The following is a 56663-nucleotide window of genomic DNA, read 5'->3' as shown; positions in this document are numbered from 1 at the left end:
ACCGCCGTCGGAGACCGCATGCACGCCCAGCTCGCCGCGGGGCGACTCGATGCCGACGTACACCTGGCCCGGCGGGACCCGGAAGCCCTCGGTGACGAGCTTGAAGTGGTGGATCAGCGACTCCATCGACTGGCCCATGATCTTGGCGACATGCTCCAGCGAGTTGCCCATGCCGTCGACGCCGATGGCGAGCTGCGCCGGCCAGGCGATCTTCTTGTCGGAGACCATCACCGGGCCGCGCTTGGCGAGCCGGTCCACCGCCTGCTCGACCAGCTTCAGCGACTCGCGGATCTCGGCCAGCCGGACCAGGTAGCGGCCCCAGACATCGCCGTCGGTGTGGGTCGGGACGTCGAACTCGTACGTCTCGTAGCCGCAGTACGGCATGGTCTTGCGCAGGTCCCAGGCGAGACCGGCGGAGCGCAGCACCGGGCCGGTGACGCCGAGCGCCAGGCAGCCGGTCACGTCGAGTACCGCCACGTTCTTGGTGCGCTCGGTCCAGATCGGCTGGCCGGAGAGGAGGTCCTCGTACTCCTTGAGCTTCTTCGGCATCATCTTGAGGAAGTTCCGGATCTTGACGATCGCGTCGTCCGGGACGTCCTGCGCGACCCCGCCCGGCCGCACGTACGCGTGGTTCATGCGCAGGCCGGTGATGGTCTCGAAGATGTCGAGGATGTACTCCCGCTCGCGGAAGCCGTACAGCATGATCGAGATCGCGCCCAGCTCCATGCCGGTGGTGGCCAGCCAGACCAGGTGCGAGGAGATCCGGTTGAGCTCCATCATCAGCACCCGGATGGTGTTGGCCCGCTCGGTCACGTCGTCGGTGATGCCGAGCAGCTTCTCCACCGCCAGCGCGTACGCCGTCTCGTTGAACAGCGGGGAGAGGTAGTCCATCCGGGTCACGAAGGTCGAGCCCTGGACCCAGGTGCGGTATTCGAGGTTCTTCTCGATGCCGGTGTGCAGGTAGCCGACGACCGAGCGGCACTCGCGGACCGTCTCGCCCTCCAGCTCCAGGACCAGCCGGAGCACGCCGTGGGTGGACGGGTGCTGCGGACCCATGTTGACGACGATCCGCTCGTCGTTGATCGGGTCGGTGCCGGAGACGACCGTGTCCCAGTCCCCACCGGTGACGGTGAAGACCTTGCCCTCGGTGGTCTCGCGCTCGGTCGCGTAGTTCGACGTCGTCACTGGTACGACCTCCGCTTGTCCGGCGGCGGGATCTCCGCGCCCTTGTACTCGACGGGCACACCGCCGAGGGGGTAGTCCTTGCGCTGCGGGTGCCCCTCCCAGTCGTCCGGCATGAGGATCCGGGTCAGGTTGGGGTGGCCGTCGAAGACGATGCCGAACATGTCGTACGTCTCCCGCTCCTGCCAGTCGGCGGTCGGGTAGACGCTGGTGACGCTCGGCAGGTGCGGCTCCTCGGCGGGGACCGCGGCCTCCAGCCGGATCCGACGCCGGTAGGTCATCGAGGTGAGCTGGTAGACCACGTGCAGCCGGCGCTCGGCCGCGCCCAGGTAGTCCACGCCGGACACCGACGAGCAGAGCTCGAAGCGCAGCGCCAGGTCGTCGCGCATCACCTGGCAGACCTCGACGATCCGCTCCGGGCGGACGTGCAGGGTCAGCTCGCCCCGGTCGACCACGACCTTCTCGATCGCGTCGTCGAAGTCGGGGTACGCCTCCTCCAGCGCGTCCCGGACCTCGTCGAAGTAGCCGCCGTACGGCCGGGGGCTCTCCTCCATCGGCTTGCGCGGGCGGACCAGGCCGCCGTAGCCGGAGACGTCACCGCTGCCGTGCACGCCGAACATGCCACGGCCGGCGGGGCTGGCCGGCGGGTGCTCGGCCGGGGCACCGCTGGTGGCCCCCGCCGGGGTCACCGGCACCGGCACGCCCCCGTTGTTGGTCCTGTCGTCAGTTGCGCTCACTTCGGGCCCCCGTGCGGGTGGAGGTGGTTCTGGGCCTTCATCCAGTTCTCGATCCGCAACTGCTCCTCGCGCCCCTCGCGGACCGCCGTGGTCCACTCGGCACGCCGGGCCTTGTCATTGCGGTACGACGACGGCATCGAGCCGTACGGCACCACAGACACGTCACCGCGCTCCTTGCGGGCCTCCAGCATCTTGCGGCCGTTCGGGCCCAGCGGCTCGTACATGATCTTCTCGCGGAGCTTGAGCACCGCGTCGATGAGCATCTCGGGCCGGGGCGGGCAGCCCGGGAGGTACATGTCGACCGGGACGACGTGGTCGACGCCCTGCACGATGGCGTAGTTGTTGAACATGCCGCCGCTGCTGGCGCAGACGCCCATCGACAGCACCCAGCGGGGCTCGGCCATCTGGTCGTAGATCTGGCGCAGGACCGGGGCCATCTTCTGGCTCACCCGGCCGGCCACGATCATCAGGTCCGCCTGCCGGGGCGAGGCCCGGAAGACCTCCATGCCCCAACGGCCCATGTCGTAGTGCGGGCCGCCCGCCGCCATCATCTCGATGGCACAGCAGGCCAGGCCGAAGGTGGCGCCCCAGACGGACGACTTCCGCGACCAGTTGACCAGCTTCTCGACGGTGGTGAGCAGGACGCCGGAGGGAAGCTTCTCCTCGATGCCCATCTGCGTACCTCCCTCAGTCCCAGTCCAGGCCGCCGCGCCGCCAGACGTAGGCGTAGGCGACGAAGACCGCGACGATGAACATGACCATCTCCACGAAGCCGAAGATCGGCAGGGCGTCGAAGGAAACCGCCCAGGGGTAGAGGAAGATGATCTCGATGTCGAAGACGATGAAGAGCATCGCCGTCAGGTAGAACTTGATCGGGAACCGGCCGCCGCCGACCGGCTGCGGGCTCGGCTCGATGCCGCACTCGTACGCCTCGAGCTTGGCCTTGTTCAGACGCCGGGGACCGGCGAATCGGGCAGCGGCCACGGAGAACAGCGCGAACCCCGCGGCGAGGGCGAACAGCCCGATGATCGGTGCGTAAGGCGAGAGCGTCATCGTTGTCTCCTGCTCGTCCTTCCCTGACCTCGGTCGTTGGCGAAAATCACACTATTCACGTCCCTCGTGACCTCGGCCGGCGGGGTCGATCTCTGTCCGTTTCCGGGGCTGCGCCGCCCCGGAAACGGGTGGTCTACACGGCTGGTGCCACCTTCGTCATCGCGTTGATGACCCGGTCCATCGCGTCCCCGCCCCGCGGGTCGGTCAGGTTGGCCAGCAGCTTGAGCACGAAGCGCATCAGCATCGGGTGCGGCATGCCGTGCTTGGTGGCCATCCGCATGACCTCCGGCCGGCCGATCAGCTTCACGAAGATCCCGCCGAGCCGGTAGTAGCCGCCGAAGCGGGCCTTCAGCTCCTGCGGGTACGCCTGCAGCGCCCGCTCCCGCTCGGCGCCGGCGGACCGGGCGAGCGCCTGCACCGCCACCTCGGCGGCCAGCTCGCCGGACTCCATCGCGTACGCGATGCCCTCGCCGTTGAACGGGTTGACCATGCCGCCGGAGTCGCCGACCAGCAGCACCCCGCGGGTGTAGTGCGGCACCCGGTTGAAGCCCATCGGCAGCGCGGCGCCCGAGATCGGCCCCTCCGCGTTGGTCTCGTCGGTCATCCCCCACTCCTCGGGGGTGTTGGCCAGCCATTCGGTGAGCAGCCGCCGGTAGTTGGTCTTACCGAACGCCGAGGAGGAGTTGAGGATGCCCAGGCCGGCGTTGACCCGCCCGTCACCCAGGCCGAAGATCCAGCCGTAGCCGGGGAGCAGGTCGTCGCTGTTCTTGCCGCGCAGTTCCAGCCACGACTCGAGGTAGTCGTCCTGGTGCTTGGCGGGCGAGCGGTAGTAGCGGCGGACCGCCACGCCGATCGGCCGGTCCTCCCGCTTGGCCAGGCCGAGGGCGAGCGGGAAGCGGCCGGAGACGCCGTCCGCGGCGACCACCAGCGGGGCGTGGAAGGCGGCCGGCTCCTTCTCCGGGCCCACCTCGGCCTGCACACCGATCACCCGGTCGTCGGCGTCGAGCACCGGACCGATTACGTTCACGCTGGTCAGCAGCTTCGCCCCGGCGGCGACGGCCTGCCGGGCGAGCAGGTCGTCGAAGTCGAGCCGGGTCCGGACCAAGCCGTAGTTGGGGAAGCTGGCCAGTTCGGGCCAGTCCAGTTCCAGGCGGACCCCGCCGCCGATCACCCGGAGGCCCTTGTTGTGCAGCCAGCCGGCCTCGGGCGAGGTGTCCACACCCATCCGGACGAGCTGTCGGACGGCGCGCGGGGTGAGCCCGTCGCCGCAGACCTTCTCCCGGGGAAACTCGGTCTTCTCGAGCAGCAGCACGCGTACGCCGTGCCGCGCCAGGTGGTACGCGGTTGCCGATCCTCCGGGACCGGCGCCCACGACGATCACGTCGGCGTCGTTCTCCACCGCGGTCATCTGCGCCTCCTCCCGCAAGCTCGTGAAATGCTTCACAAGCCGATCGGGTTGGAGTCTATGACCGGTGTTACACCGGTAACTGGTGAGGGGTACCTAACTTCGCGAAAACGCGCCGGTAGGAGTCCACTTTCAGGGTCACGGGCGGGCCGGCGCGGCCGGCCCGAGGCCGGCGTCGAGGCGGATGGTCTCGGGCAGGTGCTCGCGTAGCGCGCCGCCGGCCGCACGGTCGAGCGCGGCCAGCACCTCGGCGACCACCTGACGGACGTCTGCGGGATCCGCGCCGGCCAGCTCCTTCAGCTGCGCGATGAGTTCCGCGGCGTCGTCGTCCGTGGCCTCCTGCTCTGGTCCCGTCATGCGGGCGAGCCTACGGGACCAAATAGGGCAAAAACGGATATTCGCGAAACAGGCGGGCCTCGTCGCCACTCCATGCGCCGCAAACGGCGGTCTCCTGCAGCACCGAAACCACCACATGCCGCACACGGAGTCGATCAAGGTGTGCTGGCACGGCCGACCCGAGGGTCAGTCCCGGACCGCCCGGTGCAGCGCCGCCAGCCCGCCGGTCAGGTTCCGCCAGCCGACCTGCCCCCAGCCGGCCTCCTGGATCCGCGCCGCCAGGGCGGCCTGGTCCGGCCAGGCCCGAATCGACTCGATCAGGTAGACGTACGCGTCGGGGTTGCTCGACACCACTCGCGCGGCGGCCGGCAGCCACCGCATCAGGTACGACAGGTAAGCGGTGCGGAAGACGGCGTTGGTCGGGTGGCTCAACTCACAGATCACCAGCCGGCCGCCCGGCCGGGTCACCCGGGCGAACTCGCACAGCGCTGCCTGGGTGTCCACCACGTTGCGCAACGCGAAGGAGATGGTCACCGCGTCGAAGGTGGCGTCCGGGAAGGGCAGCCGCAGCGCGTCCCCGGCCAGCAGTGGCACGTGGGGCCGGACCCGGCGACCGGCCTGGAGCATGCCGAGAGAGAGGTCGGCACCGACCGCGTACGCCCCGGAGCGGCTCAGCTCCTCGGTGGAGACACCCGTTCCCGCGCCCACGTCCAGCACCCGCTCCCCCGGGCGCAGGTCGAGCGCTTCCCGGGTGGCCCGGCGCCAAGCCCGGTCCCGGCCGGCGGTCATCACCGTGTTCGTCACGTCGTAGCGAGCCGCCACGCCGTCGAACATCGCGGCGACCTCGTGCGGCTGCTTGTCCAGACTGGCGCGCTGGCCCTGTGGGGTACGGCTCACCCCCTCACTCTGCCAGCCGGCCGCCCACCGTCGGCCCGCGGGTACGCGCGGAGCACGGTGGTCACCCGTCGGCCCCTCGTCCGTCCTCAGCCGAACGGAGACAGCGAGGGCGGGATGGTGTCCCATCCCGCCCTCGACTGCCGTGCGTTATGTGAACGGCCCCCACGGGCCGATGGAGGATGACCGGCGGACGGCCGGTCCCAGAAGATCAGGTGCGCCACCCCTGGAGGCACAAACGGGTGGACGAGCAGGCACGTTAGCGGCCCGCGATCATCCCCGCCACCCTCGGCGTCGGCACCTCACCCAGCCGCGCGGCTGCGCACCACCCGAGCGTTGCCCGAATTGACAGCACTTGTTGCGGCGAGCGCCGGGAAAGATCCCGTGAACGGACAGCGGAAAGCAGCCCCGCGACGGCCGCAGAGTGGCCGTTCGGCCGACCGGAGCACCCAGCCGATCGATCACCGGACGTGGGCCGCACATCGCGGGGAGCGACGCGACCGAATCAGTTGACCTCGACGAGCGGCAACGACTTCCCCGCCCCGCCACCCGGCAGGGCGATCGACGAGAAGTGCGAGACCACCCGGTCGTCGGTCGGGTCGTCGGCCGGCGTCCGGTGCACCGCGAGCCGGTTGTAGAGGGTGTCCCGCTGCGCCGGGATCCGGTCGGCGGTGCGGATCATGCTGATCAGCTCGTGCAGGTTGGACCGGTGCCGGGCGCCCGCCGAGGAGATGACGTTCTCCTCCAGCATGATCGAGCCGAGGTCGTCCACGCCCATGTGCAGCGCGAGCTGGCCGACATCCTTACCGGTGGTCAGCCAGGACGCCTGGAGGTGCGGCACCGTCTCGAAGAACAGCCGGGCCACCGCGACCAGCCGCAGGTATTCCATGGTGGTCGCCTGGGTACGGCCCTTGAGGTGGTTGTTCTCCGGCTGGTACGTCCACGGGATGAAGGCCCGGAAGCCACCGGTGCGGTCCTGCACCTCACGGATCATCCGCAGGTGCTCGATCCGCTCGGCGTTGGTCTCGCCGGTGCCCATCATCATGGTCGCCGTCGACTCGAGGCCCTGCCGGTGCGCCAGCTCCATGACCTCCAGCCAGCGCGCGCCCGACTCCTTCAGCGGGGCGATCGCCTTACGCGGCCGGTCCGGCAGCATCTCGGCGCCGGCACCGGCGATCGAGTCCAGCCCGGCGGTCTTGATCCGGGCGATGGCCTCGTCCAGGCTCACCCCGGAGACCTTGGCCATGTGCAGGATCTCGCTCGGGCCGATCGAGTGGATGGCGAGCTGGGGATACGCCGTTTTGACCGCCGAGAAGAGCTCCTCGTAGTACTCCACCCCGTAGTCCGGGTGGTGGCCACCCTGGAGCATCACCTGGGTCGCGCCCAGCTCGACCGCCTCGCCGCAGCGGCGCAGGATCTCCTCGGTGGGGTGGGTCCACCCCTCCTTGTGCTTGGGCGCGCGGTAGAAGGCGCAGAACTTGCACGCCGTCACGCAGACGTTCGTGTAGTTGATGTTGCGGTCGATCAGGTACGTGACGATGTTGTCCGGGTAGCGACGCCGGCGCACCGCGTCCGCCGCCTCGCCCAGCCCGTGGAAGGGCGCCTCGGTGTAGAGCAGCAGGGCCTCCTCGGGCGTGATCCGCCCACCGTCCGCGCCGCGCTGCAGGATGTCGTCGATCTCCCGGCTCACCGTCACGTCCCGAGCCTACGCCGACCGGATGCCGGTGCTGTAAGGGGCGTTCGGGCCTGTGACGCACTCCAACGGGACGCCGACCAGCGCGGAGTGTCACAAACCCCATGATCGGCGCGAGAGGTCAGGCGTCGTAGTCGACGGTGAGCTTGTCGGTCAGCGGGCTCGACTGGCAGGTGAGCACGTAGCCGGCGGCCAGCTCGTCCGGCTCCAGCGCGTAGTTGCGAGCCATGGTCACCTCGCCGGAGACCACCTTGGCCTTGCAGGTCGAGCAGACCCCGCCCTTGCAGGCGTACGGCAGCTCGCCGCGGACCTTCAGCGCCGCGTCCAGCACCCGCTCGTCGCGCCCCATGGTGAAGCTCGACGAACGCCCGTCCAGCACGATCGTCACCTCGGCGCCGGCACCGGGCTCGGCGGTGGGGCGGCGGACCGGCTCCGGCGGGGCGTCGACGTGGAACAGCTCGGTGCGCACCGAGGATTCCGGCAGGCCCCGGGAGGTGAGCACCGCCTTGGCGTCCACCACCATCCCGTACGGGCCACAGAGGAACCACTCCCCGATGGCGTCGCCGGGGACGACGGTGTCCAGCAGCCGGGCCAGCCGGTCGGCGTCGATCCGGCCGGAGAGCAGCGGAGACTCGCCCTGTTCCCGGGAGAGCACGTGCACCAGGTGCAGCCGGGTCGGGTACCGGTCCTTCAGGTCGGCCAACTCCTCGGCGAACATCACCGAGTTCGCGGTGCGGTTGCCGTACACCAGGGTGAAGGTGCTGGCCGGCTCGACGGCCAGCGCGGTCGCGACCAGCGAGAGCACCGGGGTGATCCCGGAGCCGGCGACCACCGCGCCGTAGTGCCGGGCCCGGTCCGCCGCGAACGCCGTGGTGAAGTGCCCGAGCGGGGGCAGCACCTCGACGGTGTCGCCGCCGCGCAGCGCGCCGCAGGCGTACGCGGAGAACGCGCCGCCGGGAATCTCCCGCACCCCGATCCGCAGCCGTCCGTCCCGCGCCAGCTCCTGCGGCGTCGAGCAGATCGAGTACGACCGCCGCACGTCCGCACCGCCGCCTCCGGCGGGGAGACGGACCGTGAGGTGCTGGCCGGCGGAGAACGCGAAGGTCTCCCGCAGCTCCGCCGGTACGGCGAAGGTGATCGCCACGGCGTCGTCGGTGAGCCGGTCGACGGTGGCGACGGGCAGCGGGTGGAAGACCGGCCGGCGACGGACCGGCCGGGTGATGGTGACAGTCACAGCGCCTTCACATGGTCGAAGGGTTCGGAGCAGGAACGGCAGCGCCACAGCGCCTTGCACGCCGTGGAACCGAAGCGGCTGACCTGTTCGGTGTCCGGGGAACCGCAGCGCGGGCAGCGGACGGCGAGGGTCAGCGACACGACGTTTCCCGCCCGGGTCGGCACGGGCGGGGCGATCCCGGCGGCGGCGAGCTTGGCCCGGCCGCGCTCGGAGATCCAGTCCGTGCTCCACGCCGGTGCGTGCACCGTGCGGATCTCGGCGTCCGGGTGGCCCGCGGCGGCCAGCGCCCGGCGGATGTCGGCGCGGATCACGTCCATCGCCGGGCAGCCGGTGTAGGTGGGGGTGATGGTGACGACCACCCGGCCGGTCGCCGGGTCCTCGTCGACCGCGCGGAGGATGCCCAGCTCGTCGATGGTGATGACCCGGATCTCCGGGTCCACCACCGCCGCCACGGCCTCCCGCGCGTCACTCACCACTGTGCTCCAGGGTGGGCGCGGTGCAGCACCTGCAGCTCGGCCAGCAGGTAGGAGAGGTGTTCGGTGTGCAGGCCGTCCCGGCCGCCGCCGGGCGCCCAGCCGTCCGCGGGCCTGGTCAGCGTCGCCTCGGCCAGCACGGCGTCGACGGTGGCGTCGAAGTCGGCCCGCAGGGTGGCCGGGTCGACCGGCGCCGCCGGGTCCGCCGCGAACAGCTCGTGGGTGTACGGCCACACCTGCTCCACCGCGGCCTGCATCCGGCGGTGCGACTCCTCGGTGCCGTCGCCGAGCCGCCGCACCCAGAGCGCGGCGTGGTCGAGGTGGTACGCGGACTCCTTGCGTGCCTTCGCGCCGATCGCGGCGAGCCGCTCGTCGGCGCACCCGGCCAGCGCGGTGTAGAGCGGAACCTGGTACGCGGCCAGGAAGAACAGCTTCGCCATGGTGACCGCGAAGTCGCCGTTGGGCAGCTCGACCAGGAGGCAGTTGCGGAACTCCCGGTCGTCGCGGACGTACGCCAGTGTGTCCTCGTCGCGGCCGGCGCCCTCCAGCTCGCCCGCGTACGTGAGCAGGAGGCGGGCCGCGCCGAGCTGGTCGAGGGCGATGTTCGCCAGCGCGATGTCCTCCTCCATCTCCGGTGCGCGGGAGGTCCACTCGCCGAGCCGCTGCGCCGCGACCAGCGCGTCGTCGCCGAGGCCGAGGGTGTAGTCGAAAAGGCCGGTCACAGGTGTGCCACCCCGTCCGGCACCGGGTAGAAGGTGGGATGGCGGTAGACCTTGTCGGCCGCCGGGTCGAAGAAGGCGTCCTTCTCGTCCGGGCTGGACGCGGTGATCGCGGCCGCCGGCACCACCCAGATGGAGACGCCCTCCTGGCGGCGGGTGTAGAGGTCCCGGGCGTTACGCAGGGCCAGCTCGGCGTCGGGCGCGTGCAGGCTGCCCACGTGGGTGTGCGACAGCCCGCGCCGGGCCCGCACGAAGACCTCCCACAGCGGCGAGGGATCGGTCACACTGGCCTCCACGGTTCGCTCGCTACGCTCGCTCACGCAGCCACCTTCTCCTTCTGCTTCTCCGACCGCTTCGCGGCGTACACCGTGGCGGCCTCGCGTACCCAGGCGCCCTCGTCGTGGGCGCGGCGCCGGTGTGCCATCCGCTGCCGGTTGCACGGCCCGTTGCCCTTGATCACCTGCATCAGCTCGTCGTAGTCGGGCTGGGTGTAGTCGTACGCCTGCCGCGCCTCGTTCCAGCGCAGGTCGGGGTCGGGCAGGGTGAGCCCGAGGATCTCGGCCTGCTGCACGCACATGTCGACGAAGCGCTGGCGCAGTTCGTCGTTGGAGAACCGCTTGATCTTCCAGGCCATCGACTGGGCGGAGTGGGTCGAGTCGCCGTCCGGCGGGCCGAACATCGCCAGCGACGGGTACCACCAGCGGTCGATCGACTCCTGGGCCATCGCCTTCTGCGCCGGGGTGCCGTGGGCCAGCGTGTGCAGGATCTCGTAGCCCTGGCGCTGGTGGAACGACTCCTCCTTGCAGACCCGGATCATCGCCCGTGCGTACGGGCCGTAGGAGCAGCGGCACAGCGGCACCTGGTTGACGATCGCCGCGCCGTCGACCAGCCAGCCGATCGCGCCCACGTCCGCCCAGGTCAGCGTCGGGTAGTTGAAGATCGAGCTGTACTTCTGCCGGCCGTTCAGCAGCAGCTCCACCAGCTCGTCCCGGCTGACGCCCAGCGTTTCGGCGGCGGCGTAGAGGTAGAGGCCGTGGCCGGCCTCGTCCTGCACCTTGGCCAGCAGGATCGCCTTGCGCTTCAGGGAGGGCGCCCGGCTGATCCAGTTCCCCTCCGGCTGCATGCCGATGATCTCGGAGTGCGCGTGCTGGGCGATCTGCCGGATCAGCGTCTTCCGGTACGCCTCCGGCATCCAGTCGCGCGGTTCGATCTTCTGATCGGCGGCGATCACGTCCGTGAAGTAAGCGTCGAGGTCGTCGTCCGGGGCGGGCCCGCCGCGCCGGGCGCGGGTCGCCGCCTCGCGCAGGGCCGCCTCCGCCGCCTCCACCTCGCCGAGCAGGCCACCGCCGGGACCGTCCTCCGGCGGGGCGAAGTCGTTGCCATACATGAGGCCAGTGTTACAGCTCTCGACCAATGACACCAGAGGGTGTAACAGGTTTCCGATGCCACCGTCCGTCACCCGATGACCGCTTCCCGCAAGAAGGCGCGAGCAAGGCGCGGCTGTGACATCGGCCACTAACCGAACGGGAATCCTCTCAAGGGCGGCACAACAGCCGATTACCCCGCCATCACGGCGAGTTGCCAGGTGCCAAGTTCTGGCGTACGGCCTGCCCGGAAGTAGACTTCCCCCGGCACACCGATCGGCTACTGACGATCGCCACACACCCCAGGCCACCCCCGGCCTCGGCGATCAGGCCGAACCAACTCGGAAAAGCCGGTCCCCCCGGCCAGACATCTGGAGTTCACCCACTCATGCGACATCGCGTGATCATGGTGCTCGCCATCGTGACGGTCCTCCTCGGTGGCGTCATGCTGGTGCCCGCCGCGTACGCCCGCTTCTCCGGCGGCGAGGTCCTCGCCAGCATCGGCGGCATCGGTGGCGGCGAGAAGGTCCCCGCGCCCGCGCCCACCCCGCCACCCCCGCCCACCCTGGCCAACGCGCCCGTCTCGGTGAACTTCGACGGAAAGTTCTTCTCCTGGGCCTTGATGGACCGGAAAACCGGCAAGATCAGCGGCGCCAAGAACATGACGTCGACCAACTCGACCGAGTCGATGATCAAGGCATGGATCGTCTCCGACTACCTGCGCCAGCTCGGCGACAAGGAGCCGAGCGACGCCCGCAAGCAACAGGTCATCACCGCGATCCGGGACAGCAACGACAAGTCCGCCGAGGCGCTCTACAACGCCGGCGGACGAAAGCCGGTGCTGGACCGCCTCATCAAGATGTGCAAGCTGACCGACACGAAGATCGAACCCACCAATGCGAAGTGGGCGTACACCCAGATGTCTCCGCGCGACGCGGTGCGGATGGGCGACTGCATCGGTGACGGCACCGCCGCCGGCCCGAAGTGGACCAAGTTCGTGCTGAGCGAGATGACGAAGGTCCGCGGTGGCGTCGAGGACCAGAAGAGCACGACCGTCCAGGGCGGCCGCTGGGGCATCATCGACGGCCTGCCGGACGAGATCAAGGACAAGAACCCGGTCAGCATCAAGAACGGCTTCACCATGCTGTGGGCGGACGTGCAGTGGCACGTCAACTGCCTCGCCGTCACCGACGACTGGACCCTGGCGGTGATGATGCGCTACCCGCAGAAGGACGGCCTGGAGTATGGCGCGAAGGTCTGCGCCAGCGTGGCCACCCAGTTGGTCACCCCGCAGCCCGGCGCCGCCCTCAAGGTCCCGCAGCAGCCGGTCGGGAAGCTCTGATGGCCGGCAACCGGCGCCGGCCCGGCAGCAACCAGCGGCCGCTGATGTTCACCGCCGTCGCGATCACCCTGGTCGGCCTGGTGCTCGTCTCGCTCCGGCTGCTGCCCGGCTCCCCGCTGGATCCCAACCCCACCTCGCGCCAGGCCGCCGCGAGTGGCCGGTCCACGAATGCGCCCACCGACCGCAGCTCCCGCTCCCAGCCGTCGCCCTCCCCGTCGCCGTCGCTGGAGCCGCTGCCGTTCACCGCGCAGAACCTCGACAGCCTCAACATCAAGGGCTGGTACTCCTGGGCCGTGCTGGACAAGCGCACCGGGAAGATCATCGGCTCGAAGAACATGGCCGAGACCAGCACCACCGCCTCGCTGATCAAGGCCTGGGTGGTCGCCGACTACCTGCGCCTGAGCGCCGAGGCGGGGAAGACCCCGAGCGACGCGAAGCTGGCCGACGCCACGCAGATCATCCGGGACAGCGACAACACACGGGCACAGCAGTTCTACGAGAGTGTGGGCAGCTCGGCCTCGATCAAGCGGCTGATCTCGATCTGCAAGCTGACCGACAGCAAGGTCGCCAGCGACGGCGGCTGGAGCCGGACCAATCTGTCCCCACGGGACACCGCCCGGCTCGGCCTCTGCATCGACGACGGCCGCGCCGCCGGGCCGAAGTGGACCAAGTGGCTGCTCAACGAGATGCGGCTGGTCCGCGGCGTCGGCGACTTCGGGATCCGCAAGGCGTTCCCGGCCGCCGAACAGAAGCAGATCGCGATCAAGAACGGGTGGATCGACCGGCAGAAGGAGCAGGAGTATCACGTCAACTGCCTGGCGATCGGCGACACCTGGACGATGGGCGTGATGGTCCGCACCCCCTTCAGCGCCGGCGGCGGGTGGGAGTACGGCATGAAGGCCTGCCAGAAGATCACCGAGGCTCTGCTCCGCGACAAGACCTGAGCCCGCCCCGCCCACTGTCGAAAGCGGCGGTGTCCCGGTCCGCCGGGCACCGCCGCTTCGTCGTCACAGAGAGCCCGTCAGCCGAGGAAGAACTCCGGCCCGTCCGCGGGCAGTGCGGGCGCCTCGCCGATCGCGGCGGCCCGCCGGGCGAACTCGCGCAGCCCGGCCACCTGCCGCTCGCCGAGCGAGAAATCGAGGGTACGGAAGTAGGTCGCCAACGTCTCCGCGTCGAACGGCTCCCAGCGGGCCGCCGCCTCGGCCACCTGGTCCAGCTCGGCCAGGCAGAGGTCGCGCGAGCGCAGGAACGCCTCGTGCACCTCCTTGACCAGGCCGGGATGGGCGGCGGCGAAGTCCCGGCGTACCGCCCAGACGGCGAAGACCATCGGCAGCCCGGTCCAGTCGCGCCAGGCCTGCCCGAGGTCGGTCACCTGCAGGCCCTTGCGGGGCGCCTCATAGAGCGCCCGCAGCGCCACGTCGCCGATCAGCACCCCGGCGTCGGCCTCCAGCAGCATCTGGGTCAGGTCCGGCGGGCAGCGGAAGTACTCCGGCCGGACGCCGTACCGCTCGCCGAGCAGCAACCGGGCCAGGAGCACCCCGGTACGCGAGGTCGAGCCGAGCGCGACCCGGCCCCCGTCCAGCTCGGCGAGGGGCTTGGTGGAGACCACGTTGACCGAGAGCACCGGGCCGTCGCTGCCGACCGCCAGGTCCGGCAGGAGCAGCAGCTCGTCGGCGTGCCGCAGGTATTCCACGTGTGAGATCGGCCCGATGTCCAGGTCACCGGCGACCAGCGCGGCGCTCAGCCGGTCCGGCGAGTCCTTGTGCAGGTCGACGTCGATCAGCGCGCCGGACCGCATCAACCCCCAGTAGATCGGCAGGCAGTTGAGGAACTGGATGTGTCCCACCCGGGGGCGGGCGATGCGGTCGGCCATGGCCCGACGTTAACCCCGCGCCGCCGGGCCGGCTCACCGGGTGGGCAGTTCAGTGGCCAACTCCGCACCGCGCTCCCCGGCCAGCCGGTCCCGACCGGAGGTGCCCGGCTCGACCCCGCCGGGTGGTCCCATCGGCGCGGGGACGGCCGACCCGGCCGCCGCGCGTTCGGCGCGTACCGCCCGGCGGACCGGCAGCGCCACCGCGAGCACCACCAGCACCCCGACCACCCCGCAGCCGACGACGAGCGGCCGGGGTTCGGCCACCTCCAGCAGCAGGCCGCCGGCCAGGTAGCCGGCCATCCCCGCGCCCTGGACCGCGGCCCCGAAGACCGCGAAGGCCCGGCCCCGGGCCGCATCGGGGACCCTCCGGGCCAGCAGCAGGTTGTTGAAGACGTTCTCGCCGCCGTTGCCCACCCCGCCGACCAGCCAGATCGGCACGAGCAGCCAGGCGGCCGGCACCGCCGCCGAGGCCAGGACCGCCAGGCAGCAGCCGCCGAGCAGGGCCAGCCCGGCCCCGAGCAGCGCGCCGTCGTCGGCGAGGCGCCGGGCCACCCGGGCGAAGACCCAGCTACCGATCACGATGCCCAGCGTCCAGGAGCCGCTCACCAGGCCGTACACCGTGGTGGAGCTGTGCAGGGTCTCCCGGATGAAGAAGACCTCGATCACGTTGATCGCGCCGACCGCGGCGACCACCGCGGCGAGGCTGCCGACCATGACGACCAGCAGCGGGTCGCGCCGCAGCTGCCAGGCCGATGCCGGGGTGGCCGGTCCTGCCGCCGGCCCGGGCCGCCGGCCCCCTCGGCGGGTACGGATGAGCAGCCCGGCCGCGACCAGCGCGAGATAGCTGGCGGCGTCGACGAGCAGCGGCACCCGGGTGCCGAACCCGCCGACCAGCAGCCCGGCCAGTGCCGGCCCGGCGAGCGCGCCGAGGGTGCCGGCGGTCTGGACGAGGGCGCCGGCCCGGGGCAGGTCCTCGGCCCGGACCATGACCGGCACCAGCGCGGAGAGCACCGGCTGGGTCACCGCGAGCCCGGCCGCGAGCAGCGCCACCAGGCCGATGACCAGAGCCGGGCGCCCGGCGTACGCGAGGGCGAGGCAGACCCCGGCCTGGGCGAACCCGGCGACCACCAGCAGCAGCCGGCTGTCCACCCGGTCGGCGAGCCGCCCGGTCAGCGGGGCGAGCACCACCAGCGGCAGGGTGGCGGCGAGCAGCAGCCCGGAGACGGCGAGACCGCCCGCCCCGGCGGACTGGAGGGCGAGCGCCAGCGCGCTCGCGGCGAGGAAATCCCCGCAGCTGGAGATGCCCCGGGCGGTGGTGGCGAGCCAGACGTCCGGCCAGCGCGACGAGGCAGATGCGAAGGACATATTTCGAAAATAATCCTTCACACCTTGGGACACAACCCCGGATGTCAGTCGATGGGCAGCGCCCGGTACTGCACGGCGACGCTCCGGGCCCCTGCGGGGGGATCGGTCCGCAACCGTCGCCGGTACGGGTTGGTCAACTCCTGGATCGCCCTGTTGAGCTCGACCAGTTCCTCCGCGGTCAGCAGCAGCAGGGTGTCGCTGAACCGGGCGGCGTCGTACCACTCGCGGGGCTCGTCCGGGGCGCGCCGCATCCAGTCCCGGACCCGCTGGCTGTCCCGGGCCAGGTGCGCGTCGACCACTGCCAGCTCGGCGGCGCGGGCCTCGGAGTCGGCGTCCGGACCGGACTCGATGTAGTACGACGGGCTGAACGCCCGCCAGACCCGTTCCCGGGCGTCACCCCGGCTCGGGGCCTCCTCGACCAGCCCGAACTTCGCCAGCTCCCGCAGGTGATAGCTGGTCGCACTCGGCGAGAGGTCGGCGATCTCGGCGCACTCGGTGGCGGTCGCGCCCCCCTCCACCGTGCTGAGATGTTCCATGATCGCCATGCGCGCGGGGTGAGCCAGGGCCCGCATCACCTGCGGGTCGCTGATGGTCACCCGGCGCAGCTCGGGACGCTCCTCCGTCATGCCCCCATGATCCCGCCCTGCCACCGGGCTGGACCAGCGACGGCGACCACCCGACCTCGGGGAAAACCGGTTGCCCTCGATACGGGCCGGAGTAGGCTGTCCTGTCCCGCCTGACGGCCGTGGTGAGTAGCACCGCACAGGACGTCCCGCGCCGACCGACGTCGGAAACGCGAGCGGCAGCGTTTTTCCCGTGACCAAGGAGTACGTGGATGACCCTGCACGCACCCGAACAGACCCTGGACGCCGCGCTCGCCGCCGAACGTGCGCACCTGGACACCTCCCGTGCCGCGCTGCGCCGGATGCGCGAGCGCGCCGAAGCGCTCTTCGCCACCGGCGAGAAGGTCGCCGGGGACGCGTACACCGCGGAACAGCTGGGCCGGCACATGGCCCGGCGGGTCAAGGAACTGGCCGACGACCCGACCACCCCGCTCTTCTTCGGCCGGCTCGACTTCGGCGGAAGCGCCGACAGGCAGCACAGCGGCGGAAGCACCGACAGCCGGCACAGCGGCGGAAGCACCGACAGGCGGCACAGCGGCGGAAACGCCGACAAGCAGCACAGCGGCGGAAACGCCGACCGCCGGCACAGCGGCGAGGGCGACCCCGACGACCAAGTCGTCGGGGTGTACCACGTCGGGCGCCGGCACGTCACCGACGACCTCGGCGAGCCGCTGGTACTGGACTGGCGAGCGCCGGTCTCCCGCTCGTTCTACCGGGCCAGCGCCCGCGACCCGCAGGGCGTCGCCGTCCGGCGCCGGTTCGGGTTCAGCTCCGGCCTGCTGACCAGCTTCGAGGACGAGCGCCTGGACCGGGGCGAGGAGTTGGGCACGGCCAGCCGGATCCTCACCGCCGAGATCGAGCGCCCCCGCGTCGGCCCGATGCGGGACATCGTCGCCACCATCCAGCCCGAGCAGGACGAGCTGGTCCGGGCCGACCTGGCCGACTCGATCTGCGTACAGGGCGCCCCCGGCACCGGCAAGACCGCGGTCGGGCTGCACCGCGCCGCGTACCTGCTCTACCTGCACCGGGAACGGCTGCGCCGGTCGGGGGTGCTGATCGTCGGGCCGAACCGGGCGTTCCTGTCGTACATCGCCGCCGTGCTGCCGGCGCTCGGCGAGGTCGAGGTCGAGCAGGCCACGGTGGAGGACCTGGTCGCCCGGGTGCCGGTACGCGCGGTCGACGACCCGGCCCTCGCCACCCTGAAGCACGACGTCCGGATGGCAGAGGTGCTGCGCCGCGCCGTCGACGCCCACATCGGTACGCCCATCGAGCCGATCATGGTGTCGGACGGCTCGTTCCGTTGGCGGATCGGCCTCGACCCGCTGCACCGGTTGGTCGACGAGACCCGCCGCGAGGGGCTGCCGTACGCCACCGGCCGGGAGCGTGTCCGGGCCCGGGTGGTGGGGCTCCTGCAACGGCAGTCCGAGGCCCGTCGGGCGGAGTCACCCAGCGACGCCTGGCTACGCCGGATGGGCAAGGCCAAGCCGGTCACCGCCTTCCTCGACGCGGTCTGGCCGGCGCTCACCCCGGAAGGGCTGCTGCACCGGCTCTGGTCCGACCCCGACGCCCTCGCCACGGCCGCCGAGGGTCTGCTCAATGCCGAGGAACAGGCTCTTCTGCTCGGCGGCGCAGGCATCCCGCGCCGGCCGGCCGACAGCGCGCCGACCAACGCTGCCGCAGCAACGACCGACGTGCCGACGGCTGACGTGCCGACGGCTGACGCGGCGACGGCTGACGCGGCGACGGCTGACGTGGTGACGGCAGCCGGCGGTGCGCCGACCAACGCTGCCGCGGCAACGACCGACGTGGTGACGGCTGCTGCGGCAACGGCTGACGTGGTGACGACTGCCGCGGCAACGGCTGACGTGGTGACGGCTGACGTGGTGACGGCTGACGTGGTGATCGGGCGGCGCTCCGATCGGGGGGCGACCGGGACGAAGCTGGGCCGTACCCCGAAGGCGACGAAGTGGACCGCCGCGGACGCGGTGCTGATCGACGAGGCGGCCGGGTTGATCGAGCGGCCCGGCGGCTTCGGGCACGTGGTGGTCGACGAGGCACAGGACCTCTCCCCGATGCAGTGCCGAGCCATCGCCCGCCGCAGCGAGCACGGCTCGATCACCCTGCTCGGCGACCTCGCCCAGGGCACCGCGCCGTGGGCGGCCACCGACTGGCGGGAGTCCCTGGCCCACCTCGGTAAGCCGGGCGCGGCCGTGGTGCCGCTGAGCGTCGGCTTCCGGGTACCCGCTGCGGTGGTCGCGTTCGCGAACCGGCTGCTGCCCGCGCTCGCCGTCGACGTACCCCCGGCCGAGTCGCTGCGCCTCGACGGGACGCTGGACGTGCGTACCGCCGAAGACCTGACGGCGGCAACGGTGGCCGAGGTGCGCGCGGCGCTGGCGCACGACGGCTCGGTCGGCGTGATCGCCGCCGACGACGCGGTGGACCGGCTCCGCGCGGCGCTCGCCGACGCGGGCGTCGAGACCGCGACCGCCGACGACGTCGAGGCCGCGGCACGGGTCACCGTGGTCCCGGCAACCCTGGTCAAGGGCCTGGAGTACGACCACGTCGTGGTCGTCGAGCCGGCCGCGATCGTGGCCGCCGAGCCCCGCGGCCTGCACCGCCTCTACGTGGTGCTGACCCGGGCGGTGTCCCGGCTCTCGGTGCTGCACCGCGACCCGCTGCCCGACCCGCTGGCCGGCTGAATCCGCCGCCAGCGACCTTCGCTTGCCCACGGCCTCCGCCCGGCCGCGCCCTTCGCTTGATCAACTCCGTATGCGGCATACGGCGGTCACCACGGCCGAAAAGACCACGATTTGCCGCACACTGAGTTGACCAAGCGGGCGGGGTCCGGCGGGAACACCCTCGATGGACCCACTGGCCGGGCTGAGCCCGCCGCCAGCGACCTCCACCCACCAGCAACGACCTCCACCCGGCCGCGCCCTTCACTTGATCAACTCCATGTGCGGCATACAGCGGTCACCACGGCCAAAAAGACCACGCTTTGCCGCACACTGAGTTGACCAAGCGGGCGAGTCGGGCGAAGACGTTCTCGGGCGGCTCATCAGAGCGATCGCCCAGATAGGAAGCTCGGTGGGAGTGGTCTCGTGCGGTCCAGCGGGGCGGCCGCGAGGCGGCCGCGGCCCGAGGCGGTGGTCCGAGGCGGTGGCCCGAGGCGGTGGCCCGAGGCGGTGGCGCGAGGCGGCCGTGGCCCGAGGCGGTGGCCCGAGACGGAGGTGCCCGAGACGGAGGTGCCCGAGACGGGCGCGCCGAGGCGGGGGTCAGTCGGGGAGGGCGGCGGCGACCGCGCGCAGCGGGCCGCCCGACTCGGCGATCGGCACGGTGAAGGACAGCCAGGAGCCGTCGGTGAAATCGATGCGCAGGCGCTTCGGGTTGAGCCGGTGCCAGCCCACCCGGGCCGACGCCACCTCCGCCCGCGACGCCGACCAGGCGATCCCGGTCTCGTCCACCGACCGCTCGTCGTCCTCCCGGCTGGACAGCAGCTTCATCGGCCCGCTCACACAGACCAGCAGCCGCCGATCGGTGGCGACGATCAGGATGTCCCGCACCGCCAGTTCCGGCCGGGGCGGGTCCAGCGCGTGGTGCAGCCGGGAGGCGGCCGCCCCGGGGTCACCACGCCCGGCGATCCCCCAGAGGATCCGGTCCACCAGCCGGTCGCCCCACCCCCAGCTGATCAGCGGGGAGATCAGGTTGAGCAGCGCCGCCCCGATGCTCAACCGGCCGACGGGCGCCTCCGGTTTCGCCGCGTCGAGTGGCAGAGGTGGTGGTGCCCCCTTGGCGGTGTCGGCCTTCGCGTACGCCAGCACCCGCTCGCCCGGCTCGACGAGCTGGCCGATCCGGTCGCGGTATCTACTGCCGTCCATCGGATCAGTATCGATCGTTGCCGTAGCCGTCGTCGGCCGGGCGCTGGGCGGCGGGCGCGCCACCCATCACCTCGCCGACGATGTCGCGGACCCGGGCGGCGGCCGCCTCCTGGGCGCGGTTCGCGGCGGCGGTGAACTCCTCAGCGAGGGTGTACGAGTCGAACCGCATCGCCCGCGCGTTGATGTCGGTGGAGAGGATCTTGCCGTCGGCGGCGGCGGTCACGGTGACCAGACCGGAGTCGCTCACCCCCTCGGCGCTGCTCTCCTCCAGCTCGGCCATCCGCGCGCCGAGCTCACGCTGCCAGCCGTCCAGGTTGCGGGCCAGCGCCTCGATCCGGTCCAGGGCGGGGAAGGTCATGGCTGCCTCTCAGTTCACGATCGAGTCGAAGACGTTCTGCACACCCTTGGTGTAGGGGCCCAGGTCCTCCTTGTACGTGCCGTCCACCAGATAGTTGCGGTCCTTGTGCCCGTCGGAGACGTCGTGCAGGCCGACGCCGGTGTCCAGCAGGGCTCCACCGATGCCCGGGATGTTCACCGGCGAGGCCTGGTTGATCGCGAACCGGCCCGGGAAGAGGATCGCGGTCCGCTGCAGCTTGAACTTGAACGCTTCCTTGGTGTAGCCGGACTTGTTCCAGGCCTTGTACGCCTTCTTCGCCTTGCGCAGCTCCATCACGGTCTTGCGATACTTCGTGAGCAGCTCGGCGACCTTCTCCAGCTTCGTCACCAGCTTGGTGAGGATCTCCGCGAACCGGGCGACGATCTTGGACATCCGACCGACCGTGGTGGCGAGCCGGGCCAGTACCCGGACCACCGTGGCGGCCAACGTCACGCCCGCGCTGAGGAAGGCGGCCACCGCCGCGATGATGACCTCGGTCAGGAACCAGAGCAGGAACTCCAGGATCAGCTCGACCAGGAGGTTGAACGCGTCGACCGCCGCGTTCGCCGCGTCGACCAGCACGTCCTTGGTGCCGTCCAGCCCCTTGGCCAGTTCCTCGATCGCCTCCTCCACGGACTCCATCGAGGCGTGGAACTTCTCCGCCGCGTCGCCGTCCCAGGCGCCCCGCAGCCGGGCCCGGTCGGCGATCTGGTCACCGGCGATCTGCCGGACCGCCTCGCCGGTGGTCAGGGCCAGCTGGGCCGCCCGCATCAGGTCGTCCGGCTCACCCGCGACCAGCTCCAGCAGCTGCTCGAACGGCCAGAGCACCGCGTTCGAGAGCGGCTTGAACGGGTCGGGCGTGCCCGAGACGATCTGCTCGAAGTAGGTCTTGTTGCGCTGGAGCGCCTCTGTGCTCATCCAGTCCCCCTCAGGCCGACGCGCCGGGCGCGAACATGTCGTCGGTCTCCGCGTCGGTCCCGGTGTACGCGTCGGCCGTGTCGCTGATCCCCTCGGCGATGTCGGCCATCACCTCGGCACCCTCCGAAAGCCCGGTGAGGCACGCCTCGAACTGTTCGGCGTACGCGGCGGCGAGGCTGAAGGACGCCGGCATGATGCCGAAGGCGTGCCGCGGCACGTGCCCGTCGTGGAACACCCGCCGCAACTCGCCGAAGCGGGCTGCCCGTTCCCGGGAGGCGGCGGCGAAGGCGGTCAGTGCCTCCGGTTGGACTTCCAGGTTTCTACTCGGACTGGTCACGGACTCTCCCCGGTTTCCCGTCGGCGTCCCGCCCGGGTCGCCAGGGCACCTCGAACGGGGGATACCACACTAAAGGACACGCCGCGTCCGACGCCGCCCGGTGGGGGCGGCGGAACTCGCGCCGGCGCGCTACACCTGTAGTGGCGGATCCGCCCGGGACCGCGATCCGCGAAGGAGGCCCGATGATCCTGGCCCGCGCCGACCAGGTCAGCCGCCGCTACGGCGAGGTGCTGGCCCTGGACGGGGTCGACCTGACCGTCCGCGCCGGGGAGCTGGTCGGCCTGCTCGGCCCGAACGGCGCCGGCAAGAGCACGCTGATCAATTTGCTGGTCGGGACACGCCGGCCCACCGCCGGCCGGGTGGAGCTGTTCGGCGGCGACCCGCGCGACCCGGCCAGCCGGCGGCAGCTCGGGGTCACCCCGCAGGAGACCGGCCTGCCCGCCACGCTCCGGGTCGGCGAAGTGATCGACTTCGTCTCCCGGCACTTCCCCGATCCGATGCCCCGGGGCGAACTGCTCGACCGGTTCGGCCTCGGCGACCAGGTCAAGCGCCAGACCGGCGGCCTCTCCGGCGGGCAGCGCCGCCGGCTCGCGGTGGCCCTCGCCTTCGTCGGCCGGCCCCGACTGGTCATTCTCGACGAGCCGACCACCGGGCTGGACGTCGAGGCGCGGCACGCCCTCTGGGAGGCGATCCGCGGCTTCCACGCCGACGGCGGGACCGTGCTGCTGAGCAGCCACTACCTGGAGGAGGTGGAGGCTCTCGCCCAGCGGGTGGTGGTGATGGGGCACGGGCGGGTGCTCGCCGACGACACCGTCGAGGCGATCCGGGACATCGTCGGCGTACGCCGGGTCAGCCTGGTCGCCGACGACCTGCCGGCGCTGCCCGGGGTGATCGCCACCGAGCACGCCGAGGGGCGTACCCACCTGCTCACCACGGACGCCGACCAGCTCGTCCGCGACCTGGTCATCGCCGGGGTGACGTTCCGGGACCTGGAGGTCCGGCCCACCTCGCTGGAGGAGGCGTTCCTCGCCATCACCGCCCACGACCGGCCCACCACCGCCGCCGCCGTCTAGGAGCCCTCGTGCCGCTCGCCCTGGTCCACGCCCGCTTCCAGCTGCTGGAGACCGTCCGGATCCCGGTCGCGATCTTCGGCAGCGCGTTCTTCCCCGCCGCCGCGATGCTCTTCTTCGTGGTGCCCTTCACCGGGGAGGACGCGACCGCCGCCACCTACGCCACCGCCGCCATGGTCACCTTTGCCGTGATGAGCGCCAACATCTTCCAGTACGGGGTCGGCGTCGCCGAGGACCGCGACAAGCCCTGGGACCCGTACACCCGGACGCTGCCCGCGGGGCCGGCGGCCCGGCTCACCGGCCGGATCCTGGCCGGCCTGGCGCTCACCTACCTGTCCATGATCCCGGTGGTGGTGATCGCCGCGGTGGCCACCGCCGCCCGGGTGACCCCGGTCCAGTTCCTGCTCGGCGCCGGCGCGGTGGCGGTGATCTCGGTACCGTTCACCCTGCTCGGGCTCGCCATCGGCTACTCGCTGCCGAGCAAGGCGGCGATCGTGGTGGCCCAGCTCGTCTTCTTCCCGCTCGCCGTCGGCGGTGGCCTGCTCACCGGCGGCCCGGACAGCACGCCCGGCTTCATCAAGGCGATCGCCCCCTACCTGCCCACTCGGGGAGCGGTGGAGGTGGTGTGGGCGGCCACCACCGACTGGCGAACTGACCCGCTCTCCATGGTCATGCTCGGCGTCTGGCTCGTGGTGCTGGCGGCGGTCGCCGGGTGGGCGTACCGGCGGGACGAGGGACGCCGCTTCGCCTGACGTCTTGCCCGATTCCGGCCCGGTGGGGGACCCGGCGGTGCCACGATGCCGGCAGGGCGTGCCAACGGGGCCGCCCCCGGCGAGAGGGGTCACCGTGAGCGGCGTGGAGCCCGGCACGCCCTGCTGGACCGACCTGGCGACCCCGGAGCTGGATGACGCGAAACGCTTCTACTCGGAGCTGTTCGGCTGGACCGGGCAGGTCTCCCGGGAGCCCGCGGCCGGCGGCTACACCGTCTTCCGCAAGGACGGCCGGGCCGTCGCCGGAGTGGGCCCGCCGGCCACCCCGGACCAGGTGCCGATCTGGTCGACGTACGTGGCGACCGACGACGCCGACCTGGTGGCCACCCGGGTCGAGGCGGCCGGTGGTCAGGTGGTGGTGTCCCCGTTCAAGGTCTCCGACCAGGGCCGGATGGCGGTCCTCTCCGACCCGGCCGGTGCGGTGTTCAGCGTCTGGCAGCCGATGGCGATGCGCGGCGCGGAGCTGTTCAACGCGCCCGGGTCGATGTGCTGGAACGAGCTGGTCACCCCCGTTCCGGAACGGGCGAGGGACTTTTACGCGCTGGTCTTCGGCTGGCACGCGGAGGAGCAGCCGGGCGAGCCGGCGCCGTACACCGGTTGGCGGTGCGGCGCGCTGATCGTCGGCGGGCTGACGCCGCCGCTGGCGGAGCTGCCGGCCGACCTGCCGGCGTACTGGTCGGTGTGGTTCGCGGTGGCGGACGCCGACGCCACCGCCGCTCGCGCCGCCGAGCTGGGCGGCACCGTCCTGGTCCCGCCCCGGGACACCCCGAAGGGCCGGCTCACCGCCCTCCGCGACCCCCAGGGCGCCCTCTTCTCCACCCTCGCCCCCCGCCCCGTACGCCGCGCCACGGCGTAGCAGCGGTCAACAGGGGGACCCCTCCTCTACCGGAGGCGTCAACAAGGGGCCCTTCCTTTCACCGGGGGCGGACGGGGAGGACGAGGGGGCCGTGGTCGCCCTGGACGACCCGGACGTGGGCGCGGTAGTGGGTGGCGAGCAGGTCCTCGGTGAGCACCTCGTGCGGGGGGCCGTCGGCGGCCACCCGGCCGCCGGCGAGCAGCACCAGGCGGTCGGCGTACTCGCCGGCGATGGAGAGGTCGTGCATGGTGGCGAGCACGGTCAGGCCGTGCTCGCGCCGGAGCTGGTCGACCAGTTCCAGGACCTCCTGCTGGTGGCCGATGTCCAACGCGCTGGTCGGCTCGTCGAGCAGCAGCAGGGTGGCGCCCTGGGCCAGGGCACGGGCCAGGAACACCCGCTGCCGCTCCCCGCCGGAGAGGGTGGCCAGTTCCCGGTGCCCGAACGCGCCCAGGTCGAGCCGATCCAGCACCTCGTGCACGGCGGACAGGTCGGCGGCCGACTCCCGGCCCAGCGCCCGGATGTACGGGGTACGCCCGAGCAGCACGTAGTCGAACACCGACATGCCGGCCGGCATCACCGGGGACTGGGCGACGGTGGCGACGACCCGGGCCCGGTCGCGGCGGCGGAACGCGTGGATCGGCGTACCGAAGAGGGAGACCGCGCCCGGCGCGGGCAGCAGGCCGCCGACGGCGCGCAGCAGGGTCGACTTGCCGGCGCCGTTCGGGCCGATCACGGTGACCCACTCGCCGGCGGCGACGGTCAGGTCGACGCCGGCCAGGATCGGCGCGCCGCCCAGCTCGACGCGCAGGTCCCGGATCTCCACCGCGCTCGGCGGATCACCTGGTCGCGGCTGCGGGGCTCGCAAAGCCGGCTCACTCCTCGCGCTCATGTGAACACCCGGCGGGCGGTGCGCAGGACCAGGACGAAGAACGGGCCGCCGAGCAGGGCGGTGACCACGCCGATCGGGATCTCGGCGGGCGCGGCGGCGGTCCGGGCGACCACGTCGGTCAGCGCCAGGAACGCCCCGCCGAAGAGCATCGACAGCGGCAGGATCACCCGGTAGCTGGACCCGGCGAGCATCCGTACGGTGTGCGGCACGATGATGCCGACGAAGCCGATCAGCCCCGACGCGGAGACGGCGGCGGCGGTACCCAGCGAGGCGGCGGCGATCAGCAGGTAGCGGGAGCGCTGCGGGTGCAGCCCGAGGCTGCTGGCCTCGTCGTCGCCGACGCTGAGCACGTCCAGCTCCCGCCGGTGCAGCAGCACCACGATCGCGGTGATCAGGAAGTACGGCAGGACCAGCTGGACGTCGCGCCACCCGGCGGTGGCCAGCCGGCCGAGCAGCCAGGAGTAGACCTGCTGGATGCTCTCGGCGTGCTGTTGCATCAGGTACGTCTGCCCGGCGGCAAGGAACGCCGATACCGCCACCCCGGCCAGGATCAGCGTGGCGGGTGACCGGTCGCGCCCGCCGGCCGCGCCGAGCAGGTACGTCAGGGCGACCGCGCCGAGGGAGCCGACGAACGCGGCGAGCGGGATGGTCACCGGCATGCCGCTCACCGCGCCGCCGGCCCCAGCGCCGAGCGCGATCGCGGCGGTCACCGCAAGCCCCGCACCGGCCGCCACACCGAGCAGGTACGGGTCGGCCAGCGGGTTGCGGAAAACGCCCTGGTAGCAGCCGCCGGCCAGGGCGAGCAGCCCGCCGACGAGCAGGCCGAGCACGACCCGGGGCAGCCGCAGCTCGGTGATGATGGCGATCTCCCGCTCGCTGAGCCCGCTGTCCAGGTGCACCCCGGGCAGCAGATTCAGCAGTTCGGCGGCGACGCTGCCGGGTGGCAGGCTGACCGGGCCGAGGGACACCCCGGCGACCAGGGCGACCAGCACGGTGCCGATCCCGATGATCAGCCAGCGGGTCGGTAGCCCGGCCGGCCGGGCCGTCGTACCCCGTCCGGCCGTGGGCCGCCCGCCGACCGGATGGCCGGGCGCGGATCGGGACGCGGGCGGGCCGGCCGGCCGGGACGCCTCGGGCGTCCCGGCCGGGCCGGCGGATTCCGCTGGTCGCACGCTCACCGGCAGGTCACGCCGGGACCTTGGCGGTGGCGTCGACGATCACCCGGAGCAGGTCGACCACGCGCGGGCCCCAGCGCGAGGCGATGTCGTCGTCGAGGGCGACGATCTGGCTGTTCTTCACCGCGGTGATGCCGGCCCAGCCGCTGCGGGCCTTGACCGTGTCGGCCGACTGCTGGCAGCACTTGGTGTCGGAGAGGAAGACGAAGTCGGGGTTCGCCTTGACGATGACCTCCTGGGAGAGCTGCGGGTAGCCGCCGTTCTTGCCGTCGGCGTCCGACGGGTCGGCGATGTTCTCCAGGCCGGCGAGGGCGTAGATCGAGCCGATGAAGGTCTTGCTGGTCGCCGTGTAGAGCTCGGGGCCCAGCTCGTGGTAGTAGGTGAGCTTCTCCGCCCGCTTCGGCAGGCTGCCGGTGAGCGTGGCGATGTCGTCCTTCATCTTCTTGGTGACGTCGGCCGCCTCGCCCGGGTGCCCGGTCAGCGCGCCCAGGTCGGTGACCTGCTGGTACGTGTCGTCGATCGTGGCCGCGGCCGGGGCGAGCAGCACCGGGATCTTCAGCGCGGTGAGCTGGTCGACGATCTTGTTGAGGTCGTTGGCGACCACCACCAGGTCGGGGCTCTTGCCGGCGATCGCCTCGGCGTTCGGCTGGTAGCCGGAGAGGTCGCTCTTCGGCGCCTCCGGCGGATAGTTCGACTGGTCGTCGACGGCGGTGACCTGCCCGCCGGCGCCGATCGCGAAGAGAATCTCGGTCGCGGTCGGCGACAGCGAGACGATCTTCTCCGGACGCTTGTCGAGGGTCAGCTTGCCGACGGTGACCGGGAAGGACGCGGCGGAGCTGCCGCCGGCGGCGGGGGCGTCGTTCGAGGTCTTCTCGGCGCAGCCGCCGAGGAGGAGCGCGCCGACCGCGAGGGCGGCGGCGAAGAGCCTGGGGGTACGTCTGGACATCGGTCCTCCTGTCGGTCGAGGAGCGTGGTGCTTCGCCGACAGGGAGCGCCTCGGCGTACCCGTCCGCGAGGCGCCCTTCCTCGAGAGCGCGTGTCGCGACCCCGCCGCAGGCGACCTGGCTCGTCCCCTGTTCGGCAGCGGCGGCGGGCCGGTGCCGGTCAGGGGCATCACAGTTGCGGGACAGCGCCGGTTTCGCACCGGCTTCGCTGCGGGTTGGTCGGTAGCACGGTAGCGCACGACCAGCGGAGATCACCCGGACGGGAGGGGTGGGTGGGGGGCCTCACGGGGCTGCCCCGGCCGGCCGGCGGCATCCCGACCGGATCGTCCCGCCGGCAAAGATTTTCCATGCGTCGACCCCTGGCGAAAGTTCCCGCCAGGCGCGACAGTGAACGGCAACGATGCCGTATTCCATGGGAGCTGCCATGATCACGAAACCGTTACGCGCGGTCGTCCTCGCGGGCGTGACCGCGCTCGCCCTCCTCGGCACCACCGCACCCGCCCACGCGGGCAACAACCTCCCGACCGGTCCGCACGACGAGCAGATCACCTTCCAGGAGTGGTCGAAGTACCCCGACTGGCGTACCGGCACCCACCAGGGGACGCGGGCCATCCCGGGCCACCGCACCGGAATCACCATCGACCAGCCGGTCGGCACCACCGATTTCACCGACAAGCACGGCGGCACCACCCGCACCTGGGAGTACGCCACCTGGACCTCCCCGGAGCGGGCCGTCGGCTTCGACGCCACCGAACTGGTCGCCTCGTGGAACGCGGAGACCCCGGCCGGCACCTGGATCCAGGTCGAGCTGCACGGCACGTACAACACCGGCCAGCAGACCCCCTGGTACGTGATGGGCCGCTGGGCCTCCGGGGACCAGGACATCAAGCGGGCCACCCTCGACGGACAGGGCGACCCGTGGTCGACCATCTGGACCGACACCTTCTCCGTCGACGACGCCGCGAAGGGCGTGCTGCTGCGGTCGTACCAGCTCCGGCTGACCCTCTACCGGGCGCCGGGACAGTCCGCCGCGCCGCGGGTGTGGATGCTGGGCGCGATGAGCTCGAACGTGCCGGACCGGTTCACCGTCACGCCGAGCAAGGGCGGGATCGCCTGGGGGATCGAGCTGCCCGTCCCGCGCTACTCGCAGAACATCCACGTCGGGGAGTACCCCGAGTACGACAACGGTGGTGAGGCCTGGTGCTCGCCGACCTCCACCGAGATGGTGGTCGAGTACTGGGGCCGCAAGCCCTCGGCCGAGGACACCGCCTGGGTCGACCCGAGGTACGCCGACCCCACCGTCGACCACGCCGCCCGGATGACCTACGACTACGAGTACGAGGGCGCCGGCAACTGGCCGTTCAACACCGCGTACGCGGCCAGCTTCCCCGGCCTGGACGCGCGGGTCACCCGGATGCACTCGCTGGACGAGGTGGAACGCTTCATCAAGGCCGGCATCCCGGTCGTCACCTCGCAGTCCTTCCTCTCGGAGGAGCTGGACGGGGCGAACTACGGCACCTCCGGCCACCTCTTCGTGGTGGTCGGCTTCACCGCCGACGGTGACGTGATCATCAACGACCCCGCCTCGTCGTCCGACGACGCCGTGCGCAACGTCTACAAGCGGGAGCAGTTCGAGCAGATCTGGCTGCGGACCAAGCGGTACCGGGCGAACGGCACGGTGGCCGGCGGCTCGGGCGGCATCGCGTACCTGATCAAGCCGACGAACAAGGCCTGGCCGAACGTCCCCGGCTCGACCAACTGGTGACGGGACGGGCCCGGCACGGTCCCCCCTCGGGACGGTGCCGGGCCCGTTCGTTTCCGGTGCTCGGCCGCCGTGAGGCCGGTGCCGACGGCGGCGGTTGTGCCGACGGGGCGGTTACGCCGACGGGGCGGTTACGCCGACGGGGCGAACGAGGCGGGCTGGGTCGACGTTTCGGCCTTCTCACGGCGGCGCCGGATCGCCCGCACGATCATCGCCACCCAGATCACCAGTGCGGCGACGCCGGCCACGGTGAGCCCGGTGACCAGCAGGTACGTCGACCCACCCGTGGTGGAGTAGACGCCGCCGCGGGCACCCGAGTCGCGCGCCGGAGCGGTGGCGCCCTTGGCCAGCCCGTCCGGGGCGTCGTAGAGGATCACATCGGCACGCTGGGCGCCGCCCTCGGTGGCGACGAAGTTCCCGTGCCACTGGCAGCTGCGGCGGCTGCACTCCTCGTTCACCGCGGTGAACGTGCCCGCCGTCCCGCCACCGTTCTTCGCCTGCCAGGCGGGGGCGAGGTCGGTGGCGCCCATCATCAGTCCGATGGCGGCGATGGCCGGCAGGCCGATCCAGACGAACACCTTCGTCCGCCATCCATTGATCGTGTTAAAGATACCCACGGCGGCGAACCTTAGCGGCAACCCGGCCGCTCGCGCTGCCCCATTTTGCCGTGGCCGTCAGGATTTCTCGTGATCGTCGGCTTTTCGTGACCGCCGGCTCGCCGGCGCCACCCCGCCCCGCCTACTCCTCGCGGTGCTGGTCCGCCGGCTCGGGCTGGTCGTCCCCGGCGAGCGCGGAGCGCAGCCGTTCCTTCTCGGCGCGGCGCCGTTCCGACGCCTCGGCCATCTCCCCGGCCATCTCGTCCCGCCAGCCGCGGAGCAGGAAGAACGAGAGCGCGGCGGAGGAGATCAGGGCCAGCAGCAGCCGCAGGAAGATGCTCATGTCGACGAACCAGAGGGCCGCCAGCACGCCGACGAACAGCCCGATCCGGCCCAGCGTGTACTTGACCGCCGCGCTCACCTTCGTACTCCGTTCTCCGCCGTCGCTTCCGGGGCGGCAGGTTCAGCCCGTCCGCCGGGCCAGCCAGTGGACGCCATGAAACCAGATCACCGCGTAGACCACGGTGAACACCGCCGCCGCCAGCGCGCCGGAGAACAGCGCCGGCAGCCCGGCGGCCAGCCCCGCGGCGAGCAGCCCGGCGAAGACACCGACCGCGACGGCGACCAGGGCCGCCACCACCCGAGCGGCGCCGAACTCCCAGGCCCGGAAGTCGTCCCAGAACAACCAGACCGGCAGGATCACCGCCAGCCAGCCGTTCGTCCGGCCAAAGCCGCCCGCGCCGATCGAGGCAAACGCCCACTCGAAGGCCACCAGCGCCAGCACTCCGATCACCAGGCCGGCGAGACTCACCCCGAGCAGGTCGCCGAGGGTGAGGATGCGCCCCTCGGCATCCCGGCGGGGGAAGCTGCTCCGCTGCTCAGTCATGACGGTTACGAGGGTACGCGAGCCGACGTGGCGACCGCGAACGCCGTACCGCGAGCCCAGGCACGTACGGAACGCCGACCCGTGAAATGTCCCGCTCGGCCGGGCCGGGTCAGTTCAGAGCGACCGAAGGTCCCGCCGCCGCCGCGCCAACATCCGCAGCACCGCGCCGCCGCCGACCAGTGCCGCGCCGGCGATGACCAGGGCACCGATCGCGACCCCCGTACGCGGCAGGGTGCCCCCGGGCGACGGCCGGGAAGGCGACGGGGCACCCGTTGCCGTGGGCGAGGCGGTCGCGGTGGGCGAGGCGGTCGGGCCGGTGCTGCCCGAGGGGGTCGGCTTGGGGGCGATCGAGACGACGATCTGCATGCTCCCGCCCTGCTCGCCTCCCTGACCTTGCCGCGAAGAACCCGGCTGTGCCGTGGACGTCATCGTGACGACGGCCGCCGCGGCGACGTTAGGCCGCTCGACCGCGGCCTGGGCGCCCGTCGCCCAGAGGGCGACCATCGCACCGGCCAGCGAGGCGACCGCTACCGGGCGACGGCAGATCCGGGTCCTGTTCACCACAACTTCTCTCTCAATCCTGGATGTCGACTCCGGCGCGACCACGCCGGCGGAACTCCGGCGTGGCGGTCGGCCGCCCTCCGGCGGCAACGGGCTATCCGCTCGCGCCGGTCGTGCGCCGGCCACCGGCGGCTGCCGGCGTCGGATCTCCGTCCGCCGCGTCGTGGAAACCGCCGTCGCCGGCGGCGATCTCCGCCAGCAGCCGGCGACGGCGTCGCCGCAGGACGAACACCAGGACCACGACCGCGACCAGGACACCCAGGAAGATCAGCAGTCCCCAGGGAACCGCGGACGTCGAGACGGACCGCCTGGCGGTGGATACCGCCTCCTTCTTGTCCACGGTCTCCGGGTTCACCGCCAGGGAGGCGGTGATCGGACCGGCCGGGAACACGCCATGGATCGTGCTGGTCAGCCTGATCTCGGAGTCCGGGAGCAGCTCCGGAATGTCGATCATCTCGCTGTGGCCGAGCCGGACGCCGAGTGGACCCTTGACCTGGATCCGCGCCTTGCCGGTGACCCGGACGTTGCCGAGGTTCGCCACCCGATAGGTGGCGATCAGGTCCCCACCGGGGAACGGGACGAGCGGATTGTCGTACCGCAGCTCCATCCCGGTGATCTGCACGGAGGGCTCCACCGGCCCGCTGACCCGCAGGTAGACCCGGGCGCCGATGCGCCGCTCGATGGTCACCTGCTGCCCTTCCTGGCCGGTCGCCGTCACCGACATCGCGGCGACGACGGCACCGGGATGGTCCCCCGGCTCGGCGTTCGCCGGAACCTTCAGCGTGAACGGCACGTCCAGCCGCTTCCCCGGCGCGATCGTGTACGACCGCTGCGGCAGCCTGATCCAGGCGCCGACACCCCGGGGGTCCTGGCCGGTGGGGAGGAGGGCGAAGGCACCGTCCTCGGTGTTGAACGCGTCGGTGGGATAGGTGTCGAGCGTGATCGGTTCCTTGCCGAGGTTGCTGATGCCGACGTAGTCGATGATCTGCTCGCCGGGCGAGAGGTCGTACACGAAGTGGTTCTTGCCGGTCACCCCCTTCCTGCTCGACGGCTGCACGCTCCACCGAGGCTCTTCGCGGCGCGCCGTGGGCGCGGCCGACGGCTGGGATGCGACGGGCCGCGCCGCGGCGCCGGCGGCGCGCGCGGCACCCGGTCCGGCGACGGCCGGAGCGGCGACGCCGGGAAGGGTCAGGGCTACGACGGCCAGCAGTACGAGCCCGGTACGGAAGAGATCACGATGGCGCATGGGTACGGCTCCGAGAGGGGTTCCGAATAGGACACGCAGCGGATGTACCGCGGACCGGCTGTCCGCGGTACATCCGCTCGCGCTGTTGTCACCCGTTGGTTACCGACGCTCTGATCAGGCGAGGGTCAGGGTGAGGGTGGCGCTGTAGGCGCCCGGCGGCACGCTGTCCGGGATCGACAGGCTCAGACCGGCGTCGCAGGTGAACGTGCCGGCGCTGCTGCCCGTGGTCGAGGTGCACAGCGCACGGGTGTCGCCCAGGTTCGCGGCGGTGCCCGCGGTGACCGAGCCGGAGCCGCTGGCCTTGGCGGCCGACGGGGTCCAGGTGAGGTTCCCGGCCGGGATGTTGCCGGCACCGGTGAAGTCGGTCAGCTGACCGGTCACGTCCCAGCCGGCGTTGGTGCCGCGGAGGTCGGTGACGGTGGCCTGCTTCAGCGCACCGGCGGCGGTGCCGCCGACCTGGCCGCCGGCCAGCACGACCGACGGGGGCTCCGCGATGTCCAGGGTGAAGGCACCCGGGTCGACGTCGGCGGTGATGGTCTGGGCCTTGCTGACGCCACCGGCCGGGCCGTTGACGACCAGCGAGGCCGGGGAGGACGTCGACGCCCCGAAGGAGCTCGGGTCGGCCGGCGTGAACCGGGCGGTCAGCGACCACGAGCCGGCCGGGAGGGTGCTGGTGGTGAGGGTGGCGGTGCCGCCGGAGACGGTGGCGGTGCCGAGCGAGTTGGTGCCGCGGAGGAACTCGACCGTGCCTGCGGCGCTGTTCGGAGCCACCGTCGCGGTGAGGGTCACCGGGGTGCCGGCGTCAACCGGGCTGGCCGGGGAAACGGCGAGCTGGGTGGTGGTGGCCTCGACGACCGGCACCTTCCACTGGTTGCCGTTGACCACGATCTCGGTCACGAAGCGGTCGGGGTGCCGGCCGTTGAGCAGGCTGAAGCACTCCACGACGATCCACCAACGGCCGTTGGCCGGCGCCGAGCCGAGCGCGGTCTGGAAGGACCGGTTCGGGTTGGCCACGACCGGAGCCTGGTCGTAGCCGCCGCCACCGAGCGACGGGGTGAGGTTGGTGAACGGGCCGGTCTCCGCCGGACCGATCCGCAGCGCGGACTCCTCGCCGTAGGTGGTCGGGCACGGCGCGGAGGTGGTGCCGGTGGCGAACATCGGGCTGTCGGTGACCGAACCGCTGGTCTGCGACAGGTTGACGGTGCCGAGCGGCGCGGCGAGCGCCGGGGAGGCGACCGCCACGAGCGCACCGGCTGCAAGGGCGGCACCCGTCGTCAGGGCGGCCGCACGAGCAAGCAGACGCTTACTCATGGATCACTTCCTCTCGTTGAGGGTGGTGACGGACCGGATCAGGTGAGCCGGTCGACGATTAGGTTTTCGATCTGCTGTGACGTTGATGGCAGGTGAATCCCTACGCCGGACATGCGAAAGGGAAACTCTGGGTGCGGTGGCATCAGCCGAACCGCCCATGCACGTAGTCGTACGTTCGGGAATCCTGCGGGTTTTCGAACATGGCGGACGTGGGTCCGTACTCGACAATCAATCCCGGGGTTCCCTGGCTGGCGAGAAAGAACGCGCACTGGTCGGAGACGCGCGCCGCCTGCTGCATGTTGTGGGTGACGATGACAATGGTCACCTCGGCGACCAATTCCGCAATCGTTTCCTCGATCCGCCGCGTCGAGGTGGGGTCCAGTGCCGAGCACGGTTCGTCCATGAGCAGCACCCGGGGGCGTACGGCGAGCGATCGCGCGATGCACAGGCGCTGTTGCTGTCCGCCGGAGAGCGCGCCACCCGGTTGGCGCAACCGGTCGCGGACCTCCTTCCAGAGGCCCGCCTTAATCAGGCATTCCTCGACCAGGTCGTCCAGTTCCCGCCGGCCCGCCCGGATCCCGGTCAACCGCAGACCGGAAATCACGTTGTCGTAGATGGACATCGCCGGAAACGGGTTGGGCTTCTGGAAAACCATGCCGATCTGCCGACGCGCGTCGGTGACCCGGCGCGACGAGTCGTAGATGTCCCGCCCGTCCAGCAGCACCTCGCCGCCGAGCGAGGCACTGGGCACCAACTCGTGCATCCGGTTGAGGATTCGCAGGAAGGTGGATTTGCCGCAGCCGGACGGCCCGATGAGCGCGGTCACCTGGCCGGCCGGCATCGTCAGGGAAACCCGGTCGAGGACCTTACGGTCGCCGAACCAGGCCGAGATGGAGCGGGCCTCCAGCATCGCCAGCGAGTCCGTCACGGCGCCCACCCGAGCGGTCGCCCGGTGCATCACCTCGGTGGCGGCCAGGCCGTCGCCGGCATGGTGGGGGGCGGCCGGCTCGGCCGGCGGGATGTCCACCAGCGTCGGCGCCTCCCCGCCCAGCGGTGTCCCACCGGGCGAGTCCTGCGCGGCATCCGGCCGAGCCGTGGTGTCGTCGATCGGGTGCGTCACCTTGTCCTCACAGCTTCCACGTTGTTCACATCAGGTTGGGCAGTAGGCGGGCGACCTGGTCGGCAAGCGTGAGGCCGAGCGCACCGCAGACGGGCAGTCCGACGATCCAGGCCGGCCAACGCCCGCGCCGGACCCGGATCCAGGTCACCGCCGCCACGCCGAGCAGCAGGGCCTGGCCCCAGAGCACGACCGGCATCCAGGCGTTCTGGTCGACCGCCATCGGTCGCTCGCTGGCCGGCAGCGACGCGGCGCCGAACGCGCGGCGTGCCGCGGGCTGCGCGTCCGAGGACAGTTCGGCGTAGACGTAGAGCAGGTCCTCCGGTGCGTAGACCGGCCCGTTCGCCGTGATCAGGACCAGACGACCGGGCGCCGTCTCGGACGGAGGCGGCGCCTCCTCGCCGGCCCGGCGCAGGGCGATGACGCGGTACTTGTGCTCGCCCTGCCCGGTGATCGCGGTGATCTCGTCGCCCGGCGTCAGGACGTCGAGCGCGCCGAAGGGTCCGCCGTAGAGGAACTTGCGGCCCATGATGATGCTCGTGCCCGCCTGGCCGGGCAGCACGGTGTCGCGGCGGTGCCCCGGGCCCGACTCCAGGACGTCGCCCCCGGTCCCCTCGAAGACGACGGTCCGCAGGCCGACGGCCGGGATTCGCAGCACGACGACCGCGGTCCCGGGCGGCACCACCTTGCCGTTCTCGTCGGTCTGACCGACCGGCGCGGTGGCGTCGGCCAGTTCCTTGCGGAAGTCGGCGTACGCCGTCTGCTGGGACCGCTCGTAGCGCAGTTGGGAGACGACCGTGAGGTGGGCGACGAAGGTGAGCAGCGCGACGGCGAGGATGGTGAGCCCGGCCCCGGAGAGATGGAACACCAGGTGTGCGGGGTCCGAGGCGACCGACTGCGGAGGGCTCACCGGCACCGGGGCCAGCGGACGGCTCGCCGGCGCCGGCGGCGGTGCCGGCGCGGTCACCGCCGGGGCCGGCGGCGGTGCCGCAGGCGGGCGACTTGTCGTCACCGTCATGGTCGTGCTTCTCCCTTGCCCTGGTTCCGCCCCATTGCCGCGCTGGCGCGCGGTACTACCGCTGCTCGTCCGGCCAGATCACCGGCGCGAACCGCGGCCGCCGCCGGGTCGCCATCAGCACACCCGCACCGCCGCCGACCAGCATCAGGCCGGCCCCGACCACCGACGCGATGTCGGCACCCGTCTTCGGCAGGCTGCCGCCGCCGTTGCTGCCGTCACCGTCGCTGTTGTCGTCGTCGCTGTCGGACGGGTCGTCGCCGGAGGCGACGGTGAAGTCGAAGGCCACCGTGTGGGTGGTGCCGGAGAAGACGAGTTGATGCGCCCCGATGGAGATGTCGTCGGCCAGCGTGAAGGCCTTCTCGACCACGCCGTTCGCAGCCGGCACGGTTTCCGTCGTGGTGCCGTCGAGCTGCACCACGACCGGCTCGTCGCCGGTGAACCCGCGGGCCTCGATCTGCACGGTCTGCCCCGGATGCAACGTCGGGTTCGTGCCGAGCTTCTTGCCGTCCTCGTCGGTCACCGTCAGATCGCTGTCCCCGGCCGGTGCGGTGATCTCGTACTGGCGAGGTTGGGAGGTGGAGGCCTTGAACTGAGTCGCGTCGCTCGGCGTGAAGACCGCGGTGAGCGAGTGAACGCCGACTGGAAGGCTCGTGACGCTCGTGGTCGCGGTGCCGTTCTGTACGGTGACGGCCTCGCCCAGCGGCGTGCTCCCGTCGTGGAACTGCACCTTGCCCGCCGCCTCGGTCGGCTGCACCTTCGCCGTGAGCGTGACTGCCGTACCCTGCGGCTTCGGACCCTCCGGCGACACCGTGAGCTCCGTGGTGGTCTGCGCGACGCCGTCCCCGGTGATCTGGTACGGGACCGTGGACTTCGCGCCGGTGAACGCGTTCCGATCCGTCGGAATAAAGTCGGCGGTGAACGTGTGTGCGCCGACCGCGAGGACGCCGCCGCTATTTGAGGTGTTGAACGTGGTGCTGGCCGTGCCGCCGGCGACCTCGAGCGTAACCTTGGTCGTCGTATCGTCGCTGAAAGCGATGCGTCCGACGGCTTCCAGCGGGGTCACCGTCGCGGTCAGCGTGAGCGGAGCGCCCTGCGGCTGCGGACTCGCCGGAGTCACCTCAAGCGTGATCGTGGTTTCCGTCGCACTCGGCGAGGTGATCTGATACGACACGTCCGGCGCGATCGATCCCCCGAAGGAACCGGTCGGATTGAAGATCGCATTCAGTGAGTGCTGGCCCACCGGCAGACCGCTGGTCTTGAACGTGGCGGTGCCGCCGGAGACGGTGACCGGGGAACCGAGCGCCGTTGCCCCGTCGCGGAACTGGATCGAGCCGGTCGCCGCGGGCGGGTTGACCGTTGCGGTCAGGGTCACCTCGCTCTCCGCCACAGCCGAGTTCGCCGGGCTGACCGTGAGCGTGGTGGTGGTCGACGTGTTCGAGCTCACCACCTCCCAGTTCTCACCGGTGACCTTGATCGGGGTGACGAACCGATCGTTGTGCCGGCCGTTCAGCAGGCTGAAGCACTCGACCACCACCCAGTAGGTGCCGTCGGCCGGCTTCGCCCCGAACGCGGTCTCAATCGACCGGTTCGGGTTGGCGGTCACCGGGGCCTGGTCGTACCCGCCGCCGCCGAGCGACGGGGTCAGGTTGGTGAACGGGCCGGTCGGCACGCCCGGACCGATCCGGAGCGCGGCCTCTTCGCCGTAGTCCTTCGGACACGGCTTGGAGGTGACCCCGGTGGCGAACATCGGACTTTCGGTGACCGTGCCGTGGGACTGCGAGAGGTTGACGGTGCCCAGGTCGGCGGCGTAAGCGGGCGTGGCGACCAGCCCCACGAGCATGCCGCCGAGAAGAGCGGCCGCCGAGAGTGCGGCAGCGACCCGGCCACGCCGGGAGACAGACAGGGACATCGACTACTTCCTTTTCGCCGTCGGCGTAGTGGTGCTACTGCTGGAACTTTCGGTCTTCGCGCTGTCGACGGGCGGCTCGGCCACCGTCTCCTCGGCCCACGCCACCTTCGACGGCGCCGGCGCCACCCGACGGCGGCGTACGACGAGCAGACTGATCAGGGCGGCGGCGAGCAGGACTCCGCCGATGACGAGGGCGGCGATGACGAGAGCGGGTCCGCCCGCCGGCAGCCGGTGGGCGGCGGGTGCGGCCTCAACCGTCGACGTCGCCGGATTCGGTTCAACTGAGCCCGTCGGGGTCGGGTCGCCGCTGGCCGTCGGCGACGTGGAGGGCGCGGCGGACTCAGTCGGCGGCGCAGATTCCTCCGGCGGCGGAAGTTGAGCGGGCTGCCCCGACGCCCCGACTCGCCAGCTGCTGCCGGAGACGGTGATCGGCGTGACGAACCGCTCCGGATGGCGACCCGCGGTGGTGCTGAAGCATTCGACGACGATCCACCAGACACCGTCGCCGGGTTTGCGTCCGAGCGCCAGCTCGAAGGAGCGGTTCGGGGAGAAGCTGATCTTCGCCGTGTCGTAGCCGCCGTCGGTGAGCGGCCTGACGAGGTTGGTGAACGGTCCGTTCGGCGGGCCGACCCGCAGCGCCGCGTTCTCCCCGTAGCCAGCGGGGCACGGGGCCGAGGTGGTGGCCTTGGTGAAGATCGGGGTGCTCGTGACGTTGCCGCTCTGCGACGAGAGGGCGACGGTGCCGAGCGGCGCGGCCAGTGCCGGCGCGGCGGTGACGGCGGTGACGCCGCCGGCCAACGCCAGGCTCAGCACGGCCGCCGCCCCAGCGCGTACGCGCCCGGCTGGCCATTCCCGCGAACTCATCGCAACCTACCTCCGGTGAGCGGCCCGGCCGCGCTCATGGCGTGGCGATGGCCGACGTACCAGCGGAGCCGGGCGCCCGCTCCGGGACGCCCAGCCGCCGCTTCGTGTTCTGCTGTTACGAGTTGGACTTCAGGTCGGTGCTGCCGCACTTCTGGTGGAACAGGTCGGCGGTCGCCGTCCGCTGACCGAAGCCGAACAGCTGCACCACGTTGCGCGGGGTGCCGCCGACGGTCACCGTCTGGCTGCAGACGAGCGAGGTGTCGCCGACGAACATCTGGGTGATCAGCGGGTTGGTGATGTCAGCGGTCGGGACCACGTTGTAGACGTCCCGGTTGAGCGGGAAGTTGGCGTTGAGCACACCGCTCACGACCGGCTGCTGGACGGTCTGGCCGGGCAGGTTCATGCCGGTCAGCAGCGCCGGGCCACGCCGGTCGTCCACCACGACGCCGGTGGCGGACTGGATCGTCGCGTTGTTGCCCTGCGCGAGGAACTGCCCGGCCGCGAACGGCACGACCCAGTCGTTGTGCCCCTGCAGGACCGTGCCGTCGTGCTCCTGCGGGTTGGGGATGCCGGGAACGGTCAGGCAGGGCAGGTCGCCCAGGGAGATCTCCTGCTCGGTGATCTCCATCTGCTGCAGCCAGAACTGCCGGGTGCCCGAGCCCGACTGCGGGATCAGCGGCTGCACGGGCAGGCCGCTGATGTTCTTGTCGAAGCACTTGTAGACGCGCTGCACCCGGGCGAACGAGTTGTTGCGCGGCAGGTCGCTGTTGCTGTTGATGGCCAGCGCCACGGCGTCCACACCGAACGGGATGTAGGTGAGGCTGCCGCTGGTGGCCGGCGTGGTGCTGGAGTACGCCGACGAGCGGGCGAAGTCGACGCAGCCCACGACGTCGGAGCCGAGGTACTTGCCCGGCCCGCCGTGCGTGCCGCCGAGGTCCTCACCCTTGGCAGCGCGCAGGGCCTGGCGGCCGGCGCCGGACCCGTTGGGCCGGGTGAACTGGCAGTTGGTCGGCTTGGTCTTGATCTGCGCGGTGCCTCGGGCGTCCCAGGAGGCGATGGCCTTGGTGCCGTTGACTCGGATCGTCTCCGCCAGACCGTTCATCACGTCCTGGGTGGTGTCCGAGCCGGCGCCGGCAAGCGTCCGGTAGTCCGTCGCCGGCGTCGGGTCCGCCGACGCGGGGCTACCCGAGAAGGCGATGGCCGCGACGGCCGCGCCCGCCACCATCACCTTGCCGAAGGTGTTGACCCTCATGCGATCTCCCTTTCCGAGAGAGAAGGAAATGCGGCTCATTTCACGATGAAAATGAGTTGGTGCTAACTTTCCCGGCCCGATACCGAAGACCGAAACCTAGGTTGCGCAAACGTTGAGAGCAGTTCCTGTCGGCAACGCTTAGGCCAGATGAACGGCTCAGTTCCGGGTGCCAATCCCTTGCCGATCCTTCGTTAGCCGTCATGTCGAACCGCCGGAATTCGATCGAAGGTGCCGGGACACCGCCAGGAGAACAGGTCCGGCCATGCCGCCCAGCAGACCGACCGCGAGCAGGGCCACGACGACCCAGCGGATCTGGCCCAGTGGGCTGCCGGGCGTCAGTTGCGCGATCGGCTTGCCCGCGGGAGGCGACTGCGAAGGGGCCGGGGTCGCCGGGGTCGGTGGCGTGCCCTGATTCGGCACTCCAGCGGCCGTGTCACTCGGGGTCGGCGTGGGCGTCGGCACCTCGCTCGTCGTGGGTGCAGACGCCGCCGGGGACTCATTCGACGTCGGCGTCGGCGTCTGTGGCGGCGGGGTGTAGCGCTCGAGCGTGTCCGCGACGGCCAACGTCTGCACCCGCATCGCCTGCGGCAGCGGCGCGTAACCGTCCGGCAACTGGCCGGGCTGCTGCCCCGGCTGCTGTCCGTTGCCGGCGGCGTACCGCAGCAGCGACGCGTAGTCGCGCCGCGCCTCGGCGTCGGCGGCGAGCGCGGCCGCCGCGTAGGTGACCATCGTCAGCGGGTACGCCTTGGGGGTGGCAGCGGCCCGCGACGGGTCCACCGTGCGCACCCCGGGCACCTTGCTCGGCACCATCGCGTCGGCCCCGGCGAGCATGCCCGTGGTGTCGGCGTTGCGGCAGTCCGAGGGGGTCAGGGTGTCGTCGGCGCCCTTTACCGCCTTGCAGAGCTGGGCGGTGTAGAGACCGTAGCGAGCGGCCGACGCCGAGTCGGTGATGGAGAGGCTGAACCGCTGGCCCACCGGCTTGGGCGGCTCCTTGCCGTAGCTTCCGCTCTGCCCTGGTTCGTTAGGATAGTTCCACTCGGCCGCCTGCTTGAGGTCCGCGCGCAGCGTCTGATATGCGGACTCGCCAAGGTCCTGCGCGTACGGGAACAGGTCCTGCGTGCACCGGCCCGGCGTCGGTTCCTTCTGCCACTCCTCCAGGTCCGTCCGCTCCAGAGGCGGCTGGCAGGACGGGTCGTTGCGGGGGAAGTAGTCCTCGGCAGCGGCGGCCACGAACCGGTAGTTCGGGTTGACCTCCATGCCCTTGCCGTGGGGCCCACCACCGAGCCCGTCAGCCTCGCCGTTCAGCCAGGCACGCGCCGATGAATCGGCGAGAACCCACCGCCACACCTCACGTGCCGCCGCATAGTTCCCGTAGGGGACGACAATGCTGTCGGCACCGAACGAGGGATCGATGTACTTGAAGTCCGGATTCAGCGCCACAAACTCCGGGTCCGCCCCGAGGCTGCGCGGGTTTCCCGCCACGTACGTCTGGTTGTTCCCGTTCGGCACGTCCCGGACATACGACTGGGTGAGCAGCTTCGCGACCAACCGGGGAGTGAGCTTGATGTTGCGCACGATCGTCCGGCGCAGCGCCTCCAGTTCCGGCGGCACGCTGAGTGGCGGAGCGAGCCGCAGGTCGATGTTGAACGCGATGACCACCGAAGAGATCGCCACCGGCGTCTGCACGACGGGCGACTGCCCCTCCTCGGGGACCACCGGATCGGAGGTGAAGGCCAGGCCCGGACCGCCGGTCGACGCGTCCAGCACCTGCCTCGCCGCCTCGTCGTCGCCCGTCGCCGAATAGGCGAAGACCGGACCGTTGTTGGCGCAGAGCGTCGGCTGCCAGGCGATTACGGCCTCGGCGATCATCTCCGAACCGACCGTCCCCCGTTCCGCCCGGTCCAGGGGGCACCCGGCGTCCACCGGGGTGAAGTCCAACGGCACGACAAGGCGATCGGCGAAGGCCGAAGGGGTCAGCGGAGTCAGGTACGGGGCGATGGAGTTGGGGTTACCGTGGATGTCTCGATCGCCCCGAGGGACGACGACCAGCCAGCACGGTCGCGGAGCGCCACCGGCGTCGGCCGGGCGGGCGCCACAACCGAGGTGCGGATCGCGGATCGCGTTGCGCACCTCGAAGACTGCCCGGCCGGTGCCGTCGCCGGTCGTGATGGCGATCGGGATCTCGTTGGTGCTGTAGATGTCGAAGTAGGTCGAGAGCACCTCGGCCGGCTTGCCCGGGTCGGTCAGCGGCAACCCGTCGGTGGGAAACGGGGCTGCCGTGCTGCCATCGGGAGTCCGGGAGCCGTCGAGCGCGGACCGGAACGGGATGAGTTTCGCGTCTTCCGGGAGCTGCTTCTCCAACGGGTCTTCGGGTAAGGGAGCACGCTGGAAGGTGGGCTCATAGTTGATCTTGCCACCAGACTTCTTGTACCGGCCGACCCCCGCCTCACAGGTCTCCCGAAAGTCCGGCGCGTCCGGATCCGCGCCCCAACACTGCATCAACTGCAGATAGTTGGCGTTGGGCTCGCCGCCGGAGAACCTGGTCTTGGGACCGCCGGTCCAGGTCACGGTGACCGACTGGTTGGTCAGGTCCTTCGTCTGGGAGACGGTGACCTTGAGGTCGCTCCAGTCGTCGCCCAGCTGGCCCATGCGTCCGGTGACCGTGACCGCGGAGTCGGTCACCTCGTCGACCGCGCTCGCCGGCGACTGCGGTGGGCCGACGGTCAGCAGTGCGGCCGTCCCGACGAGAACCGCTGCCGCGGCCACGGTCCGCCGTCGGCCGTAGTTCATCGCCCGGCTCACGACCCGCTCCACGAGTTGCGGCCGCGGCGCTGCAGCGACCGGGCGAGCAGCGGTGGCCCGATCATCAGGCCGACGAAGAGCACCCCGGCGAGCAGCATCAGGGTGTGCGACAGGCGCCACCCACCCTCGGCGTCGAGGGAGACCGGGACGCCGGCGACGAAATCCCCACCCGCGCCCGGGTCGGACCCGGCGGCGATCGGGTCACCCGTGAGCGGGTCGATCGCCCCAGAGCTCGGCGCGGCGTTCGGCCCGGCACTGGCGTTCGGGCCGGCGGTCGCGTTCGGCCCGGCCGTGGCGCCCGGTCCGCCCGAACCACCGGGGCTGTTCCCGCCGGCGCCGTTGTTGCTCGACGGGGTGTCCTGCTTTGCTCCACCGGTGCCGGTGGTGCACTGGGCCGGGCCGCCCTTGCGGTCACACTCCGGCGGGTTCGGCGCGTTCTTGGCCAGCGTGTTCGTGCCGTCGCTGGAGAACGTGGGGTTTCGGCATTTCGCTATCTTGTTGGTTTCGGGCCTCATGTTGGGGATTCGCTCGACCTGCTTGAGACCGGCCTCGACCAGGTTCCTCGGCAACGGCGAGTAGCCGAGAGACTTGGCCTGGTTCTGCCCCTCGCAGAGCAGGTAGTAGCCGAACGCGCCGAGCGTGTACCCCTTGTCGGGTTGCTTCAGCCCGTACTCCTCGGCGATCGGCACGATGATGTAGGAGTACGAGGACAGCGGATACGCCCGCTTGTCCGGGTTCCGGTACACGTTGTCGAGCTTCTGGGTCAGGTAGACCGCCGGATCGGTGTTCTTGTCCTCGATCTCGGCCTTGGTCAGCGCCACGGCGACGTTCTCTGCCGTCGGAGCAACGTAGTAGCCGGCCGAGTTGAGCAGCTTGACCACCGGGAAGCCGGCCTTCTCCGGGTACGAGTACTCGACGTAGGTGATCGCGCCCTCGCCCTGCGGCTGGCGGACGAAGCCGGAGACGTTCTCCGAACCGGACTTGGCGACGAACCCCTCGCTGGGCTTGTACGGGAAGTACGACGTGAGCCCACACGGGGTGCGCTTGCCGTTGCGGGCGCAGTAGGCGTTCCAGATGTCCGGATACTGCTTGCTCAGCCAGAGCGTGAACTGCGCCGTGGTGCCCGAGCCGTCGGAGCGGACCACGGGAACGATCCGCCGCGCGGGCAGGTTCAGCGACGGGTTGTCCGCCTTGATCGCCGGGTCGTTCCAGTACTTGATGACGCCGGTGAAGACCTTCGCGACGTTCTCGCCGGAGAGCCGCAGGTTGGTGACCCGCCGCCCGCCGATGTTGAGGTTGTACATGAACGACGTGCCGCCGGCCACGATCGGCATGTAGGCGAACTTGCGGGTGGGCGGCTGGTCGGCTGCCCGGCCGAAGTTCGAGTCGTACAGCCCGTACGGGATCTCCGAGACGCCGAAGTCGACGGTGCCGTTGGCGAACTGCGTCCGTCCGTCGGTGGAACCGCTGGCGGCGTAGTTGATCGTCATGCCGTTCTTCTTGACGTTGGCCGCCCACTGGCGCAGCGCGTTCGCGCTCCAGGTGGAGCCGGCGCCGCTCACCGGGACGTACGTGTCGGCGCTGGCAGCCGTGGCCGGCAGCACGACCGCCGCGACGGTCGCCAACGCGACGGCGGCGCGTACGAGTCGACGTGGCCCGCTCGGGCCACCCGGCATCGATTTCCTAGACATGACCTTCCTCGCTGTCGCCCCGGGCTGCGGGTGGTGCGTCGGACACGACGGTTGCGGGGCGCGAGCGGCTGCGTTCGGCGAACCGCCGCGCGTCCCGGTAGGAGGCGACCATCCGTCGCCGGAGTTGACGCTTGCTGAGGTTGCCGGCACCGCGGCCGCCGAGTACCCGCGCCAGGATGAAGAGCAGTAGGACGAGCAGCATCAACGCCGCTCCGGCGCCGAAACCACGCGCCACCATCGACGGTTCCGGCGACTTCACCGAGTCGAAGGTGAACAGTGGCAGCGAGACCTGCGGTCCGCTGAACGGGTTGAGGTTGACGCTGGTCGCGAAGCCCGCGGTGAGCAGGACCGGGGATGTCTCCCCGATGCCACGGGCGGTGCCGAGGATCACGGCGGTGGCCAGGCCGGACCGGGCCGTCGGCAGGACGACCTGCCACACCGTGCGCCAGTGCGACGCGCCGAGAGCGTAGGAGGCCTCCCGCAGGTGTCCGGGGACGAGGCGCAGCACCACGTCGGACGCCCGCACGATGATCGGCAGGGTCATGATGCTCAGCGCCAGCGACGCGGCGAAGCCGGACTTGCCCGGCGCGAGCCACTGCCACCGCTCCGGAAGGTGCGTCTCGGCCCAGTGGCCCCAGATGAGAATGAAGGAGAGGTAGATGAAGAGGCCGGCGACGATCGACGGCAGCGCGGTCATCGCCTCGACGATGGTCCGGACGAAGCGGCTGAACGTCCCGGGAAACTCGCTGAGGAAGACCGCGCAGATGATCCCGGCGGGGATGGTGATGGCCAGGCAGATCGCTATCTGTTCCAAAGTGCCGATCGCCGCGTGCACGATCCCGCCCACCGTGAGCGGGTCCAGTGGTCCGGCGAAGGACATGTCCTGGGAGATGAAGTTCAGGTGCTTCAGCGACTGCCAGCCCCGGATCAGCACGTAGCAGACGACCAGGACCAGCGCGGCGAGTAGCACGAAGGCGAGGCTCGGCACGATCACCGAGGCCACCTTGGCGCGTACCGCCGGGCCGGGATTCTCGTACGCGACGAGCACCGTGTAGAAGGCCAGGAAGCTCAGGTAGCCGACGACGACGAGCCCGAGGGTGCCGCTGAGCGGCGCGAGCTGGAAGAAGAGCAGTGCCGTGAAGCCCACCGCCGCAGCCGCGGCAGCGAGGACGGGAAACGCCTCGCCCTCGCCGGTGCCGCCGATCGCCCGCGGTCGCGCGGGTGCGTCCGACTCGGTCGGCGGAGCGGGGATCGTGGTGGTCGGACGTGGCACCGCCTCGTCGTCGGGTTCCGCGGCATGACGCGCCCGCCGCGAGGTCGGGTCGATGTGGTCCGCCTGCTGCACGGTGGCGTCCTCGGCGGACGCTGTCGGGGCCGCCTCGTTCTCCGCGGACGCTGTCGGGGCCGCCTCGTTCTCGGCGGATGTCAATGCGGCCATCGGGTCAGGCCTCACTCTCGGCGCCGGATCGGCTTCGGGCGATGATGGCCGATGCGATGAAGTTGACGACCAGCGTCATGAGGAACAGCGCGAGGCCGGCAGCCATCAGCGCGGAGAGCCCGAAATCGCTGGACTCGCTGTAGCGCTGGGCGATGAGGGCCGAGACGGAGATGGCGCCGTTCTGGAGGACGTGCCAGTTGATCTCGAAGATCGGAGTGATGATCATATAGACGGCGATCGTCTCCCCGAGGGCTCGGCCCAGGCCGAGCATCGTGCCGCCGATCATGCCGCCGCGCCCGAAGGGCAGCACCACGGACCGGATCATGCCCCACTTGGTGCTGCCCAGGGCGTACGCGCCCTCGCGCTCCCCGACCGGCGCCTGGGAGAAGACCTCGCGCATCACCGAGGACATGATCGGCGTGACCATCATCGCCACGACCATCCCGGCGATGAAGGTCGACGAGGTGTAGACCGACATCGTGGCGAGCGGGTCACGCGGGTCGACCGGTTGTCCACCCTCGACGACCCGGAAGATGGGGATCCAGCCGAGCCAGGTGGCGAGCCACTTGGACAGGTAGATGACCTTGTCCGAGAGGAGGTACGCGCCGAAGAGGCCGTACACCACGCTCGGGACGGCGGCCATCAGGTCCACCAGCGAGACGAGCGTGCGCTGCAACCGGCGCGGGGCGTACTCGGAGATGTAGAGAGCGGTCCCGGTGGCGAGCGGCACCGCGAAGGCCACCGCGACGATGGCGATCAGCACCGTCCCGACGAGGAGCGCCGCCACACCGAAGTTGTTGGAGTCCGGGTCCCAGGCCTGGGTGGTGAAGAACGACCAGCCGGCGACCTGGAGCGCCGCCCAACCGCGATAGAGCAGGAAGCCACCGACCAACAGCATGATGACCAGCACGGCCACACCACCGGCCCGCGCGACCAGACGGAAGGCGTGGTCGGAGGGGCCGATCCGGGTCGATATCCGGCGGGGTACGTCGGACTCCCCGGCGGGAGTGCCGGGGATTGTGGTCGTGACCATCAGCGGCCCACCACGGGATGACGGGTGACAGGCACGACACCGTGCCTGACCGTGCTGCACACCTGGAACGCCACCTTTCCTGAGCCGGCTCGACCGGTGCCGCGGCCCCGTTCGTCGCACGGCCCACGCTCGGCGGGAGCGATGACGTCGCGGACAGGTGAATACTTACGCCAGACATGTGACCGGTGAATTCCGGATGTCCGCCCTCCCGATCGAGTCACCGGCTCACTCCGGCTGCTCAATTCGCGGCTTCCTGTCCAATTCGGCACGTCCGTCCACGCCATATCCGTCGAACTGCCGAAACCGATTGACGGCCGGTGGTTTTTCACGGCTCGCCCGGCATCCGGAGCCGGGGCCGGTACGCCTGACCGAACGGCGATTGCGCCGGACCGGCGGTCACGGACTGGATTGGGCGGATCGCGGCGACGTCTTCCGTTTCCGCTGGCCGCTGGCGTCCCCGGCGGGGGGCACGGACACCGGCGAGGATGTCCGCCTGCGGCACCGCCTCCAGGAACCGTTCCAGGTTGTACGTGCACTCCCGCACCCGGAAGTAGGACCGGCTGGAGACGGCTACGGCATGGTCGTCGAGTTTCAACCGCCAGGTCCACTGTCCGGTCATTTCGACCAGGCTCTCCAAGCGAATAACGCGATCCAGGTTCTGCTGCAGATCGAGAACCGCCTGGCGACTGTCGGCGTAGACGTCGTGATAGGAGGCGCTTCGGCCGAGTTGCCGATTATTGGGCGATACGAGCATCCAGAGGATGCGTTCCCTCTCGGGTGCGACCTGCGCCTGTGTCGCCGGCGCGGCGAGGAACACGAAGCGTGGACGCTGCACCTTGATCCCTCCTTCGACCCGGGCACGAAACCGCACCCGGACCTCCCCCACGATTTGCTGGTGGGGACAGGCTCAGCAGGGACAATGACTCAGTCAGCAGCCGATCGCTTACGCCGGACATCCGGAACGTGAACAGCAGACTCATACCCATCCACCGTTCGGATACAAGACAGTTCCAACGGGGTGAGTGGGCAGCGATTGATGGGGATTTGTGGGTGTATATGACTCTGAGGGTCAGCGCCGACGAGGGGGCGAACCGCCATTCCCGACCGTCGATGCCTCGACCCGCCGCGCGGCGGCTCGCCAACACGGACGGTGACGACGGTCGGACGGCTCCCGGGTGCTCCTGACGCTCCCCGCGACGGCTCGAACGGCGGCGGGTCGGCCGGCCGGCTCCGCCCCGACCGGCGCGCGCCTCTTCCCGGGCCGCCTCGGCGCGCCCGCTCAGGCCACGGTCAGGCCCAGACCTGCTGCGGCTCGGAGCGGCGCTCGGCCAGCGACGGGGCCGCGTCGTACTCGCGGACCATCTCGTAGCGGGTGTTCCGCTCGACCGGGCGGAAGCCGGCATCCCAGATCAGGTGCAGCAGGTCGTCCCGGTGCATGGTGTTCGGCGTGCCGTACGAGTCCGCGTCGTGGGTGATCTTGTATTCCACGACCGAACCGTCCAGGTCGTCCACACCGAAGTTCAGCGAGAGCTGAGCCACCGACAGGCCGTGCATCACCCAGAAGCACTTGACGTGCGGGACGTTGTCGAAGAGCAGCCGGGAGACCGCGAAGGTCTTCAGCGACTCGGCCGGCGAGGCCATCGTGGTCTGCGCCTGGATCCGGTTGCGGACCTTGCCGTCCGCCGAGTCGACGAAGTCGTGCTGGTAGCGCAGCGGAATGAAGACCTGGAAGCCACCGGTCTCGTCCTGCAGCTCACGCAGGCGCAGCACGTGGTCGACCCGGTGCCGGGGCTCCTCGATGTGGCCGTAGAGCATGGTCGACGGGGTCTTCATGCCCTTCGAGTGGGCCAGCCGGTGGATCCGCGACCAGTCCTCCCAGTGGCAGGCGTGATCGACGATGTGCTGGCGGACCTCCCAGTCGAAGATCTCCGCGCCACCGCCGGTCAGCGACTCCAGGCCGGCGTCCATCAGCTCGTCGAGAATCTCGTCGGCACTCAGGCCACTGATCTTCTCGAACCACTGCACCTCGGTCGCGGTGAACGCCTTGAGGTTGACCTTCGGCAGCGCTGCCTTCAGCTCCCGCAGCACCTTCGGGTAGTAACGCCAGGGCAGCGTCGGGTGCAGGCCGTTGACGATGTGCAGCTCGGTGAGCTGCTCGTCCTCCATCTCCTTGGCCTTGCGGACCGCCTCGTCGATCCGCATCGTGTACGCGTCCTTCTCCCCCGGCTTGCGCTGGAAAGAGCAGTACGCGCACGACGCGGAGCAGACGTTGGTCAGGTTGAGGTGCCGGTTGACGTTGAACATCACCCGGTCGCCGTTCAACTCGATGCGCCTGTGGTGGGCCAGCCGCCCCAGCCAGGCGAGGTCGTCACACTCGTAGAGGGCGATGCCGTCCTCGCGGGTGAGCCGCTCCCCCGCGTAGACCTTCGCTTCGAGCTCACGCTTGAGTCCGGCGTCCATCGAAAGCCACGTCCCTTCCACCTGCGGTCCGGGTCGAGCGTACGTCGCGGGGCCGACGAGCCGGCGACCCGGTCGACCGCGGCGACGGAATTCACCGGACGCCCGTCCGGCCGTCACCCTCCGCGCATCGACATAGGTGCGCTGGTGCGGTAAGACAGGGTGGGGCGGAACGAACACATCCGTGCCGTCCCGGCCCACCCGCGTCCACCGAGCGCGGAAACACCAGACCGGACGGGGAGCGGAATGGTCTACACCAGGCGAAGCCGACGACAGCGACGCAGGTTCCCGATCATCTCCCCGGTGCTGCGCCCGGCACTCTGGTCCGCCCTCCTCGGCGCGGTGGCGGCGGCGGCGTTCGCCACCCCGGTCTGGGCCGACCCGCTGCCCGACACGATCCCGAGCACCGGCTCCCGCCCGACCTACACCGGAACCCTGCAGTTCCCCGGCGCGGTCCCCGGGGTGCCCGGGCAGTCCCCGGCGGCACCCGGCGCCATCACGGGCGTCACCAACCCGGCCGACGGGCCGCTCATCGCGCAGATCAACCAGGTCGACGAGCAGGTCGCCCAGCTCGGCGACGACCTGATCGAGGCCGAGAAGGCCCGGGACGCGGCGCAGGCCGAAGTAGTCCTCGCCGCCGAGACGCTCAAGGAAGCCCAGGACGCGCTGTCCCAGGCCCAGGAGAACGCCCGCAACGCCGCCGCCGACGCGGTCAAGGCCGCCGCCGCCGTACCGCCCCTGCCGTTCGGCGCCGACCTGCGTGAGCTCAGCGATCTCCAGCGGATCAACCGCGGCGACAAGGCCGACGGGGCCACCACCGCGGTCACCGCCGAGGTCACCCGGGCCACCGCCGCCGAGAAGACGGCCCGCGAGGCGCACGCCGCGATCCAGCAGCGCGCCGGGGAGAAGGCCGCCGAGTACACGCGGATCAAGGCGGAGCTGGCCTCGCTGGAAGCCAAGCTGCTCAAGCTGCGCCAGGACAACGCCGCGCTGCTGCTCCAGTTCGAGAAGCAGCAGGACGCCGCCGAGCAACAGCTCGGCAGCTCGTACGTGGTCAACCAGAGCGTCAGCGGGCTGGTCGCCGACCCGCAGGCGCTGGCCGCCGTGCGGTACGCCCTCGCGCAGCTCGGCGACCCGTACCTCTGGGCGGCGGAGGGTCCGGATCGCTTCGACTGCTCCGGCCTGGTCCTCGCCTCGTACCGGGCGGCCGGCTACCGCGGCCTGCCCCGGGTCTCTCGCGACCAGTACTACGCCACCCGGTCCCGCAGCGTGGACCCGAACGCGCTGCTCCCGGGTGACCTGCTCTTCTTCGCCTCGGGGAGCAGCTGGACGAGCATCCACCACGTCGCCATGTACATCGGCAACGGCAAGATGGTCGAGGCGCCACGGACCGGCGACGTGGTCAAGATCTCGGTGGTCCGCTGGAGCCGGCTCTACGCCGCCACCCGGGTGATCGGCGCGGTTCCCGCCCCGGCCACCCCGGCGCCGGCCCCGACCGGGACGACCACGCCCCCCAAGGCGAGCCCCTCGCCGACGGCGAGCCGAACGGCAACCCCCAAGCCCACCAATTCGCCCACCACGCAGCCCACCACGCCGAGTCCGAGCCACACGCCGACGACCCCGCCGAGCACCCCGCCCACGGAGGCGTCGCCGTCCGACCCGCCGCCCCCTTCGCCCGACGACACGAAGCCCGAACCGGAGGTGACGTCGAACTCGGCCGGGCCGTCGAACAGCGCGGCGAGCACCGGCTCGTCCAGCCCGAGCACCGGTAGCTGACCCAACCGTCCACTCCGACTGTGCTGCCGGGCCGGAATGTGGCACGGTGAGACCCAGGCACTCCAGGCCGACGCCACGGTCCGGGGTCGAGGGCGCGGAGGGGGACCATGGGCGAGCGAGAGGTTCCGGCGGAGACGGTCCACCCCGGATCCACGCCCGCGCCCACCGGGCAGCCGGCCGGACCCGCTGGCGGACTGCCGGGCGAGGCCGCCCCGGCCACCGTCGCCCGGGCACGGGTCAGCGTCGCCGGAGCCGCCGCACTGCCGCCGGCCGGCGACCTGCCGAGCACGCCGGCCGCCGCCACGACGTACCAGGCGGGTGCTCCGGCACAGGCGCCACCGCGGGCCGAGGCGGGGCAGGCGCGGGCCAGCGCCGCCGTGCCCGGCCTGAGCCGGATGTCACCGGACGAGATCGCCGCCGCGTCGGTGGCGAAGGCCGGCGGCGCCAAGGTCTACCGCGCGGGCCCGGTCAACCCCGAGCCGCCCGAGCCGGCACAGCCGCCGGAGCCGGTGCAGCCGCCGACGCCGCCCGCACCGGAACCCGAGCCGGCGCCGACGCCCGTACCGGGTCCCAACCCGCCGTCGCCGGCACCGCCCGTGCCGGAGCCGGAGCCGCCGTTGCGGCCGGTGCCGCCGGTGCCCGCGCCACCACCCGGGCCGACCCCACCCGGGCCGACCCCACCGGGACCGGTCCCGCCACTGCCCGGGCCACCGGTGCCACCGCCCGGCCCACCGGTGCCACCGCCTCCGCCGCCACCCGGCCCCATGCCGGCTCCGCCGTTCCCGCCACCGCCCGCCACGGCCGACGGAGCCGCACCCCTGGCGTCCCCGTCCCTGAGGGACCCGGTGGGAGGGCCCACCGCCCCCTCGAACATGCCGGCCGCCCAGGCCAGCGCACCGGTCTCCACACCCCCGACCGCGCCGGCCGCCCGGGCCACCGCCTCGGTCACCGCGCCGCCGATCACGCCGACCCCCCGCGGCGGCGCACCGGTCGCCACACCCCCGACCGGCCCGACCACCCGGGCCACCGCCTCCGTCACGGCACCCCCGGCCGGGCCGGCAGCCTGGGCCGCCGCCGTCTCCGCACCCCCGACCACGCCGGCCCCCCGCGCCACCGCACCGGTCTCCACACCACCGACCGGACCGACCACCCGAGCCACCGCCTCCGCCATCGCGCCGGCCATGCCAGCCCCCCGCGCTGGCACACCGGTCTCCGCACCCCCGCCCCCGCCCCCGGTGCCGGCGCCGGTCGCCGAGCCGCCGGTGGCGGCTGCCGCACCGCCGGTGGTTCCGGCACCCGCGCTGCCCACCTGGCCGCCGCCGACCAACCCGACCGACCGGACCGGCGGGTCGGCGTACCCGAGCAGCGGGCCCACGGCCGCCCCCAGGCCAACCCACCAGGGCGGCCCCGACCTGGCCGGTACGGCGTACGGGGGCAGCGGCGGAGCCGGGTTCTCCACGGTCGCGTTCCCGCAGGGCCACCCGGAGGAGAATTCCGGCTCCCTGACCGGGCACATCCTGGCCCAGGGCTGGGCCGAGGACGCCCCGGCGGCCCGGTCCAGCAACACCAAGGTGATGATCGTGCTGGCCGCCTCGCTGGGCCTGCTGATCGCGATCAGCCTGCTGGTGGTCTTCCTGGCCAACAACGCGTTCAGCGGGTTGACCGACGGCGCGATGGGCATGTGACGGGTGAGCCCGCCCACTACGGCGTCTCGGTGCGGTGGCGACCGCGCCGGGCCGCCGTACACTAGGTAGATCACTGACCCGGCGCGCCAATCGCGCGCTCATGGGCGATCTTGCGGGCGATTCGGCGGCGTGCAGCGCTGCGGCGGGCCATCGCGAAGATGCGCCCCGCTTGAAAGGCCTTTCTTGACCATTTCTGCTGCCCCCGGCACGTCCCCGTCCGCCGACCAGACCCCGACGCCGGAGCTGCCGGCCGTCGAGAACCTCGACTTCGCCACGTTGGGCCTGCCCCGGCGACTGGTCGACGCGCTCGCCCGACAGGGCATCACCACCCCGTTCGAGATCCAGCGGGCAACTCTGCCGGACGCGCTCGCCGGACACGACGTCCTGGGCCGGGGCCAGACCGGCTCGGGCAAGACGCTCGCCTTCGGCCTGCCGGTGATCGCCCGGCTCGCCGAACGCAACCGGGCCCGCCCGCTGCACCCGCGTGCCCTGGTCCTGGTGCCCACCCGTGAGCTGGCAATGCAGGTCAACGACGCACTGATGCCGCTCGGCAAGGCCGTCGGCATCTTCGTCAAGACCGCCGTCGGCGGCGTGCCGTACGACCGGCAGATCGACTCGCTGCGCCGGGGCGTGGAGATCGTCGTGGCCACCCCGGGGCGGCTCGGCGACCTCATCGAGCGCGGCGTCTGCAGGCTGGACGACGTCGAGATCACCGTGCTCGACGAGGCCGACCAGATGGCCGACATGGGCTTCCTGCCCGAGGTCACCGAACTGCTGGCGAAGACCCCGGCGGACGCCCAGCGGCTACTCTTCTCGGCCACCCTGGACAACGACGTGGACACCCTGGTCAGCCGGTTCATGACGGACCCGATCACGCACTCCACCGCGCCGCCGACCGCCGCCGTGTCCACCATGGACCACCACCTGCTGCTGATCCCGCCGCACGACAAGTTCGCCGTCGCGGCGTCCATCGCGGCCCGTGACGGGCGCACCATGCTCTTCGCGCGTACCCAGCTCGGCGTCGACCGGCTGGTCGAGCAGCTCGCGGCGGTCGGCGTACGCGCGGGCGGCCTGCACGGCGGCAAGACCCAGCGGATGCGTACCCGCACCCTGGCCGAGTTCCGTGAGGGACGGATGAACGTGCTGGTCGCCACCGACGTGGCGGCCCGGGGCATCCACGTCGACGGGGTGTCGCTGGTGCTGCACGTGGACCCGCCGAAGGACCCGAAGGACTACCTGCACCGGGCGGGGCGTACCGCCCGGGCGGGGGAGTCGGGCGCGGTGGCGACCCTGGTGCTGCCGAAGCAGCGCCGGACGACCCTCGCCATGCTCGAGAAGGCGGGCGTCGAGCCGGCCCAGGCCCGGGTCCGCGCGGGTGACCCGGCGCTGTCCGAGCTGACCGGCGCCCGCGAGCCCAGCGGCGTGCCGGTCCGGGACGAGCCCGAGCCGCGCCGGCACGGCGACCGCCCGTCCGGCCCGCGCCGCTTCGGGAGCCGCGAGCGTGGTTCCTTCGACCGGGGCGAGCGTGGCTCCTTCGACCGGGGCGGGCGCGGTTCCTTCGACCGGGGCGAGCGTGGCTCCTTCGAGCGTGGCGAGCGCCGCGAGCGCGCCTCGTTCGAAACGGCCGGACGCGGATCGTTCGACCGGGGCGAGCGCGGATCGTTCGACCGGGGTGGTCAGGGCGAGCGCCGGTTCGGCGACCGGGGCGACCGGGTTTTCGTGGACCGCGACGAACGGCGTTCCGGCCAGCCCTCCGGCGAGCGGCGCGAACGGCCCGGTGACCGGGGTGGCGAGCGCCGGTCCAGCAGCGCCCGAGGCTACGGCGACCGGGACACCCGGAGCTACAGCGAGCGCGACACCCGAAGCCACGGCGACCGCGACACCCGGGGCTACGGCGACCGCGTCGAGCGTCGGTACGAGGATCGCCCACAGGACGCACGGCGCTTCGGCGACCGGGACAGCCGTGGTGACCGGCGATTCGGCGACCGGAGCGGCGACCACCGGCCGACGGAGCACCGGACCGCCTTCCGCCCGGCCGCCCGCAACCGCGACGACCGGCGCCCCTCCCCCGACCGCCACACCTCCCGCACCCACTGACCACACTCCGAATTCGCGGAGATGCGACGCAGGATGCGGCATGTCGCGGCCTCCGGGAGGCCGGAAACCGCCACATGCCGCACCTCGTCGGGTGGCAGGAAGGAATCGGCCCTACCGGGGCACTTCCTTCCAAGATCTCTCAGCGCGAGACCCAGCACGTGGCGTAATGTCCGGTTCATGCCGACTCTGCCGAAGTCGCTCTTCTGGTCCAGGACCGACACCGCCGGATCCGAGCATGCCATCGTGGACGATCGCGAGAGCGTCGTCGCGTGGGGCGTGCTGCTCGCCGCCGACCCCGTCCCCTACACCTGCCGGTACCAGCTGACCGCCGGCGCGGACTGGTCCGCCACCTCGCTGGAGGCCGACGTCGAGGGTGCCGACTGGGCGCGCAGCGTACGCCTGGAGAAGGCCGAGGACGGATGGCGGGTGCGCACCGGCGAGGCGGGCGACCTGGACGCGGCGCTGCGGGCGGCCGGGCATCCGCCGGCCGGCCTGCCGGGCATCGAGGAACCGGACCGGCTGGCCGACGCGCTCGACCTCGACCTGACCGGCTCGCCGCTCTTCAACACCCTTCCGATACGCCGGATCGGGTTGGGCCGGCTCCCGGTGGAGCACGCCCGGCGGGTCACCGTGGCCTGGGTGCTGCTGCCCGGCCTGGTCGTGTTGCCGGCCGACCAGGTCTACACCTCACTCGGGCCGGGCCGGGTCCGCTTCGCCAGCGACACCTTCACCGCCGACCTGGACGTCGACCCGGACGGTTACGTGGTCCGTTACCCCGGCCTGGCCGAGCGGATCGCCCCTCGCTGACCTCACCCGCCATCCGTTGTGGGAAGGGCTCCCTTCTCTACCGCAGGCGTCAAGAAGGGGCCCTTCCTTTCAGGCGGGCCAGGTGCCGGTGGTGAGGAAGAGGTCGATGGTGGCCCGGTGGGGGGCGAGGTCGAGGCCCTGGGCGGCCACCCAACCGTCGGCGTAGTACGTGTCCGCGTAGCGGTCACCGGCATCGCAGATCAGGGTGACCACCGACCCGGTCCGCCCGGCGGCGAGCAGCTCCGCGATCAGCCCGAACGCCCCCCACAGGTTGGTGCCGGTGGATCCGCCCACCCGACGGCCGAGCACCGCCGAGCCGGCCCGCATGGCGGCCAGCGAGGCGGCGTCCGGCACCTGGAGCATCCGGTCCACCACCGAGGGAAGGAAGGACGCCTCGACGCAGGGGCGGCCGATCCCCTCGATCCGGGAGCCCCGGTTGGTCCGGATCGACCAGTCGGCGGCCTGCCAGGCCGGAAAGAAGGCGGAGTTCTCCGGGTCGACCACGCAGAGCTTGGTGGGCAGCCGGCGGTAGCGGGCGTACCGGCCGATGGTGGCGCTGGTGCCGCCGGTCCCGGCTCCCACCACGATCCACGCCGGCACGGGGTGCCGCTCCAGCGCGAGCTGCGCGTAGATCGACTCGGCGATGTTGTTGTTGCCCCGCCAGTCGGTGGCCCGCTCGGCGTACGTGAACTGGTCCATGTAGTGCCCACCGGCGTCCTCGGCCAGCCAGCGGGCCTCGATCACCACCCTGGCCGGGTCGTCGACCAGGTGGCAGCGCCCACCCTGGAACTCGATCTGGGCGATCTTCTCCGGCGAGGTGGCGGCGGGCATCACCGCGATGAACGGCAG

At 71.4% G+C, this 56663-nt stretch carries 52 protein-coding genes and 1 riboswitch (2 of these 53 running past the window's edge); of the genes, 11 read left to right on the top strand and 41 right to left on the bottom strand.

Features of this window, described 5'->3' with window-relative positions:
• The 13 genes from ACIRG9_RS11665 to paaA all read right to left on the bottom strand — a co-directional run.
• A protein-coding gene (locus ACIRG9_RS11665; RefSeq protein WP_402853817.1) for an NADH-quinone oxidoreductase subunit D crosses the window boundary here: on the bottom strand, nt 1-1185 show its 5' portion. The gene continues 144 nt to the left of window position 1, outside the view; 1185 of the gene's 1329 nt are visible here — the first part of the coding sequence; its start codon is at nt 1183-1185; the stop codon falls past the left edge of the window.
• The gene (locus tag ACIRG9_RS11660) at nt 1182-1919 is read right to left on the bottom strand and encodes an NADH-quinone oxidoreductase subunit C (protein WP_402853814.1); all 738 of its coding nucleotides are present in this window, start codon (nt 1917-1919) and stop codon (nt 1182-1184) included. The genes ACIRG9_RS11665 and ACIRG9_RS11660 overlap by 4 nt, the downstream gene beginning before the upstream one ends.
• Nucleotides 1916-2593: a NuoB/complex I 20 kDa subunit family protein gene (locus ACIRG9_RS11655; RefSeq protein WP_402853811.1), complete on the bottom strand. Its 678-nt coding sequence runs from the start codon at nt 2591-2593 to the stop codon at nt 1916-1918. The genes ACIRG9_RS11660 and ACIRG9_RS11655 overlap by 4 nt, the downstream gene beginning before the upstream one ends.
• Nucleotides 2594-2606: 13 nt before the next feature.
• Nucleotides 2607-2972 (bottom strand): NADH-quinone oxidoreductase subunit A, encoded by a 366-nt coding sequence (locus ACIRG9_RS11650; RefSeq protein ID WP_089154551.1) that lies wholly within the window; start codon nt 2970-2972, stop codon nt 2607-2609.
• Between the two features lie 133 nt (nt 2973-3105).
• The gene (locus tag ACIRG9_RS11645) at nt 3106-4380 is read right to left on the bottom strand and encodes a geranylgeranyl reductase family protein (RefSeq protein WP_402853807.1); all 1275 of its coding nucleotides are present in this window, start codon (nt 4378-4380) and stop codon (nt 3106-3108) included.
• Nucleotides 4381-4515: 135 nt separating this feature from the next.
• Nucleotides 4516-4734, bottom strand: a complete 219-nt coding sequence (locus tag ACIRG9_RS11640; protein ID WP_402853805.1) for a hypothetical protein — start codon at nt 4732-4734, stop codon at nt 4516-4518.
• 165 nt (nt 4735-4899) lie between these two features.
• Complete coding sequence (locus tag ACIRG9_RS11635) at nt 4900-5610, bottom strand: demethylmenaquinone methyltransferase (protein ID WP_402853802.1); 711 nt, start codon at nt 5608-5610, stop codon at nt 4900-4902.
• Nucleotides 5611-6112: 502 nt separating this feature from the next.
• The gene (gene mqnC / locus ACIRG9_RS11630; protein WP_402853799.1) at nt 6113-7303 is read right to left on the bottom strand and encodes a cyclic dehypoxanthinyl futalosine synthase; all 1191 of its coding nucleotides are present in this window, start codon (nt 7301-7303) and stop codon (nt 6113-6115) included.
• A 118-nt stretch (nt 7304-7421) separates the two neighbouring features.
• Nucleotides 7422-8534 carry a 1,2-phenylacetyl-CoA epoxidase subunit PaaE gene (gene paaE, locus ACIRG9_RS11625; RefSeq protein WP_402853796.1) on the bottom strand — a complete coding sequence of 371 codons (1113 nt, stop codon included), beginning with the start codon at nt 8532-8534 and terminating at the stop codon, nt 7422-7424.
• Nucleotides 8531-9007: a 1,2-phenylacetyl-CoA epoxidase subunit PaaD gene (gene paaD, locus ACIRG9_RS11620; protein ID WP_402853793.1), complete on the bottom strand. Its 477-nt coding sequence runs from the start codon at nt 9005-9007 to the stop codon at nt 8531-8533. The genes paaE and paaD overlap by 4 nt, the downstream gene beginning before the upstream one ends.
• Nucleotides 9004-9729: a 1,2-phenylacetyl-CoA epoxidase subunit PaaC gene (gene paaC / locus ACIRG9_RS11615; RefSeq protein ID WP_402853791.1), complete on the bottom strand. Its 726-nt coding sequence runs from the start codon at nt 9727-9729 to the stop codon at nt 9004-9006. Before paaC ends, paaD begins: the two co-directional genes overlap by 4 nt.
• A complete protein-coding gene (paaB, locus tag ACIRG9_RS11610; RefSeq protein ID WP_402853789.1) occupies nt 9726-10046 on the bottom strand; it encodes a 1,2-phenylacetyl-CoA epoxidase subunit PaaB in 321 nt (106 codons plus the stop codon). Before paaB ends, paaC begins: the two co-directional genes overlap by 4 nt.
• Nucleotides 10043-11113: a 1,2-phenylacetyl-CoA epoxidase subunit PaaA gene (gene paaA / locus ACIRG9_RS11605; RefSeq protein WP_402853786.1), complete on the bottom strand. Its 1071-nt coding sequence runs from the start codon at nt 11111-11113 to the stop codon at nt 10043-10045. Before paaA ends, paaB begins: the two co-directional genes overlap by 4 nt.
• Before the next feature lie 365 nt (nt 11114-11478).
• Between paaA and ACIRG9_RS11600 the strand changes: the two genes are divergently transcribed.
• The gene (locus tag ACIRG9_RS11600) at nt 11479-12432 is read left to right on the top strand and encodes a hypothetical protein (RefSeq protein WP_402853783.1); all 954 of its coding nucleotides are present in this window, start codon (nt 11479-11481) and stop codon (nt 12430-12432) included.
• Nucleotides 12432-13376: a hypothetical protein gene (locus tag ACIRG9_RS11595; RefSeq protein WP_402853780.1), complete on the top strand. Its 945-nt coding sequence runs from the start codon at nt 12432-12434 to the stop codon at nt 13374-13376. Before ACIRG9_RS11600 ends, ACIRG9_RS11595 begins: the two co-directional genes overlap by 1 nt.
• Before the next feature lie 77 nt (nt 13377-13453).
• Here the strand turns inward: ACIRG9_RS11595 and ACIRG9_RS11590 are convergent, their stop codons facing one another.
• Genes ACIRG9_RS11590 through ACIRG9_RS11580 form a run of 3 tightly spaced genes read right to left on the bottom strand, consistent with a single transcriptional unit; the run spans nt 13454 to nt 16296 of the window.
• Nucleotides 13454-14305, bottom strand: a complete 852-nt coding sequence (locus tag ACIRG9_RS11590) for a menaquinone biosynthetic enzyme MqnA/MqnD family protein (RefSeq protein WP_402853778.1) — start codon at nt 14303-14305, stop codon at nt 13454-13456.
• A 33-nt stretch (nt 14306-14338) separates the two neighbouring features.
• On the bottom strand, nt 14339-15670 hold the full coding sequence (locus ACIRG9_RS11585; protein WP_402853775.1) for an MFS transporter: 1332 nt from the start codon (nt 15668-15670) through the stop codon (nt 14339-14341).
• Between the two features lie 44 nt (nt 15671-15714).
• The gene (locus ACIRG9_RS11580; protein WP_402853772.1) at nt 15715-16296 is read right to left on the bottom strand and encodes an ArsR/SmtB family transcription factor; all 582 of its coding nucleotides are present in this window, start codon (nt 16294-16296) and stop codon (nt 15715-15717) included.
• Nucleotides 16297-16505: 209 nt separating this feature from the next.
• On the opposite strand from ACIRG9_RS11580, the gene ACIRG9_RS11575 reads away from it, so the two are divergent.
• Nucleotides 16506-18992: a HelD family protein gene (locus ACIRG9_RS11575; RefSeq protein WP_402853770.1), complete on the top strand. Its 2487-nt coding sequence runs from the start codon at nt 16506-16508 to the stop codon at nt 18990-18992.
• A gap of 576 nt (nt 18993-19568) precedes the next feature.
• On the opposite strand, the gene ACIRG9_RS11570 is transcribed toward ACIRG9_RS11575, so the two are convergent.
• Genes ACIRG9_RS11570 through ACIRG9_RS11555 form a run of 4 tightly spaced genes read right to left on the bottom strand, consistent with a single transcriptional unit; the run spans nt 19569 to nt 21802 of the window.
• Nucleotides 19569-20171 (bottom strand): hypothetical protein, encoded by a 603-nt coding sequence (locus tag ACIRG9_RS11570; protein WP_402853768.1) that lies wholly within the window; start codon nt 20169-20171, stop codon nt 19569-19571.
• Nucleotides 20172-20175: 4 nt separating this feature from the next.
• Nucleotides 20176-20529 (bottom strand): YbaB/EbfC family nucleoid-associated protein, encoded by a 354-nt coding sequence (locus ACIRG9_RS11565; protein WP_402853765.1) that lies wholly within the window; start codon nt 20527-20529, stop codon nt 20176-20178.
• Between the two features lie 9 nt (nt 20530-20538).
• The gene (locus ACIRG9_RS11560; RefSeq protein WP_402853763.1) at nt 20539-21465 is read right to left on the bottom strand and encodes a WXG100 family type VII secretion target; all 927 of its coding nucleotides are present in this window, start codon (nt 21463-21465) and stop codon (nt 20539-20541) included.
• Nucleotides 21466-21475: 10 nt separating this feature from the next.
• Complete coding sequence (locus ACIRG9_RS11555) at nt 21476-21802, bottom strand: hypothetical protein (protein WP_402853760.1); 327 nt, start codon at nt 21800-21802, stop codon at nt 21476-21478.
• Nucleotides 21803-21984: 182 nt separating this feature from the next.
• Between ACIRG9_RS11555 and ACIRG9_RS11550 the strand changes: the two genes are divergently transcribed.
• The 3 genes from ACIRG9_RS11550 to ACIRG9_RS11540 all read left to right on the top strand — a co-directional run bounded on the left by ACIRG9_RS11550 (nt 21985) and on the right by ACIRG9_RS11540 (nt 24498).
• Nucleotides 21985-22875 carry an ABC transporter ATP-binding protein gene (locus tag ACIRG9_RS11550; protein WP_402853757.1) on the top strand — a complete coding sequence of 297 codons (891 nt, stop codon included), beginning with the start codon at nt 21985-21987 and terminating at the stop codon, nt 22873-22875.
• 8 nt (nt 22876-22883) lie between these two features.
• Complete coding sequence (locus ACIRG9_RS11545; protein ID WP_402853754.1) at nt 22884-23624, top strand: ABC transporter permease; 741 nt, start codon at nt 22884-22886, stop codon at nt 23622-23624.
• 94 nt (nt 23625-23718) lie between these two features.
• Nucleotides 23719-24498: a VOC family protein gene (locus ACIRG9_RS11540; protein WP_402853751.1), complete on the top strand. Its 780-nt coding sequence runs from the start codon at nt 23719-23721 to the stop codon at nt 24496-24498.
• Nucleotides 24499-24556: 58 nt separating this feature from the next.
• Here the strand turns inward: ACIRG9_RS11540 and ACIRG9_RS11535 are convergent, their stop codons facing one another.
• From ACIRG9_RS11535 to ACIRG9_RS11525, 3 genes are all read right to left on the bottom strand, one after another.
• On the bottom strand, nt 24557-25387 hold the full coding sequence (locus ACIRG9_RS11535) for an ABC transporter ATP-binding protein (protein ID WP_402853748.1): 831 nt from the start codon (nt 25385-25387) through the stop codon (nt 24557-24559).
• Nucleotides 25384-26400 (bottom strand): FecCD family ABC transporter permease, encoded by a 1017-nt coding sequence (locus tag ACIRG9_RS11530; protein ID WP_402854265.1) that lies wholly within the window; start codon nt 26398-26400, stop codon nt 25384-25386. The genes ACIRG9_RS11535 and ACIRG9_RS11530 overlap by 4 nt, the downstream gene beginning before the upstream one ends.
• 172 nt (nt 26401-26572) lie before the next feature.
• Nucleotides 26573-27508: an ABC transporter substrate-binding protein gene (locus tag ACIRG9_RS11525; protein ID WP_402853745.1), complete on the bottom strand. Its 936-nt coding sequence runs from the start codon at nt 27506-27508 to the stop codon at nt 26573-26575.
• 114 nt (nt 27509-27622) lie between these two features.
• A riboswitch (cobalamin riboswitch) is annotated at nt 27623-27710 on the bottom strand.
• Nucleotides 27711-27930: 220 nt separating this feature from the next.
• Between ACIRG9_RS11525 and ACIRG9_RS11520 the strand changes: the two genes are divergently transcribed.
• Nucleotides 27931-29271 (top strand): C39 family peptidase, encoded by a 1341-nt coding sequence (locus ACIRG9_RS11520; RefSeq protein ID WP_402853743.1) that lies wholly within the window; start codon nt 27931-27933, stop codon nt 29269-29271.
• Between the two features lie 128 nt (nt 29272-29399).
• Here ACIRG9_RS11520 and ACIRG9_RS11515 read toward each other — a convergent pair whose 3' ends face one another.
• The 17 genes from ACIRG9_RS11515 to mqnE form a co-directional block, all read right to left on the bottom strand.
• Nucleotides 29400-29885 carry a hypothetical protein gene (locus ACIRG9_RS11515; protein WP_402853741.1) on the bottom strand — a complete coding sequence of 162 codons (486 nt, stop codon included), beginning with the start codon at nt 29883-29885 and terminating at the stop codon, nt 29400-29402.
• A 121-nt stretch (nt 29886-30006) separates the two neighbouring features.
• Nucleotides 30007-30285 (bottom strand): DUF4229 domain-containing protein, encoded by a 279-nt coding sequence (locus tag ACIRG9_RS11510; RefSeq protein WP_402853738.1) that lies wholly within the window; start codon nt 30283-30285, stop codon nt 30007-30009.
• Between the two features lie 42 nt (nt 30286-30327).
• Entirely contained in the window at nt 30328-30750 is a 423-nt protein-coding gene (locus ACIRG9_RS11505) for a hypothetical protein (RefSeq protein WP_402853735.1), read from the bottom strand.
• 114 nt (nt 30751-30864) lie between these two features.
• Nucleotides 30865-31311 (bottom strand): hypothetical protein, encoded by a 447-nt coding sequence (locus ACIRG9_RS11500; protein WP_402853733.1) that lies wholly within the window; start codon nt 31309-31311, stop codon nt 30865-30867.
• A 94-nt stretch (nt 31312-31405) separates the two neighbouring features.
• On the bottom strand, nt 31406-32557 hold the full coding sequence (locus ACIRG9_RS11495; protein ID WP_402853730.1) for a WxL protein peptidoglycan domain-containing protein: 1152 nt from the start codon (nt 32555-32557) through the stop codon (nt 31406-31408).
• Nucleotides 32558-32671: 114 nt separating this feature from the next.
• Nucleotides 32672-33868 carry an Ig-like domain repeat protein gene (locus ACIRG9_RS11490; protein ID WP_402853728.1) on the bottom strand — a complete coding sequence of 399 codons (1197 nt, stop codon included), beginning with the start codon at nt 33866-33868 and terminating at the stop codon, nt 32672-32674.
• A 142-nt stretch (nt 33869-34010) separates the two neighbouring features.
• Nucleotides 34011-34778 carry a phosphate ABC transporter ATP-binding protein PstB gene (pstB, locus tag ACIRG9_RS11485; protein WP_402854262.1) on the bottom strand — a complete coding sequence of 256 codons (768 nt, stop codon included), beginning with the start codon at nt 34776-34778 and terminating at the stop codon, nt 34011-34013.
• 235 nt (nt 34779-35013) lie between these two features.
• Entirely contained in the window at nt 35014-36003 is a 990-nt protein-coding gene (locus ACIRG9_RS11480) for a sortase (RefSeq protein ID WP_402853725.1), read from the bottom strand.
• Between the two features lie 55 nt (nt 36004-36058).
• Nucleotides 36059-37912: an Ig-like domain repeat protein gene (locus tag ACIRG9_RS11475; protein ID WP_402853722.1), complete on the bottom strand. Its 1854-nt coding sequence runs from the start codon at nt 37910-37912 to the stop codon at nt 36059-36061.
• Between the two features lie 3 nt (nt 37913-37915).
• On the bottom strand, nt 37916-38776 hold the full coding sequence (locus ACIRG9_RS11470; RefSeq protein WP_402853720.1) for a hypothetical protein: 861 nt from the start codon (nt 38774-38776) through the stop codon (nt 37916-37918).
• A 115-nt stretch (nt 38777-38891) separates the two neighbouring features.
• Nucleotides 38892-40028 carry a substrate-binding domain-containing protein gene (locus ACIRG9_RS11465; RefSeq protein ID WP_402853717.1) on the bottom strand — a complete coding sequence of 379 codons (1137 nt, stop codon included), beginning with the start codon at nt 40026-40028 and terminating at the stop codon, nt 38892-38894.
• Nucleotides 40029-40226: 198 nt separating this feature from the next.
• Nucleotides 40227-42830: a hypothetical protein gene (locus ACIRG9_RS11460; RefSeq protein WP_402853714.1), complete on the bottom strand. Its 2604-nt coding sequence runs from the start codon at nt 42828-42830 to the stop codon at nt 40227-40229.
• Nucleotides 42827-44521, bottom strand: a complete 1695-nt coding sequence (gene pstS / locus ACIRG9_RS11455) for a phosphate ABC transporter substrate-binding protein PstS (RefSeq protein ID WP_402853712.1) — start codon at nt 44519-44521, stop codon at nt 42827-42829. The genes ACIRG9_RS11460 and pstS overlap by 4 nt, the downstream gene beginning before the upstream one ends.
• Nucleotides 44514-45959, bottom strand: a complete 1446-nt coding sequence (gene pstA, locus ACIRG9_RS11450; RefSeq protein WP_402853710.1) for a phosphate ABC transporter permease PstA — start codon at nt 45957-45959, stop codon at nt 44514-44516. The genes pstS and pstA overlap by 8 nt, the downstream gene beginning before the upstream one ends.
• A gap of 4 nt (nt 45960-45963) precedes the next feature.
• Nucleotides 45964-46992, bottom strand: a complete 1029-nt coding sequence (gene pstC, locus ACIRG9_RS11445; protein ID WP_402853708.1) for a phosphate ABC transporter permease subunit PstC — start codon at nt 46990-46992, stop codon at nt 45964-45966.
• A gap of 325 nt (nt 46993-47317) precedes the next feature.
• The gene (locus ACIRG9_RS11440) at nt 47318-47863 is read right to left on the bottom strand and encodes a hypothetical protein (protein ID WP_402853705.1); all 546 of its coding nucleotides are present in this window, start codon (nt 47861-47863) and stop codon (nt 47318-47320) included.
• 419 nt (nt 47864-48282) lie between these two features.
• Nucleotides 48283-49452 carry an aminofutalosine synthase MqnE gene (gene mqnE / locus ACIRG9_RS11435; protein WP_402853703.1) on the bottom strand — a complete coding sequence of 390 codons (1170 nt, stop codon included), beginning with the start codon at nt 49450-49452 and terminating at the stop codon, nt 48283-48285.
• A 243-nt stretch (nt 49453-49695) separates the two neighbouring features.
• Here mqnE and ACIRG9_RS11430 point away from each other — a divergent pair, with 243 nt between their 5' ends.
• The 4 genes from ACIRG9_RS11430 to ACIRG9_RS11415 all read left to right on the top strand — a co-directional run bounded on the left by ACIRG9_RS11430 (nt 49696) and on the right by ACIRG9_RS11415 (nt 55814).
• A complete protein-coding gene (locus ACIRG9_RS11430; protein ID WP_402853700.1) occupies nt 49696-51225 on the top strand; it encodes an NlpC/P60 family protein in 1530 nt (509 codons plus the stop codon).
• A 107-nt stretch (nt 51226-51332) separates the two neighbouring features.
• Nucleotides 51333-52910, top strand: coding sequence for a hypothetical protein (locus ACIRG9_RS11425; RefSeq protein WP_402853697.1), 1578 nt, complete (start codon nt 51333-51335; stop codon nt 52908-52910).
• A 183-nt stretch (nt 52911-53093) separates the two neighbouring features.
• Nucleotides 53094-55007: a DEAD/DEAH box helicase gene (locus ACIRG9_RS11420; RefSeq protein WP_402853695.1), complete on the top strand. Its 1914-nt coding sequence runs from the start codon at nt 53094-53096 to the stop codon at nt 55005-55007.
• A gap of 177 nt (nt 55008-55184) precedes the next feature.
• Nucleotides 55185-55814, top strand: a complete 630-nt coding sequence (locus ACIRG9_RS11415; protein WP_402853692.1) for a putative glycolipid-binding domain-containing protein — start codon at nt 55185-55187, stop codon at nt 55812-55814.
• A 69-nt stretch (nt 55815-55883) separates the two neighbouring features.
• On the opposite strand, the gene ACIRG9_RS11410 is transcribed toward ACIRG9_RS11415, so the two are convergent.
• Nucleotides 55884-56663: the 3' portion of a PLP-dependent cysteine synthase family protein gene (locus ACIRG9_RS11410; RefSeq protein WP_402853689.1), read on the bottom strand. It continues 312 nt past the right edge of the window; 780 of the gene's 1092 nt are visible here — the last part of the coding sequence; its start codon lies beyond the right edge, outside the window; its stop codon occupies nt 55884-55886.

The organism is Micromonospora sp. NPDC093277, assembly GCF_044765245.1.
In the GTDB taxonomy this organism is placed as follows: Bacteria; Actinomycetota; Actinomycetes; order Mycobacteriales; family Micromonosporaceae; genus Micromonospora.
The sequence above is the reverse complement of the archived record's forward strand: the minus strand, read 5'-3'. Positions and strand labels throughout refer to the sequence as shown.

Coding starts and splice junctions, on each gene's coding strand:
- ACIRG9_RS11655 (WP_402853811.1), bottom strand. CDS start 2,593: ATGGGCATCGAGGAGAAGCTTCCCTCCGGCGTCCTGCTCACCACCGTC.
- ACIRG9_RS11650 (WP_089154551.1), bottom strand. CDS start 2,972: ATGACGCTCTCGCCTTACGCACCGATCATCGGGCTGTTCGCCCTCGCC.
- ACIRG9_RS11645 (WP_402853807.1), bottom strand. CDS start 4,380: ATGACCGCGGTGGAGAACGACGCCGACGTGATCGTCGTGGGCGCCGGT.
- ACIRG9_RS11640 (WP_402853805.1), bottom strand. CDS start 4,734: ATGACGGGACCAGAGCAGGAGGCCACGGACGACGACGCCGCGGAACTC.
- paaA (WP_402853786.1), bottom strand. CDS start 11,113: ATGTATGGCAACGACTTCGCCCCGCCGGAGGACGGTCCCGGCGGTGGC.
- ACIRG9_RS11600 (WP_402853783.1), top strand. CDS start 11,479: ATGCGACATCGCGTGATCATGGTGCTCGCCATCGTGACGGTCCTCCTC.
- ACIRG9_RS11595 (WP_402853780.1), top strand. CDS start 12,432: ATGGCCGGCAACCGGCGCCGGCCCGGCAGCAACCAGCGGCCGCTGATG.
- ACIRG9_RS11590 (WP_402853778.1), bottom strand. CDS start 14,305: ATGGCCGACCGCATCGCCCGCCCCCGGGTGGGACACATCCAGTTCCTC.
- ACIRG9_RS11585 (WP_402853775.1), bottom strand. CDS start 15,670: ATGTCCTTCGCATCTGCCTCGTCGCGCTGGCCGGACGTCTGGCTCGCC.
- ACIRG9_RS11580 (WP_402853772.1), bottom strand. CDS start 16,296: ATGACGGAGGAGCGTCCCGAGCTGCGCCGGGTGACCATCAGCGACCCG.
- ACIRG9_RS11575 (WP_402853770.1), top strand. CDS start 16,506: ATGACCCTGCACGCACCCGAACAGACCCTGGACGCCGCGCTCGCCGCC.
- ACIRG9_RS11570 (WP_402853768.1), bottom strand. CDS start 20,171: ATGGACGGCAGTAGATACCGCGACCGGATCGGCCAGCTCGTCGAGCCG.
- ACIRG9_RS11565 (WP_402853765.1), bottom strand. CDS start 20,529: ATGACCTTCCCCGCCCTGGACCGGATCGAGGCGCTGGCCCGCAACCTG.
- ACIRG9_RS11560 (WP_402853763.1), bottom strand. CDS start 21,465: ATGAGCACAGAGGCGCTCCAGCGCAACAAGACCTACTTCGAGCAGATC.
- ACIRG9_RS11550 (WP_402853757.1), top strand. CDS start 21,985: ATGATCCTGGCCCGCGCCGACCAGGTCAGCCGCCGCTACGGCGAGGTG.
- ACIRG9_RS11535 (WP_402853748.1), bottom strand. CDS start 25,387: ATGAGCGCGAGGAGTGAGCCGGCTTTGCGAGCCCCGCAGCCGCGACCA.
- ACIRG9_RS11525 (WP_402853745.1), bottom strand. CDS start 27,508: ATGTCCAGACGTACCCCCAGGCTCTTCGCCGCCGCCCTCGCGGTCGGC.
- ACIRG9_RS11520 (WP_402853743.1), top strand. CDS start 27,931: ATGATCACGAAACCGTTACGCGCGGTCGTCCTCGCGGGCGTGACCGCG.
- ACIRG9_RS11505 (WP_402853735.1), bottom strand. CDS start 30,750: ATGACTGAGCAGCGGAGCAGCTTCCCCCGCCGGGATGCCGAGGGGCGC.
- ACIRG9_RS11495 (WP_402853730.1), bottom strand. CDS start 32,557: ATGCGCCATCGTGATCTCTTCCGTACCGGGCTCGTACTGCTGGCCGTC.
- ACIRG9_RS11490 (WP_402853728.1), bottom strand. CDS start 33,868: ATGAGTAAGCGTCTGCTTGCTCGTGCGGCCGCCCTGACGACGGGTGCC.
- pstB (WP_402854262.1), bottom strand. CDS start 34,778: ATGCTGGAGGCCCGCTCCATCTCGGCCTGGTTCGGCGACCGTAAGGTC.
- ACIRG9_RS11480 (WP_402853725.1), bottom strand. CDS start 36,003: ATGACGGTGACGACAAGTCGCCCGCCTGCGGCACCGCCGCCGGCCCCG.
- ACIRG9_RS11475 (WP_402853722.1), bottom strand. CDS start 37,912: ATGTCCCTGTCTGTCTCCCGGCGTGGCCGGGTCGCTGCCGCACTCTCG.
- ACIRG9_RS11470 (WP_402853720.1), bottom strand. CDS start 38,776: ATGAGTTCGCGGGAATGGCCAGCCGGGCGCGTACGCGCTGGGGCGGCG.
- ACIRG9_RS11465 (WP_402853717.1), bottom strand. CDS start 40,028: ATGAGGGTCAACACCTTCGGCAAGGTGATGGTGGCGGGCGCGGCCGTC.
- pstS (WP_402853712.1), bottom strand. CDS start 44,521: ATGTCTAGGAAATCGATGCCGGGTGGCCCGAGCGGGCCACGTCGACTC.
- pstA (WP_402853710.1), bottom strand. CDS start 45,959: ATGGCCGCATTGACATCCGCCGAGAACGAGGCGGCCCCGACAGCGTCC.
- pstC (WP_402853708.1), bottom strand. CDS start 46,992: ATGGTCACGACCACAATCCCCGGCACTCCCGCCGGGGAGTCCGACGTA.
- mqnE (WP_402853703.1), bottom strand. CDS start 49,452: ATGGACGCCGGACTCAAGCGTGAGCTCGAAGCGAAGGTCTACGCGGGG.
- ACIRG9_RS11430 (WP_402853700.1), top strand. CDS start 49,696: ATGGTCTACACCAGGCGAAGCCGACGACAGCGACGCAGGTTCCCGATC.
- ACIRG9_RS11425 (WP_402853697.1), top strand. CDS start 51,333: ATGGGCGAGCGAGAGGTTCCGGCGGAGACGGTCCACCCCGGATCCACG.
- ACIRG9_RS11415 (WP_402853692.1), top strand. CDS start 55,185: ATGCCGACTCTGCCGAAGTCGCTCTTCTGGTCCAGGACCGACACCGCC.